The 41,695-nt window shown below is 61.3% G+C and carries 41 protein-coding genes and 1 tRNA gene; 20 read left to right on the top strand and 22 right to left on the bottom strand.

The features are described 5' to 3' along the window. Both ACB037_RS20660 and ACB037_RS20655 read left to right on the top strand, forming a co-directional pair. Positions 1–227, top strand: a 227-nt coding sequence (locus tag ACB037_RS20660; RefSeq protein WP_371175835.1) for a hypothetical protein, incomplete at its 5' end; no start/stop codon positions are given. Positions 228–316: 89 nt separating this feature from the next. Continuing rightward, entirely contained in the window at positions 317–856 is a 540-nt protein-coding gene (locus ACB037_RS20655) for a gamma carbonic anhydrase family protein (RefSeq protein WP_052815561.1), read from the top strand. 79 nt (positions 857–935) lie between these two features. Here the strand turns inward: ACB037_RS20655 and polA are convergent, their stop codons facing one another. Then, on the bottom strand, positions 936–3,686 hold the full coding sequence (gene polA / locus ACB037_RS20650) for a DNA polymerase I (RefSeq protein WP_371175834.1): 2,751 nt from the start codon (positions 3,684–3,686) through the stop codon (positions 936–938). Positions 3,687–4,087: 401 nt separating this feature from the next. Here polA and elbB point away from each other — a divergent pair, with 401 nt between their 5' ends. After that, the gene (elbB, locus tag ACB037_RS20645; protein ID WP_103244038.1) at positions 4,088–4,738 is read left to right on the top strand and encodes an isoprenoid biosynthesis glyoxalase ElbB; all 651 of its coding nucleotides are present in this window, start codon (positions 4,088–4,090) and stop codon (positions 4,736–4,738) included. 70 nt (positions 4,739–4,808) lie between these two features. Here the strand turns inward: elbB and ACB037_RS20640 are convergent, their stop codons facing one another. From ACB037_RS20640 to ACB037_RS20625, 4 genes are all read right to left on the bottom strand, one after another. Then, positions 4,809–5,018, bottom strand: coding sequence for a cell division protein ZapB (locus ACB037_RS20640; protein ID WP_010672454.1), 210 nt, complete (start codon positions 5,016–5,018; stop codon positions 4,809–4,811). Between the two features lie 221 nt (positions 5,019–5,239). Then, positions 5,240–6,520: a hypothetical protein gene (locus ACB037_RS20635; RefSeq protein WP_010672453.1), complete on the bottom strand. Its 1,281-nt coding sequence runs from the start codon at positions 6,518–6,520 to the stop codon at positions 5,240–5,242. 21 nt (positions 6,521–6,541) lie between these two features. Further along, positions 6,542–7,321: a serine O-acetyltransferase gene (cysE, locus tag ACB037_RS20630; RefSeq protein WP_010672452.1), complete on the bottom strand. Its 780-nt coding sequence runs from the start codon at positions 7,319–7,321 to the stop codon at positions 6,542–6,544. A gap of 8 nt (positions 7,322–7,329) precedes the next feature. Further along, on the bottom strand, positions 7,330–8,241 hold the full coding sequence (locus ACB037_RS20625; protein WP_043155671.1) for a cation diffusion facilitator family transporter: 912 nt from the start codon (positions 8,239–8,241) through the stop codon (positions 7,330–7,332). Between the two features lie 87 nt (positions 8,242–8,328). Between ACB037_RS20625 and ACB037_RS20620 the strand changes: the two genes are divergently transcribed. The 3 genes from ACB037_RS20620 (at position 8,329) to trmL (ending at position 10,908) form a co-directional block, all read left to right on the top strand. Beyond that, positions 8,329–9,021 carry a response regulator gene (locus ACB037_RS20620; RefSeq protein ID WP_069651467.1) on the top strand — a complete coding sequence of 231 codons (693 nt, stop codon included), beginning with the start codon at positions 8,329–8,331 and terminating at the stop codon, positions 9,019–9,021. After that, entirely contained in the window at positions 9,018–10,373 is a 1,356-nt protein-coding gene (locus ACB037_RS20615) for an ATP-binding protein (protein WP_039041147.1), read from the top strand. Before ACB037_RS20620 ends, ACB037_RS20615 begins: the two co-directional genes overlap by 4 nt. 70 nt (positions 10,374–10,443) lie before the next feature. Continuing rightward, positions 10,444–10,908: a tRNA (uridine(34)/cytosine(34)/5-carboxymethylaminomethyluridine(34)-2'-O)-methyltransferase TrmL gene (gene trmL / locus ACB037_RS20610; RefSeq protein ID WP_039041146.1), complete on the top strand. Its 465-nt coding sequence runs from the start codon at positions 10,444–10,446 to the stop codon at positions 10,906–10,908. Positions 10,909–10,939: 31 nt separating this feature from the next. Here trmL and dinF read toward each other — a convergent pair whose 3' ends face one another. The 4 genes from dinF to lexA all read right to left on the bottom strand — a co-directional run bounded on the left by dinF (position 10,940) and on the right by lexA (position 14,408). After that, positions 10,940–12,310 (bottom strand): MATE family efflux transporter DinF, encoded by a 1,371-nt coding sequence (gene dinF, locus ACB037_RS20605; protein ID WP_371175833.1) that lies wholly within the window; start codon positions 12,308–12,310, stop codon positions 10,940–10,942. A 14-nt stretch (positions 12,311–12,324) separates the two neighbouring features. Continuing rightward, complete coding sequence (locus ACB037_RS20600; RefSeq protein WP_045522510.1) at positions 12,325–12,951, bottom strand: SCO family protein; 627 nt, start codon at positions 12,949–12,951, stop codon at positions 12,325–12,327. Between the two features lie 190 nt (positions 12,952–13,141). Beyond that, positions 13,142–13,351, bottom strand: coding sequence for a hypothetical protein (locus ACB037_RS20595; protein ID WP_080560358.1), 210 nt, complete (start codon positions 13,349–13,351; stop codon positions 13,142–13,144). Positions 13,352–13,781: 430 nt separating this feature from the next. After that, positions 13,782–14,408, bottom strand: coding sequence for a transcriptional repressor LexA (gene lexA, locus ACB037_RS20590; protein WP_010672444.1), 627 nt, complete (start codon positions 14,406–14,408; stop codon positions 13,782–13,784). Positions 14,409–14,612: 204 nt separating this feature from the next. On the opposite strand from lexA, the gene plsB reads away from it, so the two are divergent. Next, positions 14,613–17,036 (top strand): glycerol-3-phosphate 1-O-acyltransferase PlsB, encoded by a 2,424-nt coding sequence (plsB, locus tag ACB037_RS20585; protein WP_010672443.1) that lies wholly within the window; start codon positions 14,613–14,615, stop codon positions 17,034–17,036. A gap of 64 nt (positions 17,037–17,100) precedes the next feature. Here the strand turns inward: plsB and ubiA are convergent, their stop codons facing one another. Further along, entirely contained in the window at positions 17,101–17,964 is an 864-nt protein-coding gene (gene ubiA / locus ACB037_RS20580; protein WP_161653254.1) for a 4-hydroxybenzoate octaprenyltransferase, read from the bottom strand. Then, positions 17,961–18,512 (bottom strand): chorismate lyase, encoded by a 552-nt coding sequence (locus ACB037_RS20575; RefSeq protein WP_053288861.1) that lies wholly within the window; start codon positions 18,510–18,512, stop codon positions 17,961–17,963. The genes ubiA and ACB037_RS20575 overlap by 4 nt, the downstream gene beginning before the upstream one ends. 145 nt (positions 18,513–18,657) lie before the next feature. On the opposite strand from ACB037_RS20575, the gene ACB037_RS20570 reads away from it, so the two are divergent. Both ACB037_RS20570 and ACB037_RS20565 read left to right on the top strand, forming a co-directional pair. Further along, positions 18,658–19,089 (top strand): flagellar basal body-associated FliL family protein, encoded by a 432-nt coding sequence (locus tag ACB037_RS20570; protein ID WP_010672440.1) that lies wholly within the window; start codon positions 18,658–18,660, stop codon positions 19,087–19,089. Positions 19,090–19,145: 56 nt separating this feature from the next. Next, positions 19,146–19,316 (top strand): hypothetical protein, encoded by a 171-nt coding sequence (locus ACB037_RS20565; RefSeq protein WP_010672439.1) that lies wholly within the window; start codon positions 19,146–19,148, stop codon positions 19,314–19,316. Positions 19,317–19,373: 57 nt separating this feature from the next. Here ACB037_RS20565 and ACB037_RS20560 read toward each other — a convergent pair whose 3' ends face one another. From ACB037_RS20560 to ACB037_RS20550, 3 genes are all read right to left on the bottom strand, one after another. Next, positions 19,374–19,718 carry a DUF2799 domain-containing protein gene (locus tag ACB037_RS20560; protein WP_080989975.1) on the bottom strand — a complete coding sequence of 115 codons (345 nt, stop codon included), beginning with the start codon at positions 19,716–19,718 and terminating at the stop codon, positions 19,374–19,376. A gap of 161 nt (positions 19,719–19,879) precedes the next feature. Further along, positions 19,880–20,002 (bottom strand): hypothetical protein, encoded by a 123-nt coding sequence (locus ACB037_RS20555; protein ID WP_010672437.1) that lies wholly within the window; start codon positions 20,000–20,002, stop codon positions 19,880–19,882. Positions 20,003–20,267: 265 nt separating this feature from the next. After that, positions 20,268–21,290: a LacI family DNA-binding transcriptional regulator gene (locus tag ACB037_RS20550; RefSeq protein WP_041212112.1), complete on the bottom strand. Its 1,023-nt coding sequence runs from the start codon at positions 21,288–21,290 to the stop codon at positions 20,268–20,270. A 252-nt stretch (positions 21,291–21,542) separates the two neighbouring features. On the opposite strand from ACB037_RS20550, the gene ACB037_RS20545 reads away from it, so the two are divergent. The 4 genes from ACB037_RS20545 (at position 21,543) to ACB037_RS20530 (ending at position 24,888) form a co-directional block, all read left to right on the top strand. Then, positions 21,543–21,986 carry a PTS sugar transporter subunit IIA gene (locus tag ACB037_RS20545; protein WP_005307534.1) on the top strand — a complete coding sequence of 148 codons (444 nt, stop codon included), beginning with the start codon at positions 21,543–21,545 and terminating at the stop codon, positions 21,984–21,986. 32 nt (positions 21,987–22,018) lie between these two features. Beyond that, complete coding sequence (locus ACB037_RS20540; protein WP_371175832.1) at positions 22,019–22,306, top strand: PTS sugar transporter subunit IIB; 288 nt, start codon at positions 22,019–22,021, stop codon at positions 22,304–22,306. 60 nt (positions 22,307–22,366) lie between these two features. Continuing rightward, positions 22,367–23,623: a PTS ascorbate transporter subunit IIC gene (locus ACB037_RS20535; protein WP_011704190.1), complete on the top strand. Its 1,257-nt coding sequence runs from the start codon at positions 22,367–22,369 to the stop codon at positions 23,621–23,623. Positions 23,624–23,838: 215 nt separating this feature from the next. Then, entirely contained in the window at positions 23,839–24,888 is a 1,050-nt protein-coding gene (locus ACB037_RS20530) for a glycosyltransferase family 9 protein (RefSeq protein WP_371175831.1), read from the top strand. 21 nt (positions 24,889–24,909) lie between these two features. Here the strand turns inward: ACB037_RS20530 and ACB037_RS20525 are convergent, their stop codons facing one another. The 5 genes from ACB037_RS20525 to rfaD are packed head-to-tail and all read right to left on the bottom strand — an operon-like array spanning position 24,910 to position 30,431. Next, positions 24,910–25,605, bottom strand: a complete 696-nt coding sequence (locus ACB037_RS20525; RefSeq protein ID WP_042879178.1) for a glycosyltransferase family 32 protein — start codon at positions 25,603–25,605, stop codon at positions 24,910–24,912. Continuing rightward, on the bottom strand, positions 25,602–26,333 hold the full coding sequence (locus ACB037_RS20520; protein WP_042864640.1) for a glycosyltransferase family 25 protein: 732 nt from the start codon (positions 26,331–26,333) through the stop codon (positions 25,602–25,604). The genes ACB037_RS20525 and ACB037_RS20520 overlap by 4 nt, the downstream gene beginning before the upstream one ends. Next, positions 26,314–27,636 carry an O-antigen ligase family protein gene (locus ACB037_RS20515; RefSeq protein WP_371175836.1) on the bottom strand — a complete coding sequence of 441 codons (1,323 nt, stop codon included), beginning with the start codon at positions 27,634–27,636 and terminating at the stop codon, positions 26,314–26,316. Before ACB037_RS20515 ends, ACB037_RS20520 begins: the two co-directional genes overlap by 20 nt. A 22-nt stretch (positions 27,637–27,658) precedes the next feature. Further along, positions 27,659–29,422: a polysaccharide deacetylase family protein gene (locus ACB037_RS20510; protein WP_371175830.1), complete on the bottom strand. Its 1,764-nt coding sequence runs from the start codon at positions 29,420–29,422 to the stop codon at positions 27,659–27,661. 49 nt (positions 29,423–29,471) lie between these two features. After that, complete coding sequence (gene rfaD / locus ACB037_RS20505; protein ID WP_039041134.1) at positions 29,472–30,431, bottom strand: ADP-glyceromanno-heptose 6-epimerase; 960 nt, start codon at positions 30,429–30,431, stop codon at positions 29,472–29,474. Between the two features lie 154 nt (positions 30,432–30,585). Here rfaD and ACB037_RS20500 point away from each other — a divergent pair, with 154 nt between their 5' ends. The 5 genes from ACB037_RS20500 (at position 30,586) to ACB037_RS20480 (ending at position 36,764) form a co-directional block, all read left to right on the top strand. Then, the gene (locus tag ACB037_RS20500; protein WP_103244028.1) at positions 30,586–31,230 is read left to right on the top strand and encodes a TetR/AcrR family transcriptional regulator; all 645 of its coding nucleotides are present in this window, start codon (positions 30,586–30,588) and stop codon (positions 31,228–31,230) included. Between the two features lie 168 nt (positions 31,231–31,398). Next, the gene (locus ACB037_RS20495; RefSeq protein ID WP_052815560.1) at positions 31,399–32,589 is read left to right on the top strand and encodes a glycine C-acetyltransferase; all 1,191 of its coding nucleotides are present in this window, start codon (positions 31,399–31,401) and stop codon (positions 32,587–32,589) included. Between the two features lie 89 nt (positions 32,590–32,678). Next, positions 32,679–33,704, top strand: coding sequence for an L-threonine 3-dehydrogenase (gene tdh, locus ACB037_RS20490; protein ID WP_010672427.1), 1,026 nt, complete (start codon positions 32,679–32,681; stop codon positions 33,702–33,704). Positions 33,705–33,923: 219 nt separating this feature from the next. Then, positions 33,924–34,376: a cytochrome c5 family protein gene (locus ACB037_RS20485; RefSeq protein ID WP_045522541.1), complete on the top strand. Its 453-nt coding sequence runs from the start codon at positions 33,924–33,926 to the stop codon at positions 34,374–34,376. 84 nt (positions 34,377–34,460) lie between these two features. Next, positions 34,461–36,764: a bifunctional diguanylate cyclase/phosphodiesterase gene (locus ACB037_RS20480; RefSeq protein WP_124812983.1), complete on the top strand. Its 2,304-nt coding sequence runs from the start codon at positions 34,461–34,463 to the stop codon at positions 36,762–36,764. Here ACB037_RS20480 and rep read toward each other — a convergent pair. After that, entirely contained in the window at positions 36,751–38,763 is a 2,013-nt protein-coding gene (gene rep / locus ACB037_RS20475) for a DNA helicase Rep (RefSeq protein WP_043155654.1), read from the bottom strand. The genes ACB037_RS20480 and rep overlap by 14 nt on opposite strands. 152 nt (positions 38,764–38,915) lie before the next feature. Between rep and ACB037_RS20470 the strand changes: the two genes are divergently transcribed. Beyond that, complete coding sequence (locus ACB037_RS20470) at positions 38,916–40,136, top strand: aminotransferase class V-fold PLP-dependent enzyme (protein WP_371175829.1); 1,221 nt, start codon at positions 38,916–38,918, stop codon at positions 40,134–40,136. Between the two features lie 13 nt (positions 40,137–40,149). After that, entirely contained in the window at positions 40,150–40,584 is a 435-nt protein-coding gene (locus ACB037_RS20465) for a SufE family protein (RefSeq protein ID WP_043155651.1), read from the top strand. Positions 40,585–40,603: 19 nt separating this feature from the next. Here the strand turns inward: ACB037_RS20465 and tcdA are convergent, their stop codons facing one another. Continuing rightward, complete coding sequence (gene tcdA / locus ACB037_RS20460; protein ID WP_043155679.1) at positions 40,604–41,440, bottom strand: tRNA cyclic N6-threonylcarbamoyladenosine(37) synthase TcdA; 837 nt, start codon at positions 41,438–41,440, stop codon at positions 40,604–40,606. A 147-nt stretch (positions 41,441–41,587) separates the two neighbouring features. After that, positions 41,588–41,664, bottom strand: a tRNA-Asp gene (locus ACB037_RS20455). Positions 41,665–41,695: the final 31 nt, after the last annotated feature.

The following is a 41,695-nucleotide window of genomic DNA, read 5'->3' as shown; positions in this document are numbered from 1 at the left end:
GCTTGATTCAAATTGTTAAAGAGCGACGCAGCTTTTGGCTGCTGCGGGAGTGGCATTCTACTCAACCGCCTTCTCGAGTCAAGCCTTATTTTCAAAGGCTTTTCGAGGCTACCGACTCAGGCTTTGCGTTGCCGCTTGCCCTGTCGATGGAGGCGCATTATAGGGAGCGAATTCGTTCTGGCAACCCCTCCTCTGCAATAAAATTGCAAAAATCGGCACTTTTTTAGTTATTCATATCCAAGCACAGCTTTTATACAAACTTATCCACAGAAACCGGTGTCGTCTTGCTAGAATGGCCGAAAACAAGGAGGCCAAGATGGACTTGCGACTGAGACCTTACAAGGGAAAGTGCCCGCAACTGGGCAAACGGGTATATGTGGATCCCTGCGCCACCCTGGTGGGGGATATCCAGCTGGGTGACGATGCCAGCATCTGGCCCATGGTGGCCGCCAGAGGGGACGTCAACCATATCCGCATCGGTGCGCGCAGCAACATTCAGGACGGCACGGTGCTGCACCTGACCCGCAAGAGTGCCAGCAACCCTGGCGGCTATCCGCTGCTTATCGGCGAAGATGTCACGGTCGGACACAAGGCGATGCTGCATGGCTGCACCATAGGCGACCGTGTATTGGTCGGCATGGGTGCCATCCTGCTGGATGGGGTGATCGTTGAAGACGATGTGATGATCGGGGCGGGCAGCCTGGTGCCACCAGGCAAGCGGCTCGAGGCCGGCTTTCTTTATATGGGCAATCCCGTCAAGCAGGCCCGCCCTCTCAAGCCGGCCGAGATCGCCTTCCTGAAGACCTCGGCCGACAATTATGTGCTGCTCAAGGATGAATACCTGCAAGAGGCCTGACCCTGCAGCCACAAACAGGAAGCCCGGCATGATGCCGGGCTTCTCTGCTTATATAGCTAGCCAATCACTGTGGTCAGGATCAGTGGGCCTGATCCCAGTTGACACCAGTGCCCACTTCCACCACCAGCGGCACATCCAGTTCGGCCGCACACGACATCTTCTCCTTGATGAGGGCGATGTACTCTTCCAGCTTCTCTTCGCGGATCTCGAACACCAGTTCATCGTGCACCTGCATCAACATGCGGATCGACTCGTCTTCAATCCCGCGGATCCAGCCATCCACATTGATCATGGCCCGCTTGATGATGTCGGCAGCGGTGCCCTGCATGGGGGCGTTGATGGCGGCCCGTTCGGCAGCCTTGCGCAGGCCCGCGTTGCGAGACTTGATATCCGGCAGATAGAGGCGACGGCCAAACAGGGTTTCGACATAGCCCTGGGCGTCCGCCTGCTGGCGGGTGCGCTCCATGTACTCCAGCACCCCCGGGTAGCGCTCGAAGTAGAGATCCATGTACTTCTGCGCCTCGGCACGACCGATCCCCAGCTGCTTGGCCAGACCGAAGGCGCTCATGCCATAGATGAGACCGAAGTTGATCGCCTTGGCACTGCGGCGCATGTCGCTGGTCACCGCATCGAGCGCGACCCCGAACACCTCGGCGGCGGTCGCCTTGTGGATGTCCTTGCCCTCGGCGAAGGCGGTCAGCAACCCCTTGTCACCGGAGAGGTGGGCCATGATGCGCAGCTCGATCTGGGAGTAGTCCGCCGCCACCAGCTTGTAACCGGCGCACGGAATGAAGGCCTGCCGAATGCGGCGCCCCTGTTCGTTGCGTACCGGGATGTTCTGCAGGTTGGGGTCGGTGGACGACAGTCGACCGGTCGCCGCCACCGCCTGGTGATAGGAGGTGTGCACCCGCCCGGTCTGCGGCTTGATCATCAGCGGCAGCTTGTCGGTGTAGGTGGACTTGAGCTTGGCCAGGCCACGGTGCTCCATCAGCAGACGCGGCAGCTCATAGGTCTCCGCCAGCTCGGCCAGCACCTCTTCCGCAGTGGATGGCGCTCCCTTGGGGGTCTTTTTGATGATCGGCAGCCCCAGCTTGGTGAAGAGGATTTCACCCAGCTGCTTGGGCGAGGAGAGATTGAACTCCTGCCCGGCCAGCTCGTGGGCCTGCTTCTCCAGCTCTGCCAGACGCACTTCGATCTCCTGGCTCTGCTGATGCAGCAGCTTGGGCTCGATGGTGGTACCGAGTCGCTCCATCCGCGCCAGCACCGGCAGCAGCGGCAGTTCGATCTCGCTGAACACCTTGGCAAGGCCCGGCTCGGCAGAGAGCTTGCCCCACAGTGCCTGATGCAGACGCAGGGTGATGTCGGCATCTTCCGCCGCATAGGGAGCGGCCTGCTCCAGCTCGATCTGGTTGAAGGTGAGCTGCTTGACCCCCTTGCCGGCAATGTCTTCGAACGAGATGGTCTCGGCATTCAGATATCTGCGTGCCAGCGAATCCATGTCGTGACGGCTGGCGGTAGAGTTGAGCACATAGGACTCGAGCATGGTGTCGTAGGCGATACCCTGCAGCTCGATACCGTGGTTGAGCAGCACGTTGCGATCGTACTTGAGGTTCTGCCCCACCTTGAGACGGGCCGGATCTTCCAGCAGCGGCTTGAGCTTGCCCAGCACCAGCGCTTCGCTCAGCTGGACAGGCGCTCCCAGATAATCATGGCCGAAGGGCACGTAGGCCGCCTTGCCCGGCTCGATGGCAAAGGAGACGCCAACGACGCGCGCTTCCATATAGTCGAGACTGGTGGTCTCGGTGTCGAAGGCAAACAGCGGCGCCGCCTGCAACCGTGCCAGCCACTCGTCGAATTCGGCCTCATCCAGGATGCAGCGATAGTCGGTTTCGATGGCGGCTGCCGGGGCGGCGCCTTCCTCATCACCTGCGGCTTCGCTCTCCTCGTCACCAGACTCCAGCTCTTTGATCAGATTGCGCAGCTCATACTCGCGATAGACCGCCAGCAGGGCCTCCTTGTCGATGGGGCCAAGCTGCAGCTCTTCCAGACTCTGCTCCAGGACCACGTCGGTTTTGATGGTGGCCAGCACATAGGAAAGGCGCACCTGCTCTTCCTGCTCGCGGAACTTGTCGGCAAACGCCTTGGAGCCGCGGAAGCCGAGCGCCGCCACCTTGTCGAGGTTGGCGGCAATCTCGTCGATGCTGCCTATCCCCTGCAACAGGGCCAGTGCGGTCTTCTCGCCGACACCGGTCATGCCGGGAATGTTGTCCACCTTGTCCCCCATCAGCGCCAGGTAATCGATGATGAGCTCGGGCGGTACGCCGAACTTCTCGATCACCCCTTCCCGATCGGTCTTCACATCCTTCATGGTGTCGATCAGGGTGACATGGTCGGAGACCAGCTGCGCCATGTCCTTGTCGCCAGTGCTGATGAGCACAGGCAGCTGTTTCTCGGTCGCCTGACGGGCCAGGGTGCCGATCACGTCGTCAGCCTCCACCCCTTCGACCATCAGGAAGGGGAAACCCATTGCCTTGATCATCTGGTGGATAGGGGCGACCTGGCTGCGCAGATCGTCCGGCATGCTGGCGCGTGTTGCCTTGTATTCGGGATAGATGTCGTCGCGGAAGGTCTTGCCCTTGGCGTCGAACACCACGGCCACGTGGCAGTCAGGGTACTGCTTGCGAAGGCTGCGCATCATGTTGGCCATGACACGGACGGCGCCGCTAGGCAAGCCGGTCGAGGTGCGCAGATCGGCCTGCTGCGAGGCAAAGAAGGCGCGGTAAAGATATGAAGATCCGTCGACCAGAATAAGAGGATTGCTAGAGGCCATGAAAATCGTCCTGCCAAGAATAAACAGCCGCTAGGATGCCACAGGGCCCGCACCACACCAAGGGGACTCCCACCATCACCCCGGCGCACCGGTGGGGCATATTGCTGTGGATAACTCTGTGCTCAAAAATGGCACCATTGCATCACGGCCGTGACAAAGCTGTGGATTAAAACAAAAAATATCTTTTAAAACATTGCGTTGAAAACATTAAAACTCAACATGACACACTCATCATGATCTCGATCAATGTGGAAAAAAATTCAAGGGGGGTACTGAGGCAGGATCCAAAACGAAACAATCCTAGCACAGGGAGATGACTTGACCAGCGGAGGTCGAACGATAACCATACAAAAGTACAACAATCTACCCTGGCTCACATTTTCAACAACGAGGAGTCTGTCATGAAAAAAGTGGCCGTGATCTTGAGTGGTTGTGGCGTGTTTGACGGCGCCGAAATCCACGAGGCCGTCATCAGCCTGCTGGCGCTGGCCCGTCAGGGAGCATCCGTTCAATGCTTCGCCCCCAATGTCCCTCAGCTTCATGTCATCAATCACCTGACCGGCGAGGTCAGCGAGGGAGAGAACCGCAACGTGCTGGTCGAGGCGGCCCGCATCTGCCGCGGCCAGATCAGAGATGCGGCTGAACTGGATGCAGCCGACTTCGACGCCCTGCTGGTGCCGGGCGGCTTCGGCGCCGCCAAGAACCTGTGTGACTTCGCCATCAAGGGCGCAGAGTGCCGCATCCAGCCGGATGTGCTGAAGGCCTGCCAGAGCTTTGCCAGAGCAGGCAAACCGGCCGCCTACATCTGTATCGCACCGGCCATGATCCCGCTCATCTATGGGGCAGGCACCCTGGCCACCATTGGCAACGACGAGGGCGCCGCCAACGCCATCGAAGCCATGGGTGGCAGTCATCTCGACTGCCCGGTGAGCGAATTCGTGGTGGATCAGGAGCGCAAGGTCATCTCCACCCCTGCCTACATGCTGGCCAACAATATTGTGGAGGCGGCGGACGGCATCGAGAAGACCGTCAAACAGCTGCTGGCACTCTGATTGCCCGGCAGACCAAAACAAGCGGGCCGCTCAAGGAGCGGCCCGCTTGTTTTGGTCAGTCTAGACGAGATCAGATGGCATCGCCCATCTGGTCCATCTTGCCCAGCAGGGCACGCAGACGCTCTTGCCAGGCAACGTGCTCGTTGCGCAGTTGGTGGTTTTCGTCTTGCAGCTTGCTGTTCTGCTCTTTCAGCTCGTCCAGCTCCATCTTCAGCAAGGAGATGTTGTCGACGGCGGATTGTACTTTGGATTCGAGTTGCTCAAGGACTTCTAGTGACATATGCATACCTGTATGTTCAATTGCGATGCCCCACAGAGGGCGATTCAAGCGCGTGGAGCCAGCATACCCTGATGCGCTCGGCACAAACAAGCCAGCACGTTGCAAAATGCGCCCTGCGGCCCGGTATTGCTTAAATATGCGTCGGTTTTTCTCGCAGGCAGCAGGAACCTCGATCCCGGGCGTCCGCCGTGGCACAACCCGCCCTCCTGCCGATGCCGCCATCAGCCATGCAAGGCGATGAAGCCCCCCATCATCAGACAGGCCACGGCGTACATCAACAGGCCGTAGAGCAGGTTCCAGCGCAGCAGCAGCCCGGCGCTCAGGTTGTAGCGGGACGCCAGCGCCAGATTGGAGCCGGAGAGCGGGCTCGTCCCGGTCGCCAGCCCCCACCCCATGAGGAAGCACATGCCAAGCAGGCTGGGATCCGGAGCCAGCGGCCAGAGCAGCGGCGCCACCCCCGAGATGCTGATGAGAGGATGCACACCCACTATGGCCACCAGGAAGATCAGCAGCAGGGTCAGGCAGGCTTCCAGCCAGCCGAAGTGGTTGAACAGCGGCAGGCCGTGGCCACTGCCAAAGTCCAGTACTGACAGCGCGCTGTTGATGCCAGCCGCCAGCAGGCCGGCCCCCAGAAACAGCACAAGCTGGCCACCGATGGCCGGGAAGCGCTCAACCACCTGGCGCTTGAGAGCAGCCCCTCGCCCCGCTTGCGGCATGAACAGCAAGGCCAGCAAGGGCGCCACCAGGGCGATCACCGCCAGAATGCTGAGTCCGGGCCAGAAACGGTGGATCACCAGCACCAGCAGTGCCAGGGTCACCGGTAGCCCCAAGGTCTGGAGCCGCAGCGGATAACCTTCAAAGGTCTCCACGCCGAGTCGCTCTACCTGCCAGGCCGTCAGCCCCATGGCCAGCAAAGCCGCCAGTATGCCAAAAGGCAGTATGCTGCCCAGTTGCAGACCCGGTGCATAGGTGAGGGCAACTGCCATGGCGACGAAGAAGGGGGACCAAAATGCAGCCGCACAGAAGATCCGGCTCAGCACCATGACCTGACGCCGCTCCAGCGTCCCGTTGCGCTCCAGCCGATCGCCGATGATGAAGAGCACCGAAAGATTGATGACGGCCCCCAGCAGATTGAGGCTGGCCATGGTGCTCCACAGCCCCTTGCGACCGGACCAGGAGGCGGTGCCGGTCAAGAGGCCGGAGGTAGCCAGATTGAGGGTGCTCACTGCGGCAAACATGGTCAGCATGTTGATGTTCGGCAAGAGCCAGTCACCTGGGCTGAGGCTGGCCCCCCGCCACCAGGAAAAGAGCAGCAGCAGGAGCGCCGCGCCGTAGAGGGCCAGCGCCTGGCGCCGTGCGGCACCCACCAGCCAGGGCCAGGTGAGCAGGGAGGCGGCCCAGGCCGCGATGGCGGCGGGCCAGGGGGAGAAGTCCAGATAAAGGTGCAGCAGGTTGAGCAGCCACATCCCCAGGATCAGAAAGCCTGACCAGCGCTTGACCATACAACGGCCTCGGTCAGGGGATCAGAGGCACTGATCCATGTCCAGGGAAGGTTTGTCGCACTCGGGGCGGCCCACAATCCTGGCGGGCACGCCAGCGACCGTGGTGTGAGGCGGCACCGGGTTGATCACCACGCTGCCGGCACCGATCTTGGCGCCGACGCCCACCTCGATGTTGCCGAGGACCTTGGCCCCCGCCCCTATCATCACCCCTTCCCGGATTTTGGGGTGACGATCGCCACTCTCCTTGCCGGTCCCCCCCAGAGTCACACTCTGAAGGATGGAGACGTCGTTCTCTATGACGGCGGTTTCCCCGACCACGATACCGGTGGCATGGTCAAACATGATGCCCTTGCCGATGCGGGCGGCCGGGTGTACATCCACGCCGAACACCACGGAGATCTGGTTTTGCAGATAGAGCGCCAGGGCACGGCGTCCCTGACGCCACAGCCAGTTGGCCACCCGATACCCCTGAAGAGCATGGAATCCCTTGAGGTAGAGCAGCGGGGTGGAGAAGAGGTCGACCGCCGGGTCGCGATCCTGCACCGCGCAGATGTCGGCGGCCACTGCGGCCAGCAGCTCGGGTTCGCTGCGCAGGGCCAGCTCGATCACTTCCCGCAAGGCGATGGCAGGCATGGTGGTGCTGTCGAGCTTGTTGGCGAGCTGGAAGCTCAGCGCCGAGCGCAAATCCCGGTGATTGAGAATGGTGGAATGAAAGAAGCTGGCCAGCATGGGCTCCTGGGCCGCCATGCTCTGCGCTTCCTGCTGAATTTTTTGCCAGGTTCTGGCAACCAGATCATCCATGTTGCAGCCTACTGTTGTTCAGGGTGAGTGCTTTGTCGTTCTTTTGTCAGCACCGAGATGGGGTCCATGTGAATGATCACATCCATCCGCTCGAAGGCCTGGCGGACGGCCAGTTCAGCCTCGTCGGCTATCTGATGGGCCCTGACCAGAGGCAGTTGATCATCGAGTTCCAGATGCAACTGCACGAAACGGGTCGGCCCGGATTGGCGGGTACGCAGGTCATGTACGCCATGCACCCCCTCTACGGCGCAGCAGAGGGCCATTATTCTCGCTTGTTCCTCCTCTGGCAACTGACGATCGAGCAGGGCCTGCACCGATTCGTAGCCGATATGGACAGCCCCCCACACCAGGAACAGACCGATCAGAATGGCAAACAGGCCGTCGGCCCAGTACCATCCCTGTCCCGCCAGCACCAGTGCCACCAGCACGCCGCCATTGAGCAGCAGGTCGGAACGGTAGTGCAGCATGTCGGCCTTGATGGCCACACTGTTGGTCTTGCGGATGACAAAGCCCTGGAAGCTCACCAGCAGCAGGGTCAGCACGATGGAGCCGACGCTGACCCAGATCCCCGCCTCCAGGCGTACCACGGGCACCTGATTCAGCATCGACGAGATGCCGTGCATCACCAACAGCAGGGCGGACCCCGAGATGAAGGCCGACTGCACCAGACCCGCCAGGGACTCCGCCTTTCCGTGGCCGAAGCGATGCTCTTCGTCGGCAGGGGCCAGCGCATAACGGATGGCCAGCAGATTGATGAGAGAGGCGCTGATGTCCATGAAGGAATCGGTCAGGGATGCCAGCAGGCTGGATGAATCCGTCATCAGCCAGGCGATCAGTTTGCCCAGGATGAGCAGGGTGGCGGTGGTCACAGCGGCCATGCTGGCCAGGGTGACCCAGCGGGAATAGTGTTGGTGGCTCAAAACCGGCTTTCCTCCGACGCGTAAAAACTTATTATACCCTGACCCGGACGTCAGTTTGGCGTGCAAAATCAACAGAGTGACTCCCAGATGAACAAAATACTCCTTGTCGACGACGATCTCGAACTGACCCAGCTGCTCACCGAAATCCTGACCCTGGAGGGGTTTGAGGTCACCGTCGCCGAGGATGGGGAAGAGGGATTGCAGCGACTGGCAGAACAGGCATTCGACCTGGTGCTGCTGGACGTCATGATGCCCAGACTCAACGGTTTCGCGATGCTGACCCGGCTGCGCAAGACCCACGACACCCCGGTGTTGATGCTGACCGCCCGTGGCGACAGCCAGGATCGGGTCAACGGGCTGGAGGCCGGTGCCGACGACTATCTCGCCAAGCCGTTCGACGACAGGGAGCTGCTGGCCCGGGTGCGCGCCATCCTGCGTCGAACCCAGAGCCAGGCTCCCCAGCGCGGAGCCCCGGACGAGCTGAGATTCATGGATCTGGTGCTGCAGCCCGGCCTGCAACAGGCTCGCTGCGACGATCAGTTGCTGGAGCTCACCGCCACCGAGTTCGGCCTGCTGGAGTGCCTGCTGCGCAATCCGGGCCAGATCGTCAGCAAGGGCCTGCTCTCCGAGCAGGTGCTGGGCAAGAAGCTCGAACCCTTCGATCGGGCCATCGACATGCACCTGAGCAACCTGCGCAAGAAGCTGCCGGAACGGGCCGACGGCCAGCCCCGCTTCAAGACTGTGCGGGGACGAGGCTACCTGTGGCTGGAGCAGGCATGAAATCGGCCCGCACCTTCAACGGCCTGTCCACCCAGATCTTCCTCTGGTTCTGGTTCATCCTGCTGCTGGTCGTGGCCGCGGTGGTGATCCTCCCCACCCTGGACCCCCGCAACATCATCCCGCTGCCGGCCCACGAGATCACCCGTCTCAACAACAACTTGGCGGCGCTGCAACGGGGCGCGGATCCCGAGCAGGATTTCGATCTGGCCAAGGCCATCGATGCCGCGGGCCTCTTGCCGGTGGACAACATCTATCTACGCGATGCCAAGGGGCAGATGCAGTCCAGCACCCGGCTGAGCAAGTTCGTGATCCGTTTCATGCTCGACTCGGACAACCCGGCCAAGCCCATGCTGGGCAGCGAACACCAGCGCGCCATCGCCGGCCCCTTCCAGATGGTCCATCACGGCCAGACCTATCACGTCTATTTCGGTCTGAACGTCGAAAACTCCTACCTGTTCCTCTTCATCCAGATCCTGGATCACCCCATCCAGATCCTGGGCATCGCCATGCTGGTCAGCACCCCGCTCTGTCTGTTGCTCGCCTGGCGCCTGACCCGCCCCATACTGCAGTTGCAGCAGTCGGTCTCCCAACTCGCCCAGGGCAACCTGGAAATACAGATCCCCAACCTGGGGCGGCGCGACGAGATAGGCCAGCTGGCCGAACATGTCAGTCGCATGGTCGATACCCTCAAGGACATGATCCAGAAGCAGAAGCAGCTGCTCTCCGACATCTCCCACGAGCTGCGCAGCCCCCTGACCCGCATCCAGCTCGCACAGGCGCTGATCCGCCGCAAGCAGGGGGACAGCGCCGAGCTGGCGCGCATCGAAGGGGAGATAGCCCGGCTCGACAAGCTGATAGGGGATCTGCTGGATCTGTCGCGGGTGCAGCAACATGTGGAAGCGCCGGTGACGCTGCCCCTGGCGGAGCTGCTGGAGCCCATCCTGGACGATGCCATGTTCGAGGCAAACCAGAACGGCAAACAGCTCAGGCTCCCTTCCCTGCCCGCCGAATCTCTCACCATGTGGCCGGAGCTGCTGGCGCGCGCCCTGGAAAATCCCCTGCGCAACGCCCTCAAGTATGCCCGCGAGTTCATCAAGGTGGACTGGTACCGGGAGGGACGGGAATGGGTGATGACCATACGGGATGACGGCCCTGGCGTGCCGGTGGAGCAGCAGCCCCGGTTGTTCCTGCCCTTCTTTCGGGTGGACGATGCCCGCAACGCCAAGACCGGGGGCACGGGTCTCGGCCTTGCCATCGCCGCCGAGGCGATCCAGCGTCATGGGGGGACCATCCGGGCCAGCAGCAATCAGCCGACCGGACTGGTCATCACCATCCGTCTGCCCATGCCCTGACCTCCCCCTTTTCATCGGCACGGGTGCTGGGTATGCTGGCGCCCGTTTCGCACCAGCCCAGGATCCTTCCATGCTCGATATCGTGCTCTACCAACCGGAAATCCCCCCCAACACCGGCAACATCATTCGCCTCTGCGCCAATACCGGCTACCGGTTGCACCTGATAGAGCCCCTGGGGTTCGAGTGGGATGACAAGCGGGTCAAGCGGGCCGGGCTCGACTATCACGAGTTTGCCGACGTCAAGCGCTGGCCTGACTATGAGGCGTTTTTGGCGGCCGTCGCCCCCCAACGGGTCTTTGCCTGCACCACCAAGGGACGCACCGCCCACTCGGCGGCCCGGTTTGCCCCCGGTGACGCCCTGCTGTTCGGGCCCGAGAGCCGAGGCCTGCCCATGGAGATCATCGAGAGCCTGCCATTCGAGCAGCGGCTGCGCATTCCCATGCTGCCCCAGAGCCGCAGCATGAATCTGGCCAACGCCGTCGCGGTGTTCGTCTACGAGAGCTGGCGGCAGTTCGACTATTCAGGCTCGCTCTGACCGCTGACGATATTGGCAAGACGGCCAGGATTCAGACTGACTGCGCCATCTCCTGCCCCGCCAGCAGCCGTCCATCACGCTCCAGTCGCCAGCAGAGCCAGCCCAGCGTCAGGCCACGACCGGCCATCAAGGCACTCATGGCGGCCCACAGGGCCGCCACACCCCATCCCTGGCAGAACCACCAGATGGGAAAGAAGCCGGCAAACACCGCCACCAGCATGCTGTTGCGCATCTCCCGGGCCCGGGTGGCGCCGATAAAGACCCCGTCCAGCAGGAAGCACCAGACCGCCAGCAGCGGCATGGCCACCAGCCAGGGGAGCTGACGTTGCGCCTCGGCGATCACCGCCGGTATGTCGGTAATGTGGCGGATGAGCCAGTGTCCCCCCAGGGCAAACGAGAGGGTGAATGCCAGGGCGATCAGCAGCGCCCAGCCCAGATTGAGGACGATGGCCTCCCGCAGCAGCGGCCGATCACGCCGCCCGATGGCACGCCCTACCATGGCTTCCACCGCATAGGCAAATCCATCCAGCCCGTAGGAAATCAGCATCAGGAAATTGAGCAGCACCGCATTGGCGGCCACCGCCACATCCCCCAGCCTGGCCCCCTGCAGAGTCATGAACACGAAGCAGAGTTGCAGGCAGAGGGAGCGGATGAAAATATCCCGGTTCAGGGCGAGCAGCCGCAGCAGGGCCGGCCACTGGCGCCAGCGCTGCCAGGCGTTGTGCCACACCCCGGGATCAAGTCGGCGCAGATGCCGGCTCACCAGCCAGAACCCCACCCCGAGCGTGCTGTAATCCGCCAGCAGGGAAGCTGCGGCCACCCCTTTCACCTGCCAGCCCAATCCCAGCACGAACCAGGCATCCAGCACCATGTTGACGAGATTGCCCAGGATCAGAAGCAGCATGGGACTGCGTGCATCCTGCATGCCCAGCAACCACCCCATGATGACCAGATTGCACAAGGCCGCCGGGGCGCTCCAGACCCGCACCGACACATATTGACCGGCATAGGTCTGTACCTCGGAAGAGCCGCCGCCGAGGGCGATGATGGCAGGCAGGAACGGCAACAACAGGAGCAACAGCACCATGCCCAGTCCGATCGCCAAGCACAGGGCCCGCGCCAGGGTGTCGAGCTGCCCTTCGGCATGGGCTGCACCCTGAGCCTGGGCAGTCAGCCCTGTGGTGGACATGCGCAGGAAGCCAAGCAGCCAGAACAGCAGATTGATGAAGGTCGCACCGACCGACACGCCCCCCAGAAACCAGGCCTGGCCAAGATGACCGATCACCCAGGTGTCCACCAACCCCAGCAAGGGCGTGGTGACGTTGGAGAACACCATGGGCAGGGCCAGGGCGAAGACGGCTCTGTGGCGGCGAGGATCCTTCAGCCAGGCGGGAATCAGCATGGTGCGCGCCGGGATCACTCGCCAGCCAGCCGCACGATGCGCGCGAAGTCGGCCACCATGGCCTGCATGTCCACGTGGGGCACCTCACCCGGTGCCACTTTGGGTCGGAAGGTGGCCACCAGCTTCCCCTCGGGGTTGATCAGCACGATGGAGGCGGAGTGGTCGATCAGGTAGTCCTTGCGATCCCCTTCCACGATGGAATAGACCAGCCCCAGATTGCGGACCAGAGGAAAGAGGGCACTGTGAGGTGCTGTCGCCGCCTTGAACTCGGGCTCGAAGAAGGCGGTATAGCTTTTCAGGCGGGCGCTGTCATCCCGCTGGGGATCCGCCGAGATGAATACCACCTGGCTAGTGGGGGCTATCTTCTTCAACGCCGGATAGACGCTGCGCAGATCCGCCAGCGTGGTCGGACAGACATCCGGGCAGTAGGTGTAGCCGATGAACAGAAAGCTCCAGTGTCCCGTCAGGTTGGCAGGGGTAAAGGGCTGTGCATCCGCATCCGTGAGGGTAAACGGGTTGATGTCTCGCCCCGCCGGGTAGTAATCGGCCTGTTCCGGCACCGCGGGCTGACTCCAGTAATAAGCCGCCGCAATGGCGCCGATGAACAGCAACAGCAGCAGGTAAAAGCGTGGTTTAACCATATAAAACAAAGCCTTGCTTATGTTAGAAGCCCTAGGGGCAAAACCGGTAGGGGTCATTGTAACCCGCCCGCCCCCGCCGCTGGCTAGTCTTGCATCCCGGCGGGAAAGCGTCTGTGCCATGGATAAGCCGCATCGGCGCCAAAACAAGAGCCCCGCTCTGGCGGGGCTCTTGTCTGTACAGGAAGAGGGATCAGGGCCGCAGCCTGTGCTGCGGCTGGGCACGTCTCAGGGGGACGCGCAGCGGGATGACGGGGGCAGTCCAGGGCTCATCCGGCAATCCGATGTCGTGATGACGGCGAAACAGACGAACCAGGCGGACAATCTTGTCTTTGGGGCACCCAAGCCAGATGGTCCAACCATCTCCCTTGTGATAGACCCAGAGCGCATAGAACCATGTCATCCGACTGCCCTTGATGAATCGGGTGATGGAAGATGCGGGCGCTGCGGCCGGCACCGGATCCCACGGCGAGCTTGAAGCCATACCTGTCCTCCTTGCTCAACAGGTCACGCTGACGGGTCTCTTTGTCCCCAACGACGAACCAACCACGGCAGCGTACTGACTGTACGAGTCCCCAGTCTGAGGCGACTCTCCCTTCTGCGCACCGACCCGGCGATCATGCATCCCTGCCATGGCGTACTGCCCGGTGCGACTCCCCCTTCCCTGATCACCGACCATGACAGGGGCCTTATCAAAGGATATATCCGAAATGCATGTCGTGCGGCGAGACTGTGCGCACAGGAAGGAGAAGCGAAAAGGTGGGGAGGAGATGCCATCGGCAGATGAAAATGAAGAGGCCTCCCGCAGGAGGCCTCTTCATCGCATCGGATGCTTACATCCAGTCGGCGTTGCGGATCACGCCGACCGCCAGGCCCTCTATGGTAAGGTGCTGACTGGCGAGATCCACCTCGATGGGGGAGAGCTCTTCGTTTTCCGGCAGCAGCCACACCTGGCTGCCCTTGCGCTGGAAGCGCTTGACGGTGACGTCTTCGTCCAGACGTGCCACCACGACCTGGCCGTTGCGTACCTCCTGGGTCTTGTGTACCGCCAGCAGGTCCCCGTCCATGATGCCGATGTTCTTCATGCTCATGCCCTGCACCCGCAGCAGGAAGTCTGCCCGCGGGTGGAACAGGGCGGGATCCACCTGGTAGTGGCTCTCGATGTGTTCCTGGGCCAGGATGGGTTCCCCGGCCGCCACCTTGCCAATCAGTGGCAGGCCGTTTTCTTCAGGCTGCACGTCCTCTTCTTCGAGCAGCAGACGAATGCCGCGGGACGTACCCGGCATGATCTCGATGACCCCTTTTTTGGCCAGGGCCTTCAGATGTTCTTCGGCCGCGTTGGCCGACTTGAAGCCAAGCTTCTGGGCAATCTCGGCGCGAGTCGGCGGCATGCCGGTCTCGTTCATGTTCGCCTTGATGAGCTCGAGTACTTCAGCCTGGCGAGGGGTAAGGGGTTTCATAGCATGGGCACCTGTCTTTTTATACAGCACACTGGCAGTATATACAGTACTGGGGCCAAGGCAAGGCGCAACTGGCATTTGTCGCGACCCGACGCACATTTGTCCCTCCCCCTGCTCTGAAGTGCCGACTCATCGTACCTCTCGGCGACAAGCAGCCGGTGATTTGCTATGCTCACGCCGCATTTTTTTGGAGAGCAGACGCACATGTCCCTTGGACAGAAGATTTCCAGAGCCATCCTGCAATGGCCGGTCAGCGGCTTGGTCAATCACAAGAGCCTGCCGGAAAACCCCATCACCGAGCTCAAGCTGGATCCGGCCAGACCCATCGTCTATGCCCTGAAGACCAGCTCGATCACCGACCTGATGACCCTGCAACAGTGCTGCGAGGATCTCGGCCTGCCCGGCCCCTTCACGCCGCTGGAGCTGAACGGTCAACTGCTGCCACGCTACGTCTGTCTGGATCGTCCGCCTCCCCTGTTCGGCACGCGCAACAAGCCGCTCCCCTTCCTGCAGGAGTTCCACCAGCTGCTGGACCTGCACAAGCAGGATCCGGCGCTGGACATCCAGGTAGTACCCGTCACCCTGTTCTGGGGCCGCGCCCCGGGCCGGGAAGGCGAGGAGGCCTCCGGCTGGAACATCATCAGCAGCCTGGCGCCAAACCGCCTGAAGAAGGCGCTGATCGTGATCCTGAAAGGGCGCGAGAACCTGGTGCGCTTCTCCCCGCCCCTCTCTCTGCGCTACATGGCGGACAAGCACGGCACCGACGAGGCCATCGCCCACAAGCTGGCGCGGGTGGCCCGCACCCACTTCAGCCGCCAGCAGCTGGCCGCCACCGGGCCCAAGCTGCCGAACCGCAACCTGCTGTTTAAGCAACTGCTGGATTCGAGCGTGATCCAGCAGGCCATCGAGGAGGAGGCCAGACGGGAAGGGATCAGCCTGGAGAAGGCGCAAAAGCGTGCCCACGGCTACATGGACGAGATCGCCTCCAATTTTTCCTATCGGTTGATCCGCCTCGGCGAAAGCTTCCTTGGCTGGCTGTGGAACAAGCTCTATCGCGGCCTCTCGGTCAACGGAGCAGAGCAGGTGCGTCAGCTGGCCCAGGAAGGGCACGAGATCGTCTACGTCCCCTGCCATCGCAGCCACATGGATTACCTGCTGCTCTCCTACGTCATCTACCACCAAGGCATGGTGCCACCCCACATCGCGGCGGGCATCAACCTCAACTTCTGGCCGGCAGGCCCCATCTTCCGCCACGGCGGCGCCTTCTTCATCCGCCGCACCTTCAAGGGCAATCCGCTCTACAGCACGGTATTCCGGGAGTACCTCAACCTGCTGTTCGCCAAGGGCTATTCGGTGGAATTCTTCACCGAGGGTGGGCGTTCGCGTACCGGTCGCCTGCTGCCCCCCAAGACCGGCATGCTGGCCATGACCCTGCAGGCCATGATGCGCGGGCTGGACAGGCCGGTGACCCTGGTCCCCGTCTACCTCGGCTACGAGCACGTGATGGAGGTGAACACCTATCACAACGAACTCAAGGGGAGCCGCAAGGAGAAGGAGAGCTTCCTGCAGGTGCTCGGCATCCTGCGCAAGCTGCGCAACTATGGCCGTGGCTTCGTCAATTTCGGCGAACCGCTGACCCTCAACAGCTATCTCGGCGAACACGTGCCCACCTGGAAGGAGAGCATCGGCCGGGAGGAGCGCCCCGAGTGGATGGCCTCCACCGTCAACCAGCTGGCCGAGCTGCTGATGACCCGCATCAACGATGCCGCCGCCGTCAACGGCCTGACCCTGAGTGCCCTGGCCCTGCTGGCCGCCGAGCGCCACGCCTTGACCCGAGACGAACTCCAGGCCCAGCTCAACACCTATCTGGACCTGCTCAAGCAGGTGCCCTACAGCCCGCACAGCACCATGCCGGACGAGGACGCCAGGACCCTGCTGGAGCAGGCGATGGAGCTCAACAAGTTCGAGGTGAGCGAGGACAAGCTGGGCCAGATCATCAGCCTGGACCGCTATCAGGCGATCCTGCTCACCTACTACCGCAACAACATACTGCACCTGTTCGCCATGCCCTCCCTGGTGGCGGCCCTGATCGAGCGGTGCGAGGGGATCTCCCGCAGCGAGATCGTCGCCCGCTGTGTCGACATCTACCCCCTGCTCAAGACCGAACTCTTCCTGCGCTATGAAGAGGACGAGCTGCCGGAGCTGATCGATGCCCTGCTGGCCGAGCTGTTGCGCCAGCAACTGGTCGAGGCCCGCGACGGCGGCTACTGGGTCAACCCCGGCAACCAGATGCGCCTGCTGCTCTTGGCCGAAAGCATTCAGGAGACCCTGCAACGCTACGCCATCGTGCTGACCCGCATGCTGGCCCAGCCCCACATCGAGGCAGAGCAGCTGGAAGCGGACGGCCTGATGATGGCGGAGCGCCTCGGCACCCTGCACGGCATCAACGCCCCCGAGTTCTTCGACCAGAAGCTGTTCAGCACCCTGATCCACACCCTGCGCAGCGAAGGCTATCTGGATCCGGGCTGCAAACCGGATCTCGGCCGCTTCCAGGCATTGGCCGACAACATAGTGCCGCTGCTCAGCAACAAGATCCGCCGCACCATCCAGGCGGGCAACCGGCTCTGAGGCGTCGACACCCAACAAAAAGGCCGCATCATGCGGCCTTTTTTCATCAAGGAAGGGGGGCGGGTTAGAGGTAGTGAACCATCACCCCGAGCAGCACCAGCGCCCCCACGTAGTTGTTGTTGAGAAACGCCTGGAAGCAGGCTTCCCGCTGCCGCTCCCGGATCAGTCGCTGCTGGTAGACGAACAGCGCCGCCGCCCCCAGCAGCCCCCAGTAATAACCTGACCCCAACCCCATCAGCTGCCCGACCCCCAGCAGGATCAGCAGGGTCGCCAGTTGCAGCGCGCCGATGATCCGCTTGTCGTGGCGGCCAAACAGGATGGCGCTCGACTTGAGGCCGAGCTTGAGGTCGTCATCCCTGTCCACCATGGCGTACTCGGTGTCATAGGCGATGGTCCACAGCAGGTTCGCAAGAAACAACAGCCAGGCTTCCGGCGGCAGGGCATTGGCCTGGGCCGCATAGGCCATGGGAATGGACCAGGAGAAGGCCATGCCGAGCACCAGCTGGGGGATGGGGATGAAGCGCTTCATGAAGGGGTAACAGACCGCCAGCAGCAGACCGGCAAAGGACAGGCTGATGGTGAGCGGGTTCAACGTCAGCACCAGGGCGAACGAGAGAAGCGCCAGCACGGCGAACAGCACCAGCACTTCCCGCTCGGCGACCCGCCCCATGGGCAGCGGTCGCCCGGCGGTGCGTTTCACATGACCGTCGAAGTTGCGATCCGCATAGTCATTGATGACACAGCCGGCGGAGCGCATCAGAAAAACGCCCACCACGAACACGGTCAGGATCCAGGGGTCAGGCAGGCCACCAGCCGCCAGACAGAGCGCCCACAGGGTCGGCCACAGCAGCAGCAGGGTACCGATGGGCTTGTCGATGCGGGCCAACTGCACGTAGGCCAGTCCCCGCTCCTTGGTTAACAGCTTCACTCCAGCTCCTTATCCGATGGCAACGAATGAGATGATAGCGAGGGCAGGAAAAGTTCATGGACCAGCAGTGGCCATTGCCCCAGAAACAGGCGGGAACGACGCCCCCAGACGGTGGCGGCCGGACACCAGGGATTGCTCGCTATCTCGAAACAGGCCAGTTGCAGGTGATCCCGTCGCGCCGGAGCCTCACCGAAAATGCGCTCTCCCAGCGGCTGCTCTCCCAGATCCTGCAAACCGCCCCCCTGCAAGGCCGCTTCGGCAAACAGGGTCCAACCCAGGATGGCAGGCCCGCCATCACCGTGCAGGATCACCTCACGGCACATGCCCGCGGGGGCCGACACCGCCACCAGCGCCTGCTCGTCCACCGTCAGCGACACGGCGCGATTGCCGAGCAGCTGCACCGAGAGATGATGATTGTAACGACGCAGGCGCCGGGTCATGGAATCGGCCTCCAGCAACCAGGGACGCAGCGCCTCGGGTGGTTCGCACTCTGCAGGCGCCCGCCACGGGACGAGCTGGACGAGGGGAACAGTCAACTCGGACTTCACAGCTTCACCATCCGGAGATTTCCGTTGTCAGGTTAAAAACCGGTTTATTATCCGTAAATCAATGGCGAATTGTAAGAACATCCGTGCTTGACGGCCCCGATGGCAGCATCAAAAATGGGGCATCCGTCGCTGCCGAGCCATCCAGATGAAGATCTTCAGAATTCTGCTGCTGTCCCTGGGTTGTACCCTCTTGAATACGCAGGCCTTCGCCAACGAGGAAGAGGCCACCGATCCCGCCTCCTCCGCCGTCCAGCCAGGATTCGCCTATCACGCTCTGGATCCGGACATCATCACCAACTACCTTGGCGACGGCAAAACCCTCGGCTATGTACGGGTGACGGTAGAGCTGATGGCCACGGACGCTGCCGACCTCAAGTTGCTGGAGCAGCACGACCCCCTGATCCGCGACGCCATCATCCGGCTGATTGGCAGCAAGACGGGCGCACAGATCAAGTCCCTGGTGAACCGGGAAGAGCTGCGCAAGGAGTGTGAGGCCAAGGTCAACGAACTGCTGGTCAAGGAGACGGGCAAGAAGGCGGTCCGCGAGCTCATCTTCACCAAATACCTGTACCAGTAACCACACCGGGAGGGGTCCTGCCCCTCTCACCCGTTGCATTCACTGTCGAGGACGTCATGGGTCACAAGACGCTGTGTGAGTGGCGCCGTCACGAGATCCCCGCCGATCTCAAGACGCTGCGCAAGATTGTGCGCAAACCCAAATTCGTGTGTGGCAAGTGTGCCCGCAGCGCCAATGACAAGGATTACCTGTGCCAGCCGCTGCGGCTGAAACATAAGGAAGGGTAGGTCCCTCTTCTCACGAAGAGATTCACGCAAGATTTCAGAAGAGAGAGGAAGGCTGATTTATTGATCAGTCCAGCCATGGCGACCCTGTTCAAACAGGCGACGGGCCTGCACATCGTTGGGACAGACGCCGCGATACTCCTCTCCCGACCGTCCTGCCAGATAGAGATGCTCGGGTCGGCAATACCAGGCCAGCCCCTTCTGGCGACCCAGCTCCCAAAGGGCAAGGTCCACTTTTTCCCCGCACTGGGTCTGGTGAAAAGCCACCCGATCGCCAGCAAAACCGAGCTTGCCGTCCGCCTCTCCCACATCGCTCCACACCTTCTCGCAAGGGTCGTCGGAGTTGGAAACACAGCCCCCGAGCAGGGCGGCACAAAACATGATGACGAGTGAGCGCATATTCATCCTTGGCGTCGTTGGAATCGTTGTTGAGCCGCTGCCTGCCTCGTACAGCGTCATTTGAGCAGTTCATTCTAACCAGCCCGCCCCGTTCTCACCAAGGGCTGCCCCCCTCGCCACACAAAAAATCGGGCGGGCACCAGGCCCGCCCTCAGCGTTACAGGGAATCACTGATCGTCGAGAGGGTCATAGTCCTGCCAGCTCTCGTCATCCAGCTCCTCCAGCTCGTCTTCCCAGGATTCCGGCTCCCAGTCATCATCGAGATCGAAATCAGGCGTCTGCGTACCCATGCTCATTCTCCTTGGATAGTGCACCGGCCTACAAAGTCTATCCAGAATAATGGGGCTCGCCAGTGGTTCCGCTCAGAGCTTAACCAGGGTGCAGCCAGCCACCTGGAGTCATGGCTCCGGTGGCATCCACGCTCTGATCCAACCCGGTGATTGACCGGGCAAACACGTCGGCTGGCAGTTCCCGCGCAGGGCGACGGTGCACCGACCGGGTCTTAGGTCACAACGCCTTGAACATGCTTGCCTCGCCCTGTCGTGGCATCGCTCGTCAGGTGCTCTGACGCTTTTGCAATTGAAAATCCAGGGCGAGGCTCATGCCGGCCACCTCCTCGCCCGCCAGCTGACGCAGGATCAGCTCCGCCGCCTCCCTGCCCATCTGGTGATAGGGGATCCTGACCGAAGTCAGCGCAGGATGACAGGCGCGCGCCACATCCAGATCGTCGAAACCGGCGATGGCGAGCTTGCCCGGCACGCTCAGATGGCGGCGCTGGCATTCGAACAGCACCCCGGCCGCCAGCTCGTCGTTGACGCAGATCAGCGCATCCAGTTCGGGCCAGCGCAGCAGAAACTCCCCCAGCATGGCCGCCCCCGTGCTAAAACTCGGCAGCTCAGAGGTATTGATGATGGCGTCCGGGGAGAGGTAGTTGTCCAGCAGCGCCTTCTGCCAGCCCTGCATGCGCTGCTGCAGCATCCACTGCTCCTGGCGGGCACAGAGAAAGCCGATGTTGCGATGACCGCGCTCGATGAGGTGGCGGGTCAGCTGATAACCGGCATCGAAGTTGGAGACCCCGACGTTCATGTCGATGGGATGGCGCGCCATGGCTCCCACCTCCACCACCGGCAAGCGAGCCGCCTGCAGGCGCTGCCGGATGACCTCCCCGGGATCCCCCCCAAACAACACCACGGCGGCCGGATTGTGCTGCAGGAAATTGCTGAGCAGGCTGGCCTCCTGCTGCTTCAGGTGCTGGGCATCCCCCAGCATGATCTGATAGCCCTCGGCGAGCAGGGTCTGCTGCAGCCCGGCAATCATATCACCGCAGGCGCGCTCCGCCAGGCTGGGGACGATGACCACTATGGTCTGGGAAGTGGCGGAAGCCAGCGCCCCCGCCGCCCGATTGGGGATATAGCCGAGTTCATCCACCGCCGCCTCGATGCGCTCGCGCATCTTGTCGGACACCAGCTCGGGGGTGCGCAGGGCGCGCGACACCGTCATGGCTCCCACGCCAGCCAACTGGGCCACGTCGTTGAGGGTCACCCGACCCGTGCTGCGGCGTTTTTTCGCTTCTGACATCCTTTCCCTTCCTCGGCATACGGGCATTCACTTTAAGGCAAAAGCGGGGCACTGACTATTTGCTCAAACCGGATTTTACCTTCTTTGAGGCCGATAAGGGGCAGGATGAATCCCTTCCGTGAGAGAAATGATAGCGCTATCACAGATCGATGTTAGCGCTATCTGGTAGCGCTAACTTTCGCGATCAAGCTCACAGTTATCAAGAGGCAAGATCGCTAGATTGGCGCCATCCTATCCAGCCCGGACACTGCCATGCTGACCCAATTGCTGACCGAGGAGGTCATTTCCATCGAAGCGGGCGCCCGCGACTGGCGCCACGCCATCGAGCTGGCCACCGCCCCCCTGCTGGCCAACGGCACCATAGAGCCTTCCTATGTGGCGGCGCTCTATCGCTCCCACGAGGAGCTCGGCCCCTACTACGTGCTGGGACCGGGCCTGGCCATGCCCCACGCCCGCCCGGAAGACGGCGTCAACCGGTTGGGACTGGCGCTGACCGTGCTGAAGGAGGGGGTCAACTTCGGCTCCGAGGGCAACGACCCGGTGCGGCTGCTGGTCACCCTGGCCGCCAGCGACAGCAACTCCCACGTGGAGACCATCGCTCAGCTGGCCGAGCTGTTCATGAATGAAGAAGACGTGGCGGCCATCATGGCGGCCACCAGCAAAGACGACATCCTGCGCATCCTGGCGCGTTATTGAGTGGCGCCCTGCGCCCGACAGAGGAAGAGAACATGAAGATTCTGGTTGTATGCGGACACGGCCTGGGCACCAGCCTCATGATGGAGATGAGCATCAAGAGCATTCTCAAGGAGCTGGCCGTGACGGCCGAGGTGGATCACCGGGATCTCGCTTCCGCCGGCAGCGAGAGCGCCGAGATCTTTGTCGCCACCCGCGACATCGCCGAACAGCTGGTCAGCATGGGGGTCGACGGCCGGCTGGTCTCGCTGGACAACATGGTCGACAAGGCCGCCATGAAAGAAAAACTCGCCATCGCCCTGCGCGAGCTGGGCTCACTCTAACCCCTTTGCAACTGTCTGGGCGGCCGGTGAGCCGCCGCTTCCATCTGCTTGGAGCTGACCATGGAATTTTTCAATTTTCTGATGTTTGACGTGCTGTCGGAGCCGGCCGTGCTGGTTGGCCTCATCGCCCTCATCGGCCTGATCGCCCAGAAGAAACCGGTGACCGAGTGCATCAAGGGCACGGTCAAGACCATCATGGGCTTCGTCATCCTGGGAGCCGGCGCCACCCTGGTGGTGAACTCGCTGGGCGACTTCGCCACCATCTTCCAGCACGCCTTCGGCATCAAGGGGGTCGTCCCCAACAACGAGGCCATCGTCTCCATCGCCCAGCAGTCATTCGGCAAGGAGATGGCGATGATCATGTTCTTCGCCATGCTGGTGAACATCCTGATCGCCCGGCTCACCCCGTGGAAGTTCATCTTCCTGACCGGTCACCACACCCTGTTCATGTCGATGATGGTGGCGGCCATCCTCTCCGCCGGCGGCATGAGCGGCATCCCGCTCATCGCGGTGGGCAGCCTGGTGGTCGGCGTGACCATGGTGCTGTTCCCGGCCCTCGCCCACCCCTACATGAAGCAGATCACCGGCTCCGATGACGTGGCGCTCGGCCACTTCTCCACCTGCTCCTACGTGCTGGCCGGCTGGATCGGCGCCAAGTTCGGCAACAAGGCCCACAGCAGCGAAGAGGTGCAGGTGCCCAAGAGCCTGCTGTTCCTGCGCGATACCCCGGTGGCCATCTCCTTCACCATGGGCATCATCTTCCTCATCACCTCCGCCTTCGCCGGCCCCGAGTTCGTAGCCAGCGTCGCCAAGGGCAAGCACTGGTTCATGTTCTCCCTGATGCAGTCCATCACCTTCGCCGCCGGTGTCTACGTGATCCTGCAGGGGGTGCGGATGGTCATCGCCGAAATCGTGCCGGCCTTCAAGGGGATCTCCGACAAGCTGGTGCCCAACGCCAAGCCGGCGCTCGACTGCCCCATCGTCTTCCCCTATGCCCCCAATGCGGTGCTGATCGGCTTCCTGTCGAGCTTCGCCGCCGGTCTGGTGGGCATGGTGCTGCTCTACCTGCTGGGGCTCACCGTCATCATTCCAGGCGTCGTGCCGCACTTCTTCGTCGGTGCAGCGGCCGGGGTGTTCGGCAATGCCACCGGCGGCCGTCGCGGCGCTCTACTCGGTGCCTTCGCCAACGGCCTGCTGATCACCTTCCTGCCGGTGTTCCTGCTGCCGGTACTGGGGGATCTCGGCTTTGCCAACACCACCTTCAGCGATGCCGACTTCGGTGTGGTGGGGATCCTGCTCGGCCTCATCGTACGCTGATCACTCTTGCCCATCGGGGGCATGGCCAGCGGTGCCATGCCCCCGCTCATCTTCCCGCACTGCCAGCCGGGCCCCACCAGCCCGAACAACGTCGAAAATATGTGCAAACACAGTGCGTTGGATCGGATTTTCACCCCATAGCGGCAGCATCTGACAGGGGAGTGCGATATGCTGATGCGCTGACGTTCAACCCGACCTCGCTCGAGGCCCTTTCCATGAAATACCTGGTAGTACAAACCAAACAGATAGGAGATGTGCTGATCTCCACCGCACTGTGCAACAACCTCAAGCAGCACGACCCTGCCGGGGAAGTTCACTATCTGGTCATGGATTACTGCGCGGGCATGGCAGAGGGAAACCCCAACATCGATCGATTGATCGTCATCGAGAAGGCGCGCCGCAACGAGTGGCGCTACATGAAGGATTTGCTGCTGGGCATTCGCCGCGAGCGCTACGATGTGGTGATCAACAGCCAGGGCCAGATGATAGGTCTGCTCACCTGCCTCATCTCCGGCGCCCGCCTGCGGATCGGCTTCGACTCCTTCCCATGGCGCCTGGGCCACAACCGCATCGTGCGCTTTCGCCATGACACCGAGCATCAGGGCAACAGCACCCTGGTGGACGACCGGTTTTCACTGCTCAAGCCCCTCGGCCTCGCCAGGGAGGATCGCAACTACTACCTCTGGCTGAGTGAAGAAGAGAAACAACAAGGAAGGGATGCCCTGCTGGCCGCTGGCGTCGACCCGACCCGGCCACTCATCGCCATGGGAGTGAACTCCCTCGGGCATTACAAGCGCTGGCCCATCGACTGCTTCGCCAAGGTCGCCCAGTGGCTCATCGAGGAGCACAATGCCCAGATCCTGGTCTATTGCGGACCGGGGGAAGAGGAGTACAACCGGGGGCTGAAGCCGCTGCTGCCAGAAGCGCTGCAGGCCAGCGTGTTTGACCATGTTCAGACCCGCTCGGTACGGGAACTGGTGGGGCTCTTCGCCCATTGCCAGCTCTTCGTCGGCAATGACACAGGACCGCGGCACATGGCGCAGGCGCTGGATATCCCCCTGCTCACCATCGTCTCTCCCCTCGGACACTCCGCCATTGCCAATCCCGTCTCTCATCCCCGTTATCGCTTCGTCGACACGGGTCGTCAGGATCCGCAGCAGGAAGTGCGCGAGGTACAGATGCAGCTGGATCAGCTCTGGAGTCAAGTCACTCCCGTCACCGGCAATCAAGCAGATGGAGACACGGCTCCCCTGCCCACTGTCTAGCACGGCGATGCCATGTCGCCGTCATTTGCGCAGGCGGAAGAACTCCTTCTGCCATTCATAGAGATACCCTGACCAGCCTTTGGCCTTGGCACGCAGGAACACAAGACCGGATGAGCGTTTCCAGCTGTGCTGGAACCAGTGGGTCATGTAGCGCTCTGCCGCCGGCTCGAAATGAATCGCCTCCCCCTGGTAGTTGTAGAAATAGTGCACGGGGGCGATCAGGGCGGTATCCCCTGATGATGCCAGCTTCTCCGAGACCAGGTGTGTCATGATCTCCGGCCCCATGTACATGGGAGAGGACATGATCTCCTGTTCATAAAAGCGCACCAGTTCGGACAGCATGGCCGAATCCTGTCTGGCGTAGATGACCGCTGTCCCGATCAGCCGATCGGATTCGTAGCCAACGCCAAAGGCCACGGACTCGAAGAGCGGGAAGGGATCCTGGTTGATGGTGACATCGGTATCCAGATACAGACCCCCTTCCTGAGCGAGGATCTTGAGCCTCAGGTAATCGGTCACGAAGGCCAGCAGGCCTCGCCGGTAGCACTCCCGGGCAAAGGTGCACTCCTGTATCCAGCGTTTTACCTGCGGATCCGTGTCCAGCCACAGCTTGTAGCTGTAACCCTGCTTGCGCCAGTCATCGATGCACACGTGCGCCAAAGGAGGCAAGCGGCTGCCGAGCCAGATGGCGTGAATGGTTCTGCTGGTCGTACTCATGCCTTGCCCCCCGCCTGTTTCATGTTCCACAGGGCCATCCTGACGAAGCGGTAGAAGCGATAGAGTTCACGGGTCAACTTGAATCCCAGCGGAACTTTCTTCAGCACGACCTGATTCTGGATGTCGCTGCCCATGTCCCGCGGACTGTAGATGGCATAGGGAATAAGGCCGGTACAGATGAGCCCGGTGCGATAGGACTCACCGATGAAGTTGTCGACCGAACAGAGCCACCGCTGGCTATGGGCCAGCAACCGGCGGGCCCCCTGGGGAGAGATGCTGTACCCCGTGGTCCAGCACGAGTTGTTGTGCCAGAACATGAGCTGCATGTTGTCCACTGTAGTCAGGGCCGTGGCGGTGCCGATCTGGGGTTCCACTTTCACATACTCGTACTGTTCGTGGATCTTCGGCAGGGTACCCACCACCTCTTCAAAATACTGAGTGGGCAGGAAATCGTCTTCCAGGATGAGGATGGGCTCGTCGAGCTCGACACACTTTTCCCAGAGCAGGTAGTGGCTGGCATAGCACCCCTTTTCCCCGGGCGTCAGCGGTCTGCTGCGAAACCGGATCCTGTGCTGATCATCCGGCAGGGCTTGCAGCCGCTCGGGCAGCCCCTCAAAACCGTTCACTGCGCTGAAAAATTCGAAGGGGATGCCTCTGGCAGAGAGCACAGACTCGACACGACTGCGCCGCTCGACGGCCCTGTCCAGACTAATGACGTAAATTTTCATGACCTTCCTTTCCAAGCCTGTTCAGTTCCCAATGCAATGCGGCCGAGTAGATGGCGCCCATGAAGACGCTGAATACCCACTGCCCGGAACGCATGTAGAAGAATGATTCGAAGTTGTTGATGATGAGCCAATAGAGGATGAAGGAGATGGCCAGCATCTTGATGAAACGGGACGAAACCGGACAGCACAGCACCTGGCGGAGCACCGAGAAGAGCGTGCCATACAGCACAAGGAAGCCGGCAATGCCCCAGCACACCAGGGTTTCCATGTTGGAGTTGTGCAGGTGACGAAACTCCCGGGTAATGTAGTCAGGCAGCGTCTTGGAGAGGGTGATCACCAACGACTGGCTGCCATAGCCTGTCCCGAAGAAGGGGTGAGCGAGGAACCACTGGATGGCCTCCAGCCAGGTCTTCAATCTCACCCCGATGCTGAAGTCCCGTACCTCGTTCCAGTTACCCGTCAGGATGGCATGCACATCCCCCTGATGCACGAAGCCGGCCAGCAGCCGCTCCCGGATGAACGAAACCTGATAAAGCGCCAGCATGGTCATCAGCAAGATGGCGTAGGTCAACACCACCTTGCGCCTTGGCCAATGCTCTCCTCCCCCAAGCAAGGGGAGGATGGCCAGCGAAGCCGAGATCGCCAGCCAGGACTGACGGGACTGCAGAATGACGGAGAAGACCCCGAACAACAGGATGCCAAGCAGGATCCCGGCATTGCCCAGCGACAGCTTCCTGAATTTCGATGTAAGCAACAAGAGCACAAAAAACAGGAAGCAGGCACCCGCGATCAGGGAGCCGTGCTGGGCATTGCGGTAATTGAAATCTACCCTGGCCCCATCAAGACCTGTCTCGACGATGGAGAAGAAGGAGGAGTGATAGGCAAAGGTGAAAATGACACCGAGGCAGAAGGTCAGCAGGGTGATGACGATGCGGCGCGGGTCCCCCTTCAGCCAGTAGGCGAGACCAAGGAAGAAGAAGAGGTATGCCATCGACTTCACAGAAGGGTATTTGAGGGCATAGTCGGGCACGAACTGTCTGGATGCGACCCAGCTCAGGCTCTGTACCACCAAGGCCAGACAGAGCAGTTGAAAGATCCTGTTCCTTGTAAAGAAGGCCCTTTCCACATAGAAGGCCATCAGGGTGGCCAACACTATGATGGTCTGGCAGACGTCGGCGATCAGCTGAATCGAATCCTTGAACAGGGTGTAACCCAGAATATTCAGGAAGATGAAGTTGCCGAACGCCTGGCCGTGAAAGATGCGGAGAAAATCGTCACTCGTCGATGAGTCATGATCTGTCATACGGAGCAAGGTGTATTCCCTGTCAGGTTTTTCGGAAGACATAGTTGCCACGGATCTTGCGCCACAGGCCGAACATGTCGGTGCGGGGGAAGATGGCGATCCGGCGGATCTGGAACGGATCCCGATGCATGGCTCTGGGGCCGCTGTTGGTGGCCACAGCATAGCGATAACCGGCGGCAACGGCCTGGGCTTTTGCACTGTCGTTCAGATCCCCGTAAGGATAGGCAAACGAGATCAGGGGATGGCCGAGCAACTGCTCCAGCCAGGCCTTGTTGGCCTGGATCTGGTGGGCCTGCTCCTCTGGGGGGAGCGTGCTCAGGCGGGGGTGAGTCAGGGTATGACCCCCGATCTCCACATGACCGGAGGCCACCAGCGCCTTGATTTCGTCCGGGGTCATCAGGGTCACCGGGGTATCGGGGTGCGTCGGATGTTCCACATCCCAGCGATTGTGATCCTCACCGGTCACCACATAGACCACCGCCTTGTAACCATACTTTTCCAGCAGCGGCAGCATGCGGGTGAGGTTGTCCCGATAGCCGTCGTCCACGGTGATCATCAGGTACTTCTTGCCGTATTGCAGCCGGTGGATGAACCCGTTCTCCGCCAGGTCGGCAAATGTCAGCGTCTCGTAGCCCAGCCACTTCATCAGCTTGAGGTGCTTCTCGAACATGGCGACCGGGAGCCAGGTGCCATGCACTCCCTTTTCGCTCTCGTGCTCGATGAAGCGGTGATACATGATGACCGGCATCTCCCGGCGCAGGGTCTCGACCACGGCATCCTGATAGACGGATTCCAGCCCGGTCACGACGCCTTGCAAATCATACTCTTGCAGGATCCGTTGACGCACTGGGTCTGGCACCACCTTGGAGGCCAGCGCCGAAGGGATCTGCGCCTTCAGCCCGGCAAAGTCGATGGCCAGATCCCTGGGGCCGATGTCGCCGAAGTTGCTGGCGAGGGCCTCGTCCAGATTCTGCTCCGTCACCAGACCGATGGCCCTGGCTTCGCCGATGGCAAACGCCGGACGACCGCACAGCAGCGCCTCCATCGCCACCCGACCGGCACCGATCACCAGATCGCAGCCCGCCATCAGGGCGGGCACATCGTCCACATAACCGACGAAGTCGACCTTGTCCTGAAAACGGGCAAAACGCGCCGGCACCTGGGTGCCGCTGACGACGCGCACCCGGCAGGCTTCCAGATCCAGCACCTCGTCCAGCAACCGGTAGCAGAGCTCCCCCTTGGGGCCGCTCAGCCGACCAATGATGGCGATCACCGGTTTGTCGTTGTCCGGTATCGGCACGGGCTGGAACTTGTCGGTCTCGATGCCGTTGCGCAGCACCTGCACCATGGCCGGGTCCACCCCCAGGTTGTCGATGATCTGGCTGGCGATATCCTCGCACACCGCCACCGCCCGGTAGCCCAGCGCATGGAATGCCTTGCGGGAGGCGTGTACCGGCTGGCGCCCGTGCACCGTGGTGATCATGGGGGTGCCGGTCAGCTTGCAGGCGACGTAGCAGCTCCAGCCCGAGGCGCGCGAATGGGCGTGCACAAGCTGGATCCTGTGCTTGCGGATCAGATAGATGAGATAGAAGACGTGCCAGAAGCGGCGCAGGATACTGCGCTTGTTGAAGCGCAACCGAAAGACCGGCCCCAGAGTCGGCTTGGTCAGGGTGTCAGAGACGTAGAAAACCTGGTGGCCACGGCGGGTCAGCTCGTTGCCGACCGTGGTGGCATAGACCTCCGCGCCCGTCACTTCGAGCTGGGAGAGAGCCATCAATATGTTCATGCAAGCGCATCCGATCGACGGGTGGCCAGAGCCACCCGCCAGAGGGGGATCAAGCCCGGTTCAACCAGGCCATGTAATCGGCCACGCCTTCGGCCACAGTCTTGAACTCGCCGTCATAGCCGACGCCGCGCAACTTGGTGAGATCCGCCTGGGTGAAGCTCTGGTAGCGACCCTTGAGGTGATCCGGGAAGGGAATGTATTCGATGGCGCCTTTCTGGTGATGCCTGATCACGGCTTCCGCCACGTTCTGGAACGGCTCAGCCCGGCCGGTGCCGCAGTTGAAGATGCCGGAGTGCTGCGGATTCTGCCAGAACCAGAGGTTCACCTTGCAGACGTCGTCCACGTAGATGAAGTCGCGCATCTGGCCGCCATCCGGGAAACCGTCACAGCCCTCGAACAGCTTGGGATTGTCACCCTGCTTCACCTGGGTATTGAGGTGGAAGGCCACGGACGCCATGGAGCCCTTGTGCTGCTCGCGGGGACCATAGACGTTGAAGTACTTGAGACCCACCACCTGGGAGTTGATCTCCGGCATCCAGCGACGCACGTACTGATCGAACAGCTGTTTGGAGTAGCCGTAGACGTTGAGAGGCTGCTCGAACCTGGGATCTTCGATGAAGTTGTCGTTGCGCCCGCCATAGGTCGCGGCGGAAGAAGCGTAGATGAAGGGGATTTCCCGCTCGATGCAGTAGTGGAACAGATCCTTGGAGTACTCGTAGTTGACCTCCATGATGAACTTGCCGTTCCACTCGGTGGTCGCGGAGCAGGCGCCTTCGTGGAAGATCACCTCGATGCCGTCATCCCACTCCTCGAATTCGTCACCGGAGACGATCCGCGCCTGGAACTCGTCCTTGTCCATGTAATCGGCGATGGTGAGGTCGACCAGGTTGACGAACTTGGTGCCGTCGGTCAGGTCATCGATGACCACGATATCGGTCCGTCCTTGAGCGTTCAGCTGCTTGACCAGATTGCTGCCGATAAAGCCAGCACCGCCAGTTACTACGATCATGGAGTTTGCCTCGCGTACGTTGTGGCCCCGTGTGACTGCCTGTTAAAGCTGTGTATAGTGGGCCAATTTGAAATTGCCGAAAAGTTTATCACGGGCCGCAAGGGGATTCGACCTCGATGACTTTTCCCCTTCGGGCCCGGCAGAGGGACCAGCGATGAAGACCAGAGACAGGATCATCCACAGCGCCACCGAGCTGTTCAACGATCAGGGCGAGCGCAACATCACCACCAACCACATTGCCGCACACCTTGGCATCAGCCCGGGCAACCTTTACTACCACTTCAGAAACAAAGAAGACATCATCCACTCCATCTTCGATCAGTACGCCCGCCACCTGAGCGACAGCTTCACCCCGATCCGCAGCAGCGCGATCCGGCTGGAGGATCTGATGGGCTACCTGGATGCCATCTTCTATTTGATGTGGCAGTTCCGCTTCTTCTACGCGAACCTGCCGGACATCCTGAGTCGCGACGAGCTGCTGCAGCAGAAATACCTCAAGGCACAGGAGCAGCTCCGTGCCACCGTGGAGACGCTGCTCAGAAGCCTGCGCGAAGGCGGCATCATCGCCGTCAGCGATGAAGACCTGCCGGATCTCGGCCAGACCATCAAGATGGTCGTCACCTGCTGGATCCCGTTCCAGATCGCCCAGGCCCCGGCCACCCGCATCACCAAACCCCTGCTCTACCAGGGGGTCTTGCGGGTGCTGTTTTTGCTGCGACCCTACGTGCAGCCACAAGTGGCCCCCCAGATACATCAACTGGAGCAACATTATCACCAACTGGCCCAACCAGCCGGGTGAGATCTGTTTCACAATTGTTGATTATCAGCATAAAAATTTGAATTTATACGCAGGGATTACAGTAAAATGTTGCCCATTCTAGGGTCTGTCGGCGTTTCGTCGCGACCGTGACGACGCCGAACGCCCGGGATCCTGAGAACACAGTCGATACAGCAATGAGGACCGAGGATGTCTAACGGATTCTATCGTCACCTGACCGAACAGCTCGAACAGGTCAAGGCGGAAGGGCTATACAAGCAGGAGCGCATCATCACCTCGGCCCAGCAGGCCCAGATTGCGGTGGGCGGCGAGCAGGTACTGAACTTCTGTGCCAACAACTACCTGGGGCTGGCCAACCACCCCGACCTGATTGCCGCCGCCCATCAGGGGCTCGAGAGCCACGGCTTCGGCATGGCCTCCGTGCGCTTCATCTGCGGTACCCAGGACCAGCACAAGGAGCTGGAGCAGAAGCTGTCCGCCTTCCTCGGCACCGAAGACAGCATCCTCTACTCCTCCTGCTTCGACGCCAACGGCGGTCTGTTCGAGACCCTTTTCGGTGCCGAAGACGCCATCATCTCCGACGCCCTCAACCATGCCTCCATCATCGATGGGGTGCGGTTGTGCAAGGCCAGACGCTATCGCTACGCCAACAACGACATGGCCGAACTGGAAGCCCAGCTCAAGCAGGCCGATGCCGACGGCGCCCGCTTCAAGCTGATCGCCACCGACGGCGTCTTCTCCATGGATGGCGTCATCGCCGACCTCAAATCCATCTGCGATCTGGCCGACAAGTACGATGCGCTGGTGATGGTGGATGACTCCCACGCCGTCGGCTTCATCGGTGAGAACGGCCGCGGCACCCACGAATACTGCGAGGTGATGGAACGGGTCGACATCATCACCGGTACCCTGGGCAAGGCGCTGGGTGGCGCGTCCGGTGGCTACACATCCGGCAAGAAAGAGGTGATCGACTGGTTGCGTCAGCGCTCCCGTCCCTACCTCTTCTCCAACTCCCTGGCACCCTCCATCGTCTCGGCCACCATCAAGGTGATCGACATGCTGGCCGAGGGTCACGACCTGCGTGCCCGCCTCAAGGAGAACAGTGCCTACTTCCGCGAGCGCATGAGCGCCGCCGGCTTTACCCTGGCCGGTGCCGATCACGCCATCATTCCGGTCATGCTGGGGGATGCCAAACTGGCTGCCGAGATGGCGAGCCGCATGCTGGACGCCGGTATCTACGTGGTGGGCTTCTCCTTCCCCGTGGTACCCAAGGGTCAGGCGCGCATCCGGACCCAGATGTCCGCCGCCCATACCCGGGAGCAACTGGACAAGGCGATCGATGCCTTCATTCGCATCGGTCGCGAGCTCGGTGTGATTTGATCACATGGCTGGCTGATTAAAACGGGGGCCAAGGTTGGGCCCCATTTTATTACCCTCTGTACCCGGCATGGCGCCGTGAGGAATCTGTCATGAAAGCACTCTCCAAACTCAAATCCGAAGTCGGCATCTGGATGACCGATGTCCCGGCTCCCGAGCTCGGCCACAACGATCTGCTCATCAAGATCCGCAAGACCGCCATCTGCGGCACCGACATGCACATCTACAACTGGGACGAGTGGGCCCAGAAGACCATTCCCGTCCCCATGGTGGTGGGGCACGAGTATGTGGGAGAGGTGGTCGCCGTCGGCCAGGAAGTGCGCGGCTTCGCCATCGGCGATCGCGTCTCCGGCGAAGGCCACATCACCTGCGGCCACTGCCGCAACTGCCGTGCCGGTCGCACCCACCTGTGCCGCAACACCATTGGTGTGGGTGTGAACCGCCCGGGTTCCTTCGCCGAATACCTGGTGATCCCGGCCTTCAACGCCTTCAAGCTGCCGGACAACATCCCCGATGAGCTGGCCGCCATCTTCGATCCGTTCGGCAACGCCGTGCACACCGCCCTCTCCTTCGACCTGGTGGGTGAAGACGTGCTGATCACCGGTGCAGGCCCCATCGGCATCATGGCCGCTGCCGTCTGCCGTCACGTTGGCGCCCGTCACGTGGTGATCACCGACGTCAACGAATACCGGCTGGAACTGGCCCGCAAGATGGGCGCCACCCGTGCCGTCAACGTAGCCAAGGAGAAGCTCTCCGATGTCATGGAAGATCTCGGCATGACCGAAGGGTTCGATGTGGGGCTGGAGATGTCCGGGGTGCCCAGCGCCTTCCAGGACATGATCGACAAGATGAACCACGGCGGCAAAATCGCCATGCTCGGCATTCCTCCCTCCACCATGGCCATCGACTGGGGCAAGGTGATCTTCAAGGGACTCTTCATCAAGGGGATCTACGGCCGCGAAATGTTCGAAACCTGGTACAAGATGGCAAGCCTCATCCAGTCTGGCCTGGATCTCAGCCCCATCATCACCCACCATTTCCATATCGATGACTTCCAGCAGGGCTTCGAAGCCATGGGCTCCGGCAAGTCCGGCAAGGTGATCCTGAACTGGGATTGAGGACACGCGAGGGGCGCCTGGGCAATCAGCGCGCCCTATTTTGTTCAGCCTCACGAAACCCGGCGCATGCCGGGTTTTTTTATGTGGGATCACACCTTCCTGCTCTGCCACTTTGTTTGCAGATTGCTTAACACTTCACACACAAGCGTTTAAATGACTGTAACTATTCGGTTATAATCCCGTCGTTTTCTGGGGATAATAAGAGCCTGCTGGGAGTACATGAGCGTGTTGAAAAAACTGAGCTATTTGCTGGCTGCCGGGATGGCGGCCGCCACTCTGTCCGGCGCCGTCCTTGCCGCCGATGACATGTCGACAGAGGCCATTGCCGAGCGTATTGCCCCGGTTGGCCAGGTTTATACCGCCAAGGATCTGGAAGGCATTGCGACCGCCGCGGCCGCGCCTGCGACAGCCTCCTCCGGCCCACGTGACGGAGAGACCGTGTTCAAGGGTGCCTGCTTCGCCTGCCACGATACCGGTGCCGCCGGCGCCCCCAAGCGAGGTGACAAGGCCGCCTGGGAGCCACGCATCGCCCAGGGATTCGACACCTTGCGCAAACACGCCATCGAAGGCTTCACCGGCAAGGCTGGCATGATGCCACCGCGGGGGACCTGCGCCACCTGCAGTGACGAAGAGATCGAGAACGCCATTCACTACATGATCGACAAGCTCTAAGTAATTGAAAGGGCTCCTCTTGCAGCCCTTTCAATCCCATCACTTCCGACTACGCTTGAAGGTAAGTTTTTTCGGGAGTGTTGCATGTCAGTTCAGCCCACCACACCGCCAGACTCGCACTCCTTGCTGGCGGTCGTCTCCTCCATCATGGATTTCCCCGCCCCCGGCATTGCCTCCCCCGAGGATTACGCCAGACTGGTCGGTCTGCTGGACACACTCTGCCCTCTGCAACATTTCGCCATGCTGGGGCTGGCCGACGGGGGGCTGAACTGGCGCTACACCTATCAGCTTCCCGACGTGTTCAAACAACAATTGGGACGGGAAGAACCTCGCCTCACCGAACAGCTCACCCGGCTCGATGAAGGGCAGGGCTGGTGCGTGCAGCCTGTGGAGCATATCGACGTGCAGTGGTTGCTGGCACGCAGCACCCCGGAGCAGGCGCCCACCCTGAGGCTGCTGCTGGAGTGCCTGGCCAAACGTCTGCACGAAACCCAGACCGGTACCCAGCTGGCGGGGCTGGCTTCCCCTCTCATGCAGCGGGATCCCCAGTGGCAGGAGAAAATCGAGAAGATCGGCCGAGTGATGCGCCTGGCTCACAACCTGCCTCAGCAGGCCCTGTTTGCCCAGTTGGAAGCTGTGTTGCGCCAGATGCTCTCGGTCAGCGACATGTTGCTGATCCGGCTGGAAAACCAGCGACTGGAGCGACTCTATCCACCACACCTGACATACGACGATGACATCATTCGGGCCATGTGCCACAGCACCAACAGCGTAGAGCGCCATGAAGAGGGGCTTTACTGGTACAGCCTGCCCCTGCGCCAGCAGCAGCAATACTTTGCCCACCTCATCCTCAACATGACCCGGCCTCTGGAAACCGATGACAGGCTGTTCCTCGATTTCCTGCGCCATCAGTTGACCCTGCTGCTGGAGCTCAAAAGGGTGCGACAGCAACTCGATGAGCTCAACTCGGAGGAGTCCATCAACCAGCGCCTCCAACAGCTGCGCCAAACCAACCTGAGGTTGCAGAAACGGCTCAAGCATCATCAGGAGCTGGAGCGGCGGCTCCAGTTCAATGCCCTGCACGACCCGCTGACCCAGTTGCCAAACCGGGCGCTGCTGATGAATCACCTGCATCATGCCATGACCCGCTACCGCCGTTACCAGACAGCCGGCTTCACCCTGATCTTCGTCGATGTGGATCACTTCAAGCAGGTCAATGACGCCCTGGGCCACAGTGCCGGCGATCAGTTGCTGCAGGAGCTGGGCAGCAGGCTGCAAGGCTGCATCCGGCAAAATGACATGGTGGCGAGGCTCGGAGGGGACGAATTCGTCATCTATCTGGACAACAGCCAGCGGGAAGAGGACATCAGCCCCGTGCTCAATCGCCTGATTGGCCGTATCGGCCATCCGTTCCGGCTCCAGGGCAACGAACTGACCATCACCGTCAGTCTGGGGGTCGCCAGTGTGACGGAGCAAACGGCCGATGTCAGTGAACTGCTGCACCAGGCAGACCTCGCCATGTACCAGGCCAAGCGCAACGGCCGCAGCCGCATCGTCATGTATTCGGAGGCCTGTACCGAACAGGCGGGGTCACCGGAAGAGCGGCTCTTCAGAGCCTTGCGGGAAGGGCGGATTGTGCCCTACTTCCAGCCAGTGATCAGGCTGTGTGACAGCCGCCTGGTCGGACTGGAGGTCATGGCGCGCTGGATAACGGAGGAAGGGGAGCTCAAGGATGCATTCGACTTCATTCCTCTGGCGGAACAGTGCGGCCTCATTCAGGATCTGGACCGCCAGATCCTCAAGCGCACCTGCCAGCAACTGAAGCTTTGGCAACCCGCCTCCGGGGTCGGTCGTTTCAGGATAGCCATCAACCTCTCCGGCAAGCACCTGGCCAGCCACGAGCAGATCATGCAACTGCTCACCATCATGGAGGAGGAGGGTGTCATCCCCGCATGTTTCATCTTTGAGTTCAACGAACGCGAGCTCTCCCGGCAGAGTGCCGACTCCCTCACTGCCCTGCATGAACTGAGGGCGAAAGGGATCCAGGTCAGCCTGGATGACTTCGGCACCGGCTTCTCTTCCCTCAACGCCCTGTTTCACTTCCCGGTGGATTACATCAAGGTGGACGATAGCTTCACCCATCGCATGTTGAACTCACCCAAGGATCTGGCGCTTATCCGCGCCATGCGGGACATCTGCCAGGACCTCGACTTCACCCTGGTGGTCGAGGGGATCGAAAATCAGCAGCAGTTGCAAAAGCTCATCGAGCTTGGCTGCGCCCTCGGGCAGGGGCGCCACATCTCGCCCCCGCTGCCGGGAGCCGATATTCCCCCTCTGCTGGGTCAGGCTTCTCGAGAGACCAAGCCTTCCGACCTCAATCCTTCTTGAACAGGGCCCGCAGGTTGGCGACACCAACCTGCCCCTTCTGCTGGCGCTCCTCGGCCGTCACCTTCTTCTGGTTTTCCCACTCCAGGTCATCCTGGGGCAGCTCCAGCAGGAAGCGGCTCGGCTCCGGCCGCACCGACTCACCAAACTGGCGGCGCTCCTTGCAGAGAGTAAAGGTCAGCTCGGTCTGGGCCCGGGTGATCCCCACATAAGCGAGGCGCCGCTCCTCCTCCACGTTGTCCTCGTCGATGCTGGTCTGGTGGGGCAGCAGCCCCTCCTCCATGCCCACCATGTAGACATAGGGAAATTCCAGCCCCTTGGAGGCGTGCAGGGTCATCAGCTGCACCTGATCCGCCTCATCCTCCCCTTCGTTGCGCTCCATCATGTCCCGCAGGGTGAGCCGGGTAACCACCTGTGCAAGCGTCATCGACTCTTCCAACTCGTCCCCCTCCAGCATCTCGCTGATCCAGCGATAAAGGGTGGAGACGTTTTGCATCCGCATCTCCGCCGCCTTCGGACTGGGGGAGGTCTCATAGAGCCACTCCTCGTAGTGGATCTCCTTGATCATGTCCCGTACCGCCTCCACCGGATTGCCGCGCAGCGCCTGATCGCCAAGCCTCACCAGCCAGTTGGTGAAGGCCTGCAGGGCGGATAGACCGCGTCCGGAGAGGTGTTGCTCCAGCCCCAGCTCGAAACTGGCGGCAAACAGGCTCTTGCCACGCTGGTTGGCGTACTGGCCCAGTTTTTCGAGGGTAGTGGGGCCTATCTCGCGGCGCGGCAGGTTGACCACCCGCAGGAAGGCAGTGTCCTCGTCCGGGTTCACCAGCAGCTTGAGGTAGGCCATGATGTCCTTGATCTCGGTGCGGGAGAAAAACGAGGTACCGCCCGAGATACGGTAGGGAATGCGGTTGGTCATCAGCGCCTTCTCGAAGATGCGCGACTGATGGTTGCCCCGATAGAGGATCGCGTAATCCTTGAACCGGGTGCGGTTCATGAACTTGTGGCCCATCAGCTCGGCGGCGATACGCTCCGCCTCGTGCTCCTCGTTCTTGGCAAACAGCACCTTGAGCTTCACCCCCTCGTCCAGCTCGGAGAAAAGCGCCTTGTCATAGACGTGGGGGTTGTTGGCGATCAGGATGTTGGCGCACTTGAGAATGCGCCGCTTGGAGCGGTAGTTCTGCTCCAGCTTGATGAGTCGCAGATTAGGGAAATCTTCGTTCAGCAGCACCAGGTTCTGCGGCTTGGCCCCACGCCAGGAGTAGATGGACTGGTCGTCATCCCCCACCACGGTAAAACGGGCCCGCTCGCCGACGATCTGCTTCACCAGCTCGTACTGACTGGTGTTGGTGTCCTGGTATTCGTCGACCAGCAGATAGCGGATCTTGTTCTGCCAGCGCTCGCGCACCTCCTGGTTGCTCTTGAGCAGCAGGGTCGGCATTACGATGAGGTCGTCAAAATCCAGCGCGTTGTAAGCCACCATCTGGCGGTGGTAACGCTCGTAGAGCTGGGCCATCAGCACTTCTTCAGGCCCGCGGGCGATACGCATGGCCCGAGCCGGCAGGATGAGGTCGTTCTTCCAGTTGGAGATCTGGCTGATGAGGGCCGAGAGCTTGTCCTTGTCGTTGTCGAGCTCCGCCTCGGTCAGCTCCTTGAGCAGCGCCAGCTGATCGGTGTCGTCGAACAGGGAGAAGTTGGCCTTGAGGTTCAGGCTCTTGTGCTCGCGGCGAATGATCTCGAGCCCCAGGGTATGGAAAGTGGAGACCATCAGCCCCCGCGCCTCCTTGCGACCCAGGGTCTGGCCGACCCGCTCCTTCATCTCCCGCGCCGCCTTGTTGGTAAAGGTGACCGCCGCTATGTTGCGTGCGTTGTAGCCGCACTGCTGTACCAGATAGGCAATCTTGTTGGTGATGACGCGGGTCTTGCCCGATCCGGCACCCGCCAGCACCAGGCAAGGGCCGGAGACATACTTGACCGCTTCGTTCTGATTGGGGTTGAGCTTCATGGGCCGGATCTCTTGGCTTATGATGAGGGGCGGCATTGTAGCAGAGATCCCGCGGGCAGCCGAAACCGGGCACGGGATCCCGCCACTTCATCTTGTGTTTGCCCGCCATTTTCCGGATCATGACCGACTTTTCCAGACGAGATGAGGGGAGCATGAATCAGCAACAGCACGCCCGGCTGCGCGGCCAGTTTCCGGCGTTGGCGCAAGAGGTCAACGGCCACCCTCTGGTCTATCTGGACAACGCCGCCACCACCCAGAAACCGCAAGCCGTGCTGGATGCGATCAATCACTACTATCGGGCCGACAATGCCAACGTGCACCGCGCCGCCCATGCCCTGAGCGGCCGGGCCACACGCGCCTTCGAAGATGCCCGCGAGACGGTTGCCCGCTTTATCAATGCCCCTCGCAGCCACGAAGTGATATGGACCCGTGGCACCACGGAGGCGATCAATCTGGTGGCCCAGAGCTGGGGGATGAGCGAGCTGAGGGCGGGGGATGAAATCGTGCTCAGCACCCTGGAGCATCACGCCAATATCGTCCCCTGGCAGCTGGTCGCCCAGCGTACCGGTGCCGTCGTCCGGGTCATCCCCCTCGATGAGCGGGGCGATCTCGACATCGCTGCCTATCTGGCCCTGCTGGGACCACGTACCCGACTGGTGAGCGTGGCTCACGTCTCCAATGCCCTTGGCACCGTCAATCCAGTCAAAGAGATGGTGGCAGCGGCCAAGGCAGTCGGTGCCCTGACCCTCATCGACGGTGCCCAGGCAGTGGCTCACTTAGAGGTAGATGTGCAGGCCATCGGCTGCGACTTCTACGCCTTCTCCGGCCACAAGCTCTATGGCCCGACCGGCATCGGCGTGCTGTGGGGCCGCACTGAGCTATTGGAGCGGATGCCCCCCTGGCAGGCCGGCGGCGAGATGATAGACAAGGTCAGCTTCAGCGGCACTACCTTCAACACCCTGCCCTTCAAGTTTGAAGCTGGTACTCCTCATATTGCCGGCGCCATCGGCCTGGCCGCAGCCATCGGCTTTGTGATGGAGCAGGACAGGGACTCACTGGCCAGCCATGAAGCAGCGCTGACCGACTATCTGATTGCCGGACTGCAACAGGTGCCAGGGCTGCGTCTGGTCGGCGAACCCGGTCAGCGCACCGGCGCCGTCTCCTTCCTGCTGGAGGATATCCACCCGCAGGACGCCGCCACCCTGCTCGACATGCAGGGCATAGCCCTGCGGGTCGGCCATCACTGCGCCATGCCGCTGATGGAATCGCTCGGTATCGGCGGCACGATGCGTGCCTCGCTGGCCTGCTACAACAATCGGGACGATGTGGACGCCCTGCTGGCCGCCCTGCACAAACTCAGTGACTTCTTCTAAGGCAGACAATCCAATGAACAGCCTCGCAACCTATACCCGGATCGGCCTTGAGCCCGATGCCGATACCATCCGCCAGCAGTTTGCGGCGGCGAACGGCTGGGAGAACCAGTACCGCCTCATCATACAGCTCGGCAAGCTGCTACCCACCTTGCCAGCAGAGTGGCAGCAGGAAGAGAACCGCCTGAAAGGGTGCGAGAGCCAGGCCTGGCTCAAGGGAGAAAAAAGTAAGGACGGCAATTGGCACTTTGCCTGCGACTCCGATGCTCGTATCGTGCGCGGCCTTATCGTCATCGTACTGGCGGCGTTCAATCATCAGACTGCCGATGCTATCCAGGCTTTTGATATAGATGCCTATTTCAGCGAATTGGGGCTCGAAAAACACCTGAGCCCGTCGCGGGGCAACGGGCTCAGGGCAATCGTGTTGGCGATCCGGGAGCAGGCTGTCTAACCCGCAGTGCAATGGTCGATCAGGCTGCGCCAATCGACCCTGTGTCTTCATTTCCGGCCTCTTTCTCGGCGCGGGCCCCGCGCTCGGCAATCTTCTTCAATACTCGGGAGGCGGCGACCAAGCCAAAGGTGGCCGTCACCGGCGTCACGGCACCGAAGCCGGAGGCGCAATCCATCTTCATATTGCCGTCGCTGGCCCCCTTGGCCTGGCAGGTGCCGCCATTGCCATCTGGATAACTCAACTGCTCGGTTGAGAAGACACACTCCACCCCGAATTTGCGCGCCGGATTCTTGCTGAAGTTGTGCAGTCGGCGCAGGTCGGAGCGCACCTTGGCGGCCAACGGATCCTGAATGGTCTTGGCCAGGTCAGCCACGGTGATCTGGGTCGGGTCCATCTGCCCGCCGGCACCGCCCGCCACGATCACCGGGATCTTGTTGCGCTTGCAGAAGGCAATCAGCGCCACCTTGGCCTTGACCGAGTCGATGGCATCCACCACATAGTCAAACTCCCGCTTGATATGCTCGCCCAGGTTGTCGGCGGTGACGAAGTCATCCACCTCGATCACCTCGCAATCCGGGTTGATGGCACGGATGCGCTCGGCCATCACCTCCGTCTTGAGACGGCCGACCGTGCCCTGCATGGCGTGGATCTGGCGATTGGTGTTGGTGATGCAGATATCATCCATGTCGATCAGAGTGATCTGGTTGATGCCGGCCCGAGCCAGCGCCTCGGCCGCCCAGGAACCGACGCCACCAATCCCGACCACGCAGACTTTCGCCTGGCTGAAGGAGCCAAGGGCACGCTGGCCATACAGACGGGCTATGCCCCCGAATCGCTGTAGATACTCTGCTTTCATACCATCACCTTGCTTGAGGGCGGCCATTATAGCGGCAACCTCTCTCAGGGGCGATGATCGGATGATGACGGTGTTGATGTGAGGGAAAAGGAGTGCGGTATCGAAAACGAAAAAAAGCCCAGTCGTTAGACTGGGCTTTTTAAGTAGTGGCGGAGCGGACGGGACTCGAACCCGCGACCCCCGGCGTGACAGGCCGGTATTCTAACCGACTGAACTACCGCTCCGCATTCGGTTAGCTTTCGCTAAATCTTTTGC

The sequence above is a fragment of the Aeromonas sp. S19(2024) genome (assembly GCF_041402625.1).
GTDB lineage: Bacteria > Pseudomonadota > Gammaproteobacteria > Enterobacterales > Aeromonadaceae > Aeromonas > Aeromonas caviae.
Note: the sequence above shows the minus strand (reverse complement) of the source record. Positions and strands in the feature narration are given on the sequence as shown.

Bases quoted from the DNA above. Each gene is read 5' to 3' on its own strand.
- plsB (WP_010672443.1), top strand. From the start codon at position 14,613: ATGTCCCTTGGACAGAAGATTTCCAGAGCCATCCTGCAATGGCCGGTC.
- cysE (WP_010672452.1), bottom strand. From the start codon at position 7,321: ATGGATGATCTGGTTGCCAGAACCTGGCAAAAAATTCAGCAGGAAGCG.
- dinF (WP_371175833.1), bottom strand. From the start codon at position 12,310: ATGCTGATTCCCGCCTGGCTGAAGGATCCTCGCCGCCACAGAGCCGTC.
- ACB037_RS20570 (WP_010672440.1), top strand. From the start codon at position 18,658: ATGAAGATCTTCAGAATTCTGCTGCTGTCCCTGGGTTGTACCCTCTTG.
- ACB037_RS20560 (WP_080989975.1), bottom strand. From the start codon at position 19,718: ATGAATATGCGCTCACTCGTCATCATGTTTTGTGCCGCCCTGCTCGGG.
- ACB037_RS20520 (WP_042864640.1), bottom strand. From the start codon at position 26,333: ATGAAAATTTACGTCATTAGTCTGGACAGGGCCGTCGAGCGGCGCAGT.
- rep (WP_043155654.1), bottom strand. From the start codon at position 38,763: ATGAAGCTCAACCCCAATCAGAACGAAGCGGTCAAGTATGTCTCCGGC.
- ACB037_RS20635 (WP_010672453.1), bottom strand. From the start codon at position 6,520: ATGGTCAAGCGCTGGTCAGGCTTTCTGATCCTGGGGATGTGGCTGCTC.
- ACB037_RS20620 (WP_069651467.1), top strand. From the start codon at position 8,329: ATGAACAAAATACTCCTTGTCGACGACGATCTCGAACTGACCCAGCTG.
- ACB037_RS20595 (WP_080560358.1), bottom strand. From the start codon at position 13,351: ATGACATGGTTCTATGCGCTCTGGGTCTATCACAAGGGAGATGGTTGG.
- tcdA (WP_043155679.1), bottom strand. From the start codon at position 41,440: ATGAAAGCAGAGTATCTACAGCGATTCGGGGGCATAGCCCGTCTGTAT.
- ACB037_RS20495 (WP_052815560.1), top strand. From the start codon at position 31,399: ATGTCTAACGGATTCTATCGTCACCTGACCGAACAGCTCGAACAGGTC.
- tdh (WP_010672427.1), top strand. From the start codon at position 32,679: ATGAAAGCACTCTCCAAACTCAAATCCGAAGTCGGCATCTGGATGACC.
- ACB037_RS20470 (WP_371175829.1), top strand. From the start codon at position 38,916: ATGAATCAGCAACAGCACGCCCGGCTGCGCGGCCAGTTTCCGGCGTTG.
- ACB037_RS20535 (WP_011704190.1), top strand. From the start codon at position 22,367: ATGGAATTTTTCAATTTTCTGATGTTTGACGTGCTGTCGGAGCCGGCC.
- ACB037_RS20465 (WP_043155651.1), top strand. From the start codon at position 40,150: ATGAACAGCCTCGCAACCTATACCCGGATCGGCCTTGAGCCCGATGCC.
- ACB037_RS20525 (WP_042879178.1), bottom strand. From the start codon at position 25,605: ATGAGTACGACCAGCAGAACCATTCACGCCATCTGGCTCGGCAGCCGC.
- ACB037_RS20565 (WP_010672439.1), top strand. From the start codon at position 19,146: ATGGGTCACAAGACGCTGTGTGAGTGGCGCCGTCACGAGATCCCCGCC.
- ACB037_RS20540 (WP_371175832.1), top strand. From the start codon at position 22,019: ATGAAGATTCTGGTTGTATGCGGACACGGCCTGGGCACCAGCCTCATG.
- ACB037_RS20530 (WP_371175831.1), top strand. From the start codon at position 23,839: ATGAAATACCTGGTAGTACAAACCAAACAGATAGGAGATGTGCTGATC.
- ACB037_RS20615 (WP_039041147.1), top strand. From the start codon at position 9,018: ATGAAATCGGCCCGCACCTTCAACGGCCTGTCCACCCAGATCTTCCTC.
- ACB037_RS20545 (WP_005307534.1), top strand. From the start codon at position 21,543: ATGCTGACCCAATTGCTGACCGAGGAGGTCATTTCCATCGAAGCGGGC.
- lexA (WP_010672444.1), bottom strand. From the start codon at position 14,408: ATGAAACCCCTTACCCCTCGCCAGGCTGAAGTACTCGAGCTCATCAAG.
- ACB037_RS20640 (WP_010672454.1), bottom strand. From the start codon at position 5,018: ATGTCACTAGAAGTCCTTGAGCAACTCGAATCCAAAGTACAATCCGCC.
- ACB037_RS20550 (WP_041212112.1), bottom strand. From the start codon at position 21,290: ATGTCAGAAGCGAAAAAACGCCGCAGCACGGGTCGGGTGACCCTCAAC.
- ACB037_RS20500 (WP_103244028.1), top strand. From the start codon at position 30,586: ATGAAGACCAGAGACAGGATCATCCACAGCGCCACCGAGCTGTTCAAC.
- ACB037_RS20510 (WP_371175830.1), bottom strand. From the start codon at position 29,422: ATGAACATATTGATGGCTCTCTCCCAGCTCGAAGTGACGGGCGCGGAG.
- ACB037_RS20480 (WP_124812983.1), top strand. From the start codon at position 34,461: ATGTCAGTTCAGCCCACCACACCGCCAGACTCGCACTCCTTGCTGGCG.
- ACB037_RS20515 (WP_371175836.1), bottom strand. From the start codon at position 27,636: ATGACAGATCATGACTCATCGACGAGTGACGATTTTCTCCGCATCTTT.
- ACB037_RS20600 (WP_045522510.1), bottom strand. From the start codon at position 12,951: ATGGTTAAACCACGCTTTTACCTGCTGCTGTTGCTGTTCATCGGCGCC.
- elbB (WP_103244038.1), top strand. From the start codon at position 4,088: ATGAAAAAAGTGGCCGTGATCTTGAGTGGTTGTGGCGTGTTTGACGGC.
- polA (WP_371175834.1), bottom strand. From the start codon at position 3,686: ATGGCCTCTAGCAATCCTCTTATTCTGGTCGACGGATCTTCATATCTT.
- ACB037_RS20485 (WP_045522541.1), top strand. From the start codon at position 33,924: ATGAGCGTGTTGAAAAAACTGAGCTATTTGCTGGCTGCCGGGATGGCG.
- ACB037_RS20655 (WP_052815561.1), top strand. From the start codon at position 317: ATGGACTTGCGACTGAGACCTTACAAGGGAAAGTGCCCGCAACTGGGC.
- ACB037_RS20555 (WP_010672437.1), bottom strand. From the start codon at position 20,002: ATGGGTACGCAGACGCCTGATTTCGATCTCGATGATGACTGGGAGCCG.
- trmL (WP_039041146.1), top strand. From the start codon at position 10,444: ATGCTCGATATCGTGCTCTACCAACCGGAAATCCCCCCCAACACCGGC.
- rfaD (WP_039041134.1), bottom strand. From the start codon at position 30,431: ATGATCGTAGTAACTGGCGGTGCTGGCTTTATCGGCAGCAATCTGGTC.